Source organism: Bradyrhizobium sp. USDA 4473 (genome assembly GCF_054063335.1).
This window is the reverse complement of sequence record NZ_JBSSGE010000001.1, coordinates 7,035,221-7,091,637: the sequence shown is the minus strand read 5'-3', so window position 1 is coordinate 7,091,637 and position 56,417 is coordinate 7,035,221. Positions and strand designations below refer to the sequence as shown.

The window sequence follows — 56,417 nt, the reverse complement described above, 5'->3', positions numbered from 1 at the left end:
CGGAATCCATTTTTCAGCATAGACGCGGCCCGATGGATTCCGGGCTCTCGCTTCGCGAGCCCCGGAATGACGATGCGGAGAAAGCCGAGGACTGGGCCGACCGCATCGTCGCCGCGCGCAACCGAAAACCGTTCACCTCGCTGGAGGATTTCGCCCGCGACACCGCTCTGCCCAAGCGGGCGCTGATCCTGCTCGCGGACGCCGATGCGTTCCGCTCGCTCGGGCTCGACCGCCGCGAGGCGCTGTGGGCGGTGCGGCGGCTGCCCGACGACGTGCCGCTGCCGCTGTTTCAGGCCGCCACCGCGCGCGAGCAGCCGGACGAGGGCGCCAAGCCGCTGCCGGAGATGCCGCGTCCCGAGCAGGTGGTCGCCGACTATCAGACCATCCGCCTGTCGCTGAAGGGCCATCCGATGGAGTTTTTGCGCGAGATGTTCACCAGGGAGCGCGTCGTCGCCTGCCACACCATCAATCAAAGCAACGACCGTCGCCGCGTCCGCTGCGCCGGCGTGGTGCTGGTGCGGCAGCGGCCGGGCAGCGCCAAGGGCGTCGTGTTCATGACGCTGGAGGACGAGACCGGCATCGCCAACATCGTGGTGTGGCCGAAGGTGATGGAGCAGTACCGCAAGGAGGTGATGGGCGCGCGCCTGATCCTGGTCGAGGGCTATATCCAGAGCAGCCCCGAGGGCGTGACACATCTGGTGGCGCAGCGCATGACCGATCGCTCCCACGATCTGATCGGCCTCGCCAACGACTCCCTCTCCCGCAAGCATCCGGTGCCGGCCGGCCCCGCGCTGATCGAGCCGCTGAACGACGACCGCCGCGATCACGGCGACAACTCGCCGCAAAAAATCCGCCACCCCCGCAACGTCCGCATCCTGCCGCCGTCGCGCGATTTTCATTGAAACGTGTGCGACGGCTTTGCTCTCTCACCGTCACCCTGAGAGGATCTGAAGCTTTCACCGCCGTCATTGCGAGGAGCGGTAGCGACGAAGCAATCCATGCTTCCGCGTGTGCCGCGCGATGGATTGCTTCGCGGAGCCTGTCATCCGGCGGCGCTTCGCGCCGACCGGGTGGCTCGCAATGACGAAGATAGACCCGTCACCCTGCGGAGGCCGCGAGGCGGCCGTCTCGAAGGGCGACGGCCCGTCTTACTCCGCGGGGCCGCCAGCGGGGCCGTGCATCCTTCGAGGCGCGCAACGGCGCGCACCTCGGGATGACGGTAGCCTCTATCCTCACACGGTTTTCATCGCAGCGGAATGCATACTGCGCTGCACACCGATCGCTGCCGCCTTGTGCGCCGCGGATCAGTTGCTATCGTCCCGCCGCCCGGACGATCGATCCGGGGTTTGCAACGACAACATTCGGGAGCACTCCATGCGTTATCTCACGGCGCTCATCGGCGCGGCCTGCATCGCGTTCGTCACGGCCACCGGCGCGTTTGCCCAGGTGCCCTCCAATCCCGACAATCCCAACGACGTCGTCCCCGATGCGCTAACGCCGCCGCCCTATGGCGAGCCGATCAACCTCGAGACCGCCAAGAAGGTTGCCGCCGCCGCGGTCGCCGAGACCCAGAAGCGAAACTGGAATGCGTTCTGCATCGCGATCGTCAATCCGGCCGGCGAGCTCGTCTATTTCGAGAAGCAGGACAATTGCCAATACGCCTCGATCGGCGTCTCGCAGCACAAGGCGCGCACCGCGACGCGCTATCGCCGGCCCACGCTGACCTTCGAGAACCTGATCGGCAAGGGTGCCTACTTCAACTATCTCACGACCCTCGACGACGTGATCGCCTCGCGCGGCGGCAATCTGCTGATCGTCGACGGCAAGATCGTCGGCGCCATCGGCGTCAGCGGCGGCACCGGCTCGCAGGACAATGTGATCTCGCTCGCCGGGCAAGCCGCGCTGAAGTAAAACGAACTACGTTCCATGCCATCTGCCGGAACACCGCTCCGGCAGATGGCAGCGAATTTCCTGGTATTTGAATCAACCTCCTAAAGCGATCGAAAGGAGTATCTGCTACAAGCGTTACGGAAAGCCGACCACGACGAGGGCACTTGCCGCAGCACTTGGATAGGCGACGCGATCTGTGCGGACCGGCTGTTGCGAAGCCGTCGAGACCGAAACCGCCCTTCATTGATCGGCTGTTCATGCGCTTCTCGAAAAACCGGACCATTGATGGCCTCTGGGTCGGGACCTCCGAAAGCAAGCCGCATCCTGCCCTGCATCGCGTCGTCGAGGCGCTCACCCTGATCAAGCACCATCACGCGCTGCATTACTCCCGTGTCATCACCAGGCTCGACCGGATATGGGTGCATCTGATTCCGAGTGCTCAGGCGCATTACGAACGATCGCTGAATGGCTGCGTCCTCGATGAGCGCTATGTGCTCCATGAGACGATGACGATCGAACGGATCGCGTCCACCATCGTTCATGAGGCGACCCATGCGAGGCTCGAGAGCTGCGGCATCGAATATTACGAGAAGGATCGACACCGCATCGAGGCGATTTGCCTGCGACGCGAACTGAGCTTTCTCGCCGGTCTGCCTGATGTGGAATTGATGCGAGAGGAGATCAGGCAGACGATCGCGTGGTGCGCCAGTGACCGGGAATACCTATCCGATCCTAGTTTTCAGCAACGCCAGGAGCAGGGCCAGATCGAAACCCTCCGTCACCTGAATGTGCCGGAGTGGTTTATCAGACTGATACTGGGGGTGATCTGGCGACGGCGGTTGCGTCGTTTTGCAGTAGAAAATGCCGCGGATCCGGAGCCTGCTGCGACAAAACAACCCGACGGGCAACTCAGCTAAACCCTGTCAATCACCGCGCGTGAAAATATTTCGCTTTATCCGAAGCGTAATTTGGTGTATGAATTTCCTGTCTCACCCGATCGAGGGGCGCTTCGCGGTCGTCACGAACGTGGGTCGAGATGCGGTGGACGCCGATTGCGCAGTCGACGAATGCGCATGAGGCGGACGGCGAAATCGTGCAGGCCTGACGCCCTAGCGGTAGGTGTCTCTTCCGATTGCGCAGTGCGCGTTGTGAAGACGGTGACAACAAAGCCAAGTCTCGCCGGGGAGAGCACGTATAAGCCGTAGCCCATCGCGCAGGGAAAGCCGGGTTGTTCCGGTTACACCTGTGGTCCTACCCCCGTGCTTTCTAGCTATTGCACGGGGCCCATGGGTGCGATCGGCACCCGGCTTTCCCTGCGCCCTCCCCAACGGAGAGGGCGGAACGACAAGCAAAGCTCGGACAGTTCGTGTCGCGAGAATGCTGACACGTAGCTTACGCGAAACTGACGTGAAGCTTACAAGCGGTCTGCCTTCGCAGACGGATCAATCCTTGCGCAGCTGCACACTATTCCACCGCGGCGCCCACCGGCGGTCCGCCCGGCGGACGGTGCAGGAAGGTGATCGACGCATAGGCGCCGACCCAGGAGCCAGCTGCCGCGAAGGCGACATACATCCAGTTTTCGGTGTAGCTGATCACCGCATAGGAGGAGAGCAGATACCAGATGCTGCTCCAGGTCGCCGCCGGCACGCGCTTGCGCGCCACCACCGCCGACGTAAACATGACATAGACCGCGTCGGTGGCCGCGGTCGCGATGAAGACTGCGCCGGCAGTGATGGGATCGATGGCAACCATTGCAACTCCTGTTCGGGTCGGGCAGAAGGCATGAGATGTGAAGCGGTTTTCCGAAAGGATTATGCCCGACAAGGTATGATGGATGAGATCGGACAACGCTAATTTGTCATCAAGCTCGGGCATAGATTAATCGCAAACGGGAACGCGCATGCAGAGCATCCGTGAGATCCTTGCCGATATCTGGACCGGCGCCGGTGGTGCGCCGTCCGCGCTCGATGCTATCAGGCTTACCGGCAGCGAACCGCAATTGCCGTCGTCGTTTCGGGTCGCCGCCGCCGCGCAGGCGCCGATCGCAGCCGCCGGCCTTGCCGCGGCCGAGATCTGGAAGGCCCGCCGCGGCGAGGGGCAGGAGGTCGCGGTCGACATCCGCCATGCCGTCGTCGAATGCCGCAGCGAGCGCTATCTGCGCGTCGACGGCAAGCCGCCGCCGCCGGCCTGGGACAAGATCGCCGGCGTCTACCGTGTCAGGGACAACCGCTTCGTCCGCCTCCACACCAATTTCCCGCATCATCGCGATGCCGTCTGCAAGGTGCTCGGCTGCAACGCCGAGCGCGACGAGGTCCAGGCCGCGCTGCTGCAATGGGACGGCGAGGCGTTCGAGACCGCGGCCTATGCCGAAGGCGGCGTCGTGGCCCTGATGCGCTCATATGACGAATGGTCGGCGACGCCGCATGCCAAGGAACTGGCAAGACTGCCGCTGATCTCGATCGAGAAGATCGGCGAGGCGGCGCCCAGGCCCTGGCCCGCCGGCGATCGGCCATTGGCCGGCATCCGGGTGCTCGACCTGTCGCGCGTGATTGCAGGCCCCGTCGCCGGCCGCACGCTCGCGGCGCATGGCGCCGACGTACTGCTGATCTCCGGTCCCGGCCTGCCGGCGATTCCCTGGCTGACCATCGACACCGGCCGCGGCAAGCTGACGAGCCTCATCGAGCTGAAAAGCGAGCAGGGGCGCGCCGTGATGCGCGGCCTGGTGGCGCAGGTCGACATCCTCTCGCAGGGCTATCGCCCGCAGGCGATCGCGCGGCTCGGCTTCGCTCCGGAGGACGCGGCGCGGATCAATCCCGGGATCGTCTATGTGACGCTGTCCGCCTATGGCCACGCCGGACCATGGGCGGAGCGCCGCAGCTTCGATTCGCTGGTGCAGACCACGACCGGCTTCAATCATGCCGAGGGGCAGGCGGCCGGCGTCGACGGACCGAAGGAATTGCCGGCCCAGATGCTCGACCACGCCACCGGATATTTCATGGCGTTCGGCGCCATGATGGCCAGGGCCCGCCAGGCCCGCGAGGGCGGCAGCTGGCACGTCCGGGTGTCGCTGGCGCAGACCGGGCGCTGGCTGTGGAATCTCGGCCGCCTCGACACCGGCCTTGCCACCGAGGACCTCAAGGCGGAGGCGGTGCGGCCCTTCATCGAGCAGCTTCCGTCCGGTTTCGGCACGCTGAGCTCGGTCCGGCACGCGGCGATCCTGTCGCGGACCCCGGCGCATTGGTCCCGCCCGGCCATGCCGCTCGGCAGCCATTCCCCGGAGTTTCCCGCTCCGGAGTTTCCTGCCCCGGAGTTTCCCGGATGAGACGTTCAGCCGCCGTTCATGCCGTCGAAACTTTAACCTCAAGCGCAGCCAAACCGCGTTTTTTAGGTTGTTTGCGACGCCAATTCGGCACTATTAGCGCACCGCTGCGGCCGTCCCGCCGGCAGCGGCAGCGACCGGGCCCCGGACCGCATGCTTAGAGAGCTTAGCAAACGAATGCAGACCCTTAGCCGACCGCGGCTGGTGACGGTGGTGGTGGTGGCGGCGCTGGCCGGTGCCGCCGTGTACGGCTATACGCGTCTCAGCGCGGCCAAGCCGACGCCGTCGTCCGAGGTTTCCAGCCAGTCCCGCAAGGGCGGATCGCGTTACACCCCCACCCCGCCCGAATGGGCCAGCCTGACCTTCCAGGCGGTGGCCGAGCATACCTTCCGTTCCGAATTGGTGACCGAGGGCAAGATCGGGATCGATGAGGATCGTTCGACCCCGGTGTATTCGCCCTATACCGGCCGCGTCACCCGCCTGCTGGTGCGGCCGGGCGAGAGCGTGACCAAGGGACAGCCGCTGTTCGTGATCGAAGCCGCCGACACGGTGCAGGCGCAAAACGATTATGTGGCGGCGATGACAGGCCTCAACAAGGCGCAGTCGGCGCTCGACCTCGCTGCGATCCAGGAGAAGCGCGCCAAGGACCTGTCCGACGGCAAGGCGATCCCGCTGAAGGATTATCAGCAGGCGCAGGCCACGCTGGTGCAGGCCCAGAACGACGCGCGCTCGGCGCAGACCTTGCTCGAGGCCGCGCAGAACAAGCTGCACATCCTCGGCTTCGGCGACGATGCCATCACCACGCTGCAGCAGAAGGGCCGGCTCAATCCGGAGACGACGGTGTTCGCGCCGCTCGGCGGCACCATCGTGCAGCGCAAGGCCGGTCCGGGCCAGTACGTCTCGACCGGTGCCAGCGATCCGGTCTATGTGATCGGCGATCTCTCCACCGTCTGGCTGATCGCCTATGTCCGCGAGTCCGATGCCGATAATGTCGCGGTCGGGCAGGACGTCAGCTTCAGCGTGATGGCGTTGCCGGGCAAGGTGTTCTCGGCCCGGATCAACTACGTGGCCGCGGCGATCGATCCGACTTCGCGCCGGCTCTTGGTCCGCGCCACCATCGACAATGCCGACAACCGGCTGAAGCCGGAGATGTTCGCCAACGTGACGCTGTATTCGAAGGGCGAGCATCCGGCGGTCGGCGTGCCGAAGCAGGCGCTGATCTACGAGGGCGATCAGGTTCGCGTCTGGGTCGCGAAGCCCGACGACAAGACCATCGAGCTGCGTCAGATCAAGCCCGGCCTCATCAACGGCGATCTCGTCGAGGTCGCCGGCAACCTCAAGCCGGGCGAGCAGATCGTGACGAAGGGAAGCCTCTTCATCGACCGCGCCGCGTCCGGCACATAACGACGCATGATCCGGAAAACGGGGACCCGGCATTTCCGGATCGACTATGCTCAGCAAGAAAAATCCTCACCGTTGAAAGCTCCGATCTGAATGGATCGCCTGGTCGCAATCGCCGTCAATCGCCGCTACTTGATGGTGGCCTTGTTCGCCATCGTCTTCATCGGCGGTCTGCTCGCATTCCAGCAGCTCAACATCGAGGCCTATCCCGACCCGACCCCGCCGATGGTCGACATCGTGACCCAGAGCCCGGGCCTCTCGGCCGAGGAGATCGAGCGCTACATCACGATCCCGATCGAGACCCAGGTCGCCGGCATCAAGAACCTGAAGACCATCCGTACCATTTCGCTGTACGGCCTCTCCGACGTCAAACTGCAGTTCTCGTTCGACTACACCTATGACGAGGCGTTGCAGCAGGTGCTGAACCGGCTGTCGCAGCTCGCCCCGTTGCCGGGCAACGTGCAGCCCGGCATCTCGCCGACCAGCCCGATCGGCGAGATATTCCGCTACCGCCTGAAGGGGCCGCCGAACTACAGCGTGCTCGACCTCAAGACGCTGCAGGACTGGGTGCTGCAGCGCCGCTTCCGCGCCGTGCCCGGCGTGATCGACGTCACCGGCTGGGGCGGCAAGACCAAGACCTACGAGATCCAGGTCGACTTCAACAAGCTGGTCGCCAACGGCCTGACGCTGCCGCAGGTGCTGCAGGCGGTCTCCAACGCCAACATCAATGTCGGCGGCAACACCGTGAATATCGGCTCGCAGTCGGCGGTGGTGCGCGGCGTCGGCCTGATCCGCTCGATCGACGATCTCGCCAACACGATGATCGCGCAATCCGGCGGCAATCCGGTGCTGGTCAAGGACATCGGCGCGGTCACGATCGGCGAGAAGCCGCGGCTCGGCATCGCCGGCATCGACGGCGACGACGACATCGTGCAGGGCATCGTGCTGATGCGCCGCGGCGAGCAATCGTCGCCGACGATCGCCCGCGTCGAGCAGCTGGTCAACCAGATCAACAATTCGACGATCCTGCCGCCCGGCGTCAAGATCGAGCGCATCTATGACCGCAAGGACCTGATCGAGCTCACCACGCACACCGTGCTGCACAACATGGTGGTCGGCATCCTCTTGATCGTGCTGCTGCAGTGGATCTTCCTCGGCGATCTCCGCAGCGCGCTGATCGTCGGTGCGACGATCCCGTTCGCGCTGTTCTTCGCCGTGATCATCCTAGTGCTGCGCGGCGAATCCGCCAACCTGCTGTCGGTCGGCGCGATCGATTTCGGCCTGATCGTCGATGCCACCGTCATCATGGTGGAGGCGATCTTCCGCCGGCTGTCGCAGACCACAGCGCTGTCGGAGATCGAGCGGGCGCACATCTCCGAGGATACGGTGATGGGGATGAAGAGCCATGCGATCCTGTCGGCCGCGGCCGACGTCTCGCGCTCGATCTTCTTCGCCGCCACCATCATCGTGGCCGCGTTCCTGCCGCTGTTCACGCTGGGCGGCGTCGAGGGCAACATCTTCGGGCCGATGGCGCGGACCTATGCCTATGCGTTGGCGGGCGGTCTGCTGGCGACCTTCACGATCACGCCGGCGCTGAGCGCGATCATCCTGCCGGCGCATATCCATGAGACCGAGACCTGGATCGTCAAGAAGCTCGACGCGATCTACCTGCCGGTGCTGAACTGGGCGATCGCCAACCGCAAGATCGTGATGGCCGGCGCTGCCGGGCTCGTCGTCATGACCATCATCTTCGTGCGCTTCCTCGGCCTCGAATTCCTGCCCAAGCTGGAGGAAGGCAATCTGTGGATTCGCGCCACGCTGCCGCCGACGATCTCGCTGCAGGAGGGCAACGCCTATGTCAACGAGATGCGCAAGCTGATCCGCAGCCGTCCCGAGGTAGTGTCGGTGGTGTCGCAGCACGGCCGTCCCGACGACGGCACCGACGCGGCGGGATTCTTCAATGCCGAGTTCTTCGCGCCGCTGAAGCCGGCCAGCGAATGGCCCAACACGCATGACAAGGACGAACTCACCGCGCAATTGCTGGCGCAGTTGCAGGATAAGTTCCCCGGCGTCGAGTTCAACTTCTCGCAATATCTGCAGGACAACGTCTCGGAGGCGGTGTCGGGCGTGAAGGGCGAGAATTCCATCAAACTCTATGGCAATGATCTGCAGGCGCTGACCGACACCGCCAACAAGATCAAGTCCGTGCTCTCCACCGTGCAGGGCGTGACCGACCTTGCCGTATTCACCTCGCTCGGCCAGCCGACCGTCCAGATCGACGTCGATCGTGCGCGGGCGGCGCGTTACGGCCTGTCCCCGGGCGACATCAACGCGACGATCAAGGTCGCGGTCGGCGGCGACACCGCGGGCGATCTCTATGAACCCGGCAGCGACCGGCACTTCCCGATCATCGTTCGCCTTGCGCCGGACTACCGCAAGAGCGCCGAGGCGATCCAGAACCTGCGGGTCGGGGCGAGCAATCCCAATGGCGGGATCACGCAGATCCCGCTGAGCGAGGTCGCCTCGATCAAGCTGGTCTCGGGCGCGGCCTACATCTATCGCGAGCAGCAGGAACGCTATCTGCCGATCAAGTTCTCGGTGCGCGACCGCGACCTCGGCAGCGCGATCCTGGAAGCGCAGCAGAAGGTCAACGAGCAGGTACAGTTGCCGCCCGGCTCGCGGCTCGAATGGGTCGGCGAGTTCGGCAATCTGCAGGACGCGATCAAGCGGCTGTCGATCGTGGTGCCGATCAGCCTGGTGCTGATCGCTGTGCTGCTGTTCTTCAATTTCGGCTCGATGGTCGACACCATGCTGGCGATGAGCGTGATCCCGATGGCGATCTTCGGCGGCGTGCTCGGGCTCCTGATCTCCGGCATCCCGTTTAGCGTCTCGGCGGCGATCGGCTTCATCGCGCTGTTCGGCATCGCCGTGATGGACGGCATCATCATCCTGTCGCAGTTCAACCAGCTGATCGACGAGGGCTACGACCGGATGCGCGCGGTGATCCGCACCGGCGAGTTGCAGCTTCGTCCGGTGCTGATGACCTGCGTCGTCGCCGGCATCGGCCTGCTGCCGGCGGCGGTGTCGGAGGGCATCGGCTCGCAGGTGCAGAAGCCGCTCGCCATCGTCGTCGTCACCGGCATGATGCTGGCGCCGCTGGTGATCCTGGTCACGCTGCCGGTGCTGATCTCCTACTTCTCGCGCCGGCCGAGGGATACCGTCAGGTGAAGCCGTAGAGCCGTGCCGGATTGTCGACCAGGATGGTCTTGCGCACCGCGGCGTCCGGCGCCCAGACCGGGAGCTGGTTGAGGAGTCGGCCGTCGTCGATCTGATACAGCGGCGTCACCTCGGTGACCTTCCTGCCCGGTGGCGTCACCGAGTCCGGGTGCGGCCAGTCGGTGCCCCAGACGATGCGCTCGGCATTGGCCGCGATCAGCGCCTGCGCCAGCGGCGCGGCGTCGGCATAGTCGGGCGCGAGCTTGGAGGCGCGGTAGGCGCCGGAAATCTTGACATAGGCCTTGCCGGACCTGACCAGCGCGAGCAGGTCGTCGAACCCCGGCTGGCCGGTGCCGAGCGCGGCCTCGGCGCCGCCGAAATGGTCGAACACGACCGGCACCGGCGCCGTGGCGACCAGGTCCTTGATCGCGGAGATCATCGCGAGGCTGGTGAACAGCTGGACATGCCAGCCGCGCGCCTTCATCCGCTCGATCGCGGCCGAGAGGCGCTGCCGGCCGACATTGGGATCGTTGACGCCGCCGGTCGCGAGGTTGAGGCGGATGCCGCGGAAGCCGGCCTTGTGCATGGCATCAAGATCGCCCTCGCTGGTCTTGTCGTCGATCACGGCGACGCCGCGCGCGGTCGGCCCGCGCGCGATCATGCCGAACAGCGTCGACGAATTATCGGGGCCGTAGACGCTCGGCGTCACGATCACCACGCGCTCGACATGCAGCGCCTTGTGCAGCGCGCTCATCTCCTCTGGCGAGGCCGGCTCGGGGGTGTAGACGCGGCCGGCGAAGAACGGGAACTTGGCGGGATCACCATGGATGTGGGTGTGGCAGTCGCACGCACCGGCAGGCACGTCGAAATTCACCGCGGTCGATGGTTGTGCGGCCCTGGAAAATGCGTTGCTGCTGGTCATGGTCACTCCGGCTGCGATGGAAGCCAGCATCATATCGCGTCGCGTCAGCATTGGACGTCTCCCTGCGTGCTCGGCTGTTATGCGCGCACTCCGCGCACCGGCTTTGTTGATGGCCGGCGGGGCGGGAGGTTATCGGCGGAGAAAGCGGGCGGGAAGGGTCCGATCGCTGTGCGACCGGTTCCACAAAGCCTATTGTCCCGATGGCGTGCGCAAGCCGTGCCAGGCGTCGCGGACCTGGTGGTAGTGCACCTCTGGCAGATAGTCCGGCGTCTTGAGATTGAGCGTCTTGACGTCGAGGCGCCCGACCGCGCTGAGCAGTGTGTAGGAAGCGACCACGCGGTCGCGCTGCGCACCGATCAACCGCGCCCGTGCCGTGATCAAATCCTGCTGGGCGTTGAGCACGTCGACCGTGGTGCGCTGGCCGCCGGCGGCTTCCTTCTGCACGCCGGCCAGCGCAACCTCGGCGGCCTTCACCTCCGACTCGGAGGCCGACACCGCGATCTTGGCGCCCTCATTGGCGACCCAGGCGCTGACCACGGCGGTCTTGGCCTGATTGCGCACCTGATCCAGCACCAGCCGGCTCTGGGCCGCCACTTCCTTGGCCTGCCGGGTCTGCGAGGCCGCAGTGCCGCCGTCGTAGATCGGCTGGGTGATCTGGCCGATCACCGATGCCTGATCGGTGCCGAAGGTGCCGAGCGTCTGGTCGGTATCACGGGCGCGGCTGACGCTGCCCTGCACCGAGACGTTCGGCATCAGGCTGCTCTCGGCGACGCGGATCGAGGTCGAGGCGACGTCGACGTCGAAGCCGGCCGCGGTCACGGCGGGGTGCTCGCGGAGCGACAATGCGATCGCGTCCTCGCGGCTGCGCGGCAGCAGCCGGTCGGTGGTCTCGGCTGGCCGCAATTGCGACGGCGGGTTGCCGATCACCTGCGCATAGGTCGCCTGGCTGATCGCGAGGTTGACCTCGGCGGCATTGAGATCGGCGAGGCCGCGGTTGAGCCGGGCCTCGGCCTGGGCGGTGTCGGTCGGCGTGACGTCGCCGGCATTGAGGCGGCGCTGGGTGATCGCCTGGGTCTCCTTCAGGAAGGCGACGTTGGAGCGCTGCGCCTCGACCAGGGTCTGGTTGGCCAGCACGTTGGTATAGGCGGTGACGGCGTCGAGCAGCACGCCCTGGCCGACATTGCGCAGCGCCTCGCGGCCGGACTGCACCTGCAACTCGGCGACGCGGACGCTGTTGGCGGTCTTGAAGCCGTTGAACAGGGTCTGGGTCACCGTGACCCCGATCTGCCAGGGCTTCAGCGTCGCGGTCTGGATGACGTTGCCGGGCAGCTGGTCGCGCACTGCCTGCAGGCCGACCGAGAGACCGGCTGTGATCTGGGGGCGATAGCCGGCCAGCGCCTGCGGCACGTTCTCGTCGGTGGCGCGCTGGCGCGCTCGTTCGGCATTGAGCTGCGGATTGGTCTGATAGGCCTTGACCAGGGCTTCGGGCAGGCTCTCGGCGCGGGCGGCAGGACAGCTCAGCAGCGCGCACGCCAAGGCGCCAAGGCCGATGCCCGACAAAAGCACGCGCCTCGCCACCTCGCCGATCTCAGCGGCACGCTCAACCATGTGATCCCGCACACCAAAGCCCCGGCAGTCCGCACCCGCAGACGCCATCGACACATCTACCTGTTTACGGGCCACGACGGCCACAGGCAAACCGCCACGCGACATCTGCACATCATTTCGGTTCTTGTCTGTTGCCGGTTCGTCACAGGCGAACGCAACTGTCATATGAAGTATAAGTTCGAACCGCCGGCCGTCGATTCAGCGGTGCCGGTTATCCACTGCCTGCCCGGGTTCATTGCAGATGCCCAAGTTTTTCTCTGACCCCGAGGCGATCGCCGAGCACATCGTTCGTGACGTCGGAACCGAGCTGGTGGTCGGGCTGCCGCTCGGCCTCGGCAAGGCCAACCACATCGTCAATGCGCTGTATGCGCGGGCGGCCGCCGACCGCTCCATCAACCTGACGCTGTTCTCGGCGCTGACGCTGGAAAAGCCGAAGCCGAACAGCCTGCTCGAACAGCGCTTCATCGGCCCGGTGATCGATCGCCTGTTCGGCGGTTATCCGGATCTCGTTTATGCGGATGTGCTGCGTCACGGCGCGCTTCCGCCCAACATCAAGGTGATCGAATTCTTCTTCCTCGCGGGACAGTGGCTGTATCGGCCCTTCGCGCAGCAGAACTACATCTCCGCCAATTACACCCATGCGGCGTCCTACCTGCTGTCGCGCGGATTGAACGTCGTCCCCCAGCTGGTCGCCAAGCGCATGGTCGACGGCGTGCCGCGCTACAGTTTGAGCTGCAACACCGACACGACGCTCGACGTGCTGCGCGCCCGCGCGCAGCGGCGGGCGTCGTTCAAGCTGATCGGCCAGGTCAATTCCGAGCTGCCGTTCATGCCCGGGCCCGGCGACTTGCCCGCGGATGAATTCGCTGCTGTGCTCGACAGTCCGGATACCGATTTCCCGCTGTTCGCGCCGCCATCGGAGCCGATCAGCGATACCAAATATGCGATCGGATTGCATGCCGCGGGCCTGGTCCGCGACGGCGGCACGCTGCAGATCGGGATCGGGCAGGTCGGCGATGCGCTGGCGCAGGGGCTCGTGATCCGCCATCGCGACAACGCCCAATTCCACGGCATCATGCAGCGCCTTGCACCCGGCACCGAGCAGCTCGCGGCGGCCGAGACCGGGCCGTTCGAGAAGGGCCTCTACGGCGTCAGCGAGATGTTGTTCGAGGCGTTCCTCGGACTGATCGATGCCGGCATCCTCAAGCGCGACGTCGACGGTGTGATCCTGCACGGCGCGTTCTTCCTGGGGCCGCAATCCTTCTACCGCGCGCTGCGCGAGATGCCGGTCGAAGAGCTGGCGCGAATCCAGATGATGCCGGTGTCCTTCACCAACGAGATCTTTGGCGACGAAGCGGGCAAGCGCCGCGCCCGGGTCGAAGCGCGCTTCGTCAACAACGCGATGATGGCGACGCTGCTCGGGGCGGCGGTCTCCGACGGGCTCGAGAATGGCCAGGTTGTGAGCGGCGTCGGCGGCCAGTACAATTTCGTCGCGCAGGCCTTCGCGCTGGAGGGCGCGCGTTCGGTGCTGGCACTGGAGGCGACCCACCAGTCCGGCAAGCAGGTGCAGTCGAACATCCGCTGGTCCTACGGCCACGAGACCATTCCGAGACACCTGCGCGACATCTTCGTCACGGAATATGGCGTTGCGGATACGCGCGGGAAATCCGACGCGGACGTGATCGCCGCGATGTTGCAGGTATCGGACTCGCGCTTCCAAGGCGAGCTGATGCGGCAGGCCAAGGACGCCGGCAAGCTGCCGCGCAGCCACGAGATCGCCGCGGCCCATCGCGAAAATTATCCCGAGCGCATCGGCGCTGCGCTGAAGCCCGCGCGCGAGGCTGGGCTGCTGCCGTCATTTCCGTTCGGCAGCGACTTCACCGATGTCGAGCAGCGGCTGATTCCGGCCTTGCAGATCTTGCAGCAGGCGCAGCGTGCGCCGCTGCAGCTCGCCGGCCTGCTGTGGCAGGGCATGCACCATCCGCCCGATGCCGCCGACCGCGAATGCCTGGCGCGGCTCGGCCTCGACAAGCCGACGCATGTTGCCGAGCGCGCCTATCGCGCACTCGTCACCGCGGCCTTGCAACGAAGCCGAAGGGGTTAGCGGTTCTTGTTGACCGGCTTGCGCTTCTCGATGAAGGCCGCCATGCCCTCGGCGCGGTCCTCGAGCGCGAAGGTCGAGTGGAACAAATTGCGCTCGACATTCATGCCTTCCGCGAGCGGCGTCTCGAACGCGCGGTTGACGGCTTCCTTGGCCATCGCGACCGCCGGGCGCGACATCGAGGCGATCTTCTCGGCCGCGGCGAGCGCCTCTTCCATCAGCTTGTCGGCCGGAACGATCCGCGACACCAGGCCGGAGCGCTCGGCTTCCGCCGCGTCCATCATCCGCCCGGTGAGGCAGAGGTCCATCGCCTTCGACTTGCCGATCGCGCGGGTCAGCCGCTGGGTGCCGCCGATGCCGGGAATGGTGCCGAGGGTGATTTCCGGCTGGCCGAACTTGGCGGTGTCGGCGGCGATGATGATGTCGCACATCATCGCGAGCTCGCAGCCGCCGCCGAGCGCATAGCCCGCGACCGCCGCGATGGTCGGCTTGCGGCACCGCGCGACGCGGTCGCCGCCGATCGCGGTGAAGTCGCTGTTGAACATGTCGATGAAGCCCTTCGGCTGCATCTCCTTGATGTCCGCGCCGGCGGCGAACGCCTTTTCGCTCCCGGTGATCAGGATGCAGCCGATCTTGTCGTCGGCCTCGAGATCGTCGACCGCCGCGGCGATCTCGCGGAACACGCCGAACGACAGCGCATTCAGCATTTTCGGCCGGTTCAGCGTGATGACGCCGACCGGTCCCTTGCTCTCGACGATGATGAATTCGAACGTAGCCATGACGCAAACCCCGTGCCTGATTTGGCGGGCAATGTGCCCGCTGGCGGGATGCGCTTCAAGGGGCAGCAACGGGGCTTTGGGCCGCGCCTGCGGCGCTGCTGCGCCGCAGGCCGGCTCGGCTAGGCCATGAACATCCGTGCGGCGGAGGCGACCGTGAGCAGGGCGCCGAAGCCGATGAAGATCTTCCCGATCAGCGAGGTCTGGTCCAGGGTCGCGCTGTCGCTGCTCGCCAGCACGGGAGCCGGCTTGGGGGCGGCCGTGGCGGCAGGCGGGGGCTGCGGCGCAGGCGCTTCCTGTTGCGCGGTCTGCGGTTGAGCCGGTTGCGGCTGTTCCGCCGGCTGCTCCTGCTGGAGGGCCCGGTCGACGTCGTTGAGCTGGTCGGACGCGACCACGTTGCTATCGGGCTGCGCGTCGGCGGGCTTGTCGGAGGCGGCCATCACAGGATTGACACTGGCGGGCGCGGGGCTCGCATTGCCTTCGCCGGAGGTCAGCTCCGCGTTGGCATTGGCGACCGTGGCGGGCATGCCCACCGAGGTCACGCTGCCGGCGTCGCTCGCGGCCTTCTTGGCCTCGGATTTGTCAGCCGTCTTCGACGATTGGTGACGCGCATGGCGCCGGCCATGCCGCGAACTCTGCTGCGCAGACGTGTCGGTGGTTGCGTTGTCGGATTTTGATGCGGACGCGTCCGAACCGGCCGCGGAGGCCGGCAACGGAGCTGCGAGACACACGACAAGTCCTGTCAGCCCTGTCGCAATCATCAAGGCCAAGCGCCCGCTGGCTTTGATCTTCATTCTGATGATCTCCCCATGATGCCCACCCAAATGCGAAAAGAGACCCGGCTGCGTGTCCACACCGGGGCAGAAAGAGGGAATCTTCGGGCCTGAGGGGGCAAAAGCTGGGCAATTTCGTCCCACCGGCCCGTCGGCGGCGACAGGCGGTGCTTGTCGGACCGATCGGTGTTATGAGCCGTTCCGTCTGCAAACCCGCCGGAGCGATTCTTTGCGGCTGATGCTCGGCGCGGCCTGGCCGAAGGATCGCGATCACGAATTCGTGATGCTGTCGGCTTGCCGCGTAACGAACTGAAAGATCGGCCGAATTGCAATTCAGGAGCCTGCGTGCGCGAACGTGAGGATGAATGGACCGACCTGATGCGGTCGGCCATTTCAGGCGATGACGCGGCGTATCATCGCCTGCTCAGGGCCATCACGCCGGTACTCCGTGCCGCGGCGCGACGTGGCTTGGCGCGTGCGGGTCAACCGGTCGATCAGTCCGAGGACATTGTGCAGGACATCTTGTTGGCGGTGCATTTGAAGCGACAGACCTGGGACACCAGCGCGCCGTTCGCGCCGTGGCTGTTCGCGATCGCGCGCAACAAGCTGATCGACGCGCTGCGCCGCCGCGGCCGGCGCATCTTCGTCAACATCGATGATTTCGCCGAGACGCTGCCGGGAGAAACACCGGAGCCGACCGCTTCGCCCGGCGAGGTCACCGCGCAGCTGCAGACGCTGCCGGCGCGGCAGCGCGACGTGCTGCAATCGATTGCGGTCGACAGCGCCTCGATCAAGGATACCGCGACGAAACTCTCGATGACCGAGGGCGCGGTGCGGGTCGCGCTGCATCGCGGGCTTGCGAGCCTCACCGCGAAATTACGGGACCGATGAGCATGGATACCGATCAACTCATTCGAACCCTTGCCGCAGACAACGCCTATCGCGCGCGCCCGATCGGTCTGGCCCTGATGCTGGCGCTGCTGGCGGCGGCGCCGGTCTCGCTGCTGATCTTCTTCGCCGAGCTCGGCGTGCGCCCGGACGTGATGAGCGCGATGCACAATCCGTTCTTCGACCTGAAATTCGCGGTGACCCTGGCGCTCGCCGCCTCGGCGATCGCGGTCAGCCTGCATCTGTCGCGGCCGGAAGCCTCGCTGCGCAGCTTCGGCTGGTGGCTGCTGATTCCGGCCGGCATCCTCGTTGCCGCCATCAGCGGCGAGATGATGATGCCGCAGCGGACGCCGATGATGACGCGCCTGATCGGCAAGAACTCGATGGCGTGCATGACCGCGATTCCCGCGATGTCGCTGCCGCTCTTGGTCGGCGCGCTGTATGGGCTGCGGCAGGGCGCTCCGGCGCGGCCGGCGGTCGCCGGCGCGGTGGCCGGCCTGCTGTCGGCTGGGCTCGCGGCGACCGTCTATGCCTCGCATTGCACCGACGACTCGCCGCTGTTCGTCGCGACCTGGTACACGCTGGCGACCGTGATCGTCGCAAGCGTCGGCGCGTTGATGGGAAGTCGAGCGCTACGGTATTGAGTGATCGTAGCCCGGATGCAGCGGAGCGACTGGGCAAGAATTGTGTTGTGAGCTGATTAGTTGGCGGGAGCGAAATCCGGCTGCGCTCTAACCTCCCCTTGAAAAGGGGAGGTCGCTTTGCTCGCCAGAGCAAAGCGGGTGGGGATCAGCTCTCTCCACGAACAACGTCGCCTGCGGCTGACCCCCATCCCGACCTTCCCCCTTCAGGGGGAAGGAGAAGACCGTAGCCGGATGGAGCGCAGCGAAATCCGGGGAGCCTTTGCGCGGTTGCATTGAATCCCGGATTGCGCTGCGCTCCATCCGCGCTACGGAAATCAGGCCGCGGGCGCGGACTGCTGCATGCGGTGGAAGCGCAGCACCTGCTGCGCGGTCGACGGCCGCAGCCGCTCATAGGTGTCCTTGCAGGCCTGCAAGTCGGTCGGCTCTGCGCCCGAGATCTCGTCGCGCAGGTTGATGATCGATCGCACCGTCGACCATGACAGGCTCGAGACCTTGGCCAGGATCATCACGCCTTCGGCGCGGGTTTCGATCATCATGTTCTCTGCGATGCTGACCGAGACGTTGGCGAGCGCGGCGAGCGAGGCGTTGGTCTCGTCGAACTTGCCGGCCTCGGCGAAGGCCGCGAGCTGGAATTCGTCAAGCCGTCCGTCCTGGTAGAGCGATTTGACCAGCGCATGCGCAATGGTGGTGTCCGACGTCACGGCAGCCGGCGCCGAGCGCGCGCGTCGCGTGGCTTCCTTCACCGCGATCGGAATCTCCTTGGCCTGCTGCGGATTGGCAGCCTCGAGGCGTTGCCTGACCGTATCCGAGGCCTTGGCGACCAGCTTGAGATAGAGATGCCGCGGGATGTTCGGGCGCAGCCCGACGCAGGTCGACAGGTTCTCGTCGCCCTCGGCGCGGCTGACCAGTCGGGTGAAGCCGCGCTCGGTGAATTCCGCGCCGGGATTGTTGACCGCGCTCTGGATCACCTCGTCATTGCCGCGCAGCACCAGCACATCGGTGACGGCACCGCTCAGCGACTTGCGGTTGGAGATCGCGAGCAGATGCGCCTGGCTCTTGCTGCGCGCCATCTCGATCAGGGTGTCGTCGTCGAGCCGCGGCGACAGCGTCAGCACGGGGCCTGCGACCTCGATCAGGTCGTCGAATGCCAGCGTGCGGATGGTCTGCGGCGGCGCGGTGTCGATCGGGGCGAGGCGGTTGGCGAGCAGCGCCTTGGCCGAGCTTTCGATGTGCTCGAGCAGGCATTGGAAGACGTCGTCGAACAGCACGATCTGCTCGTCCGAATAATTCACCGAGCCGTTGATGAAGAGGTCGGTCACCCGGCGCAGGGTCTCGACACGGCGTGCGACGGTGCCGTGGGCGAGGGTGGTCTGCAACTCGTCGAGCAGACTTTCGGGGGCGGTCGCGGGCTTCGAACTCATGACTCTGTCCTGGAGCGGTGGCGGCGGTTTCTCCGTCGCCGAATAGGGAAACGAAAGGGGTCAGGCGCTGGCGATGCGGTTGCGTCCCCTGGCCTTGGCTGCGTAAAGCGCGCCATCGGCGCGGGCGAGCAATGTGTCGGAGGTTTCCTGCGGCTTCAGTGTCGTGACGCCCGCGGAGATCGTGACCCGCATTCCCGGCGAGAACGCGCTCCAGTCGAGGTCGGCGATGATCGCGCGCAGCCGCTCGAGCGCACGCGTCGCCTGGTCCTGCGACAGCCCGGGCAGCACCAGCAGGAATTCCTCGCCGCCGTAACGGCCGAAGCGATCGATGCTGCGCAGATTGGCGAACATGCCGATGGCGAAGGTGCGCAGCGCCTCGTCGCCGATCGGATGGCCGTAGACGTCGTTGATGCGCTTGAAATGGTCGAGGTCGATCAGCGCGACCGCGCAGGAGCTGCCGTTGCGGGCGCAGCGCGCGATCTCGTCCTCGAGCGTGCGCATGATGCTGCGGCGGTTGGAGGTGCCGGTCAGTTCGTCGAGCTCGGCGAGCTCCTCGATGCGGCGGTAGGCCTCCTTCAGCTTCAGTCCGCTCTGATACAGCGATTGCTGCATCGCGCTCGAGAAGATCCCGAGATACATGCAGCGCCCGATGGTCAGCGCGAACACGATCATGGTGGCGAGGCGCTCGACCTTGGTGGCGGTCGGCATCCCGATCGGCCTGTCGGTTCCGAGGAACAGCGCGGCCAGGCCCAGCACCATGATGGTCCAGACCACAGCGGTCTGCCGCGCCGAGGTCCGCAGCGCGCCGAAGCTGAACACCACGAACAGGTTGCAGAGGAACAGCACGCCGACTTCCGGCGCGATGTAGGTGAACAGCAGCAGGTTCACCATGTTGACGGCCGATTGCGGCGCGACCAGATAGTGGTCGCGAAAGCGCTCGTGAAAGCCGCGCTCCGAGAGCACGACGTAGACGGCGACCAGGGACAGGCCGGTCAGGGCATAGCCGGTCGCCACCGCAACCGTCGTGGTGCCGGCATGCGCGTAGATCAACAGCACGACCGCATCGAGCGCGAAACAGGCGGCAATCATCGATTGGATCTGGCGGCGCTGCCTCGCCCGGCGCGCCAGGCGCTCGCGCGTCAGCGTGGGACGGCCGCTGTCCGGTGCGTCCGCGATCGGGCCGGGAAGTGACGACGCAGCGCTGCCCATGGTCTCGCCATTGCTGAAATCCCGCGAAATCTAAGTGGGAAAGCCTTTAGGTTTGGTATCTTTTGGAACCGACGCAACCCCGGTGAAACCCGGCCACGGCCCTTGTTTCGTAAGGAGAATCCGGTTGGCCGGGCCGATCGGGAGCGATCATGTGGCGGGCCTGCGCCGCGGCCCGCCTCGCGACGGCGCTGGCGTGGCGGCGAAGCCTTGCTATGGTCGCGCCACGGAGCGTGCCTGCGAGAGTATGCGGTGTTATGATACCATTTTTGGAGTCGCCGACGATTTTCCCTCATCGGAATCGTCGGCTGTGTCATAGATCACACATGCGGTCCGGACATTGCCGTAATGTGAAGAATCTTGGCTCTCGCGTCGAACCACGCGCCACCACCCTCAGACCAACTTTGCGAGACGGCCATTGAGCGCGACACAGGCGGCTTCAGACGATGTTCTGATCGCTCGGATCGCTCAAGGCGACCGGCTTGCCATGCAGGTGCTGTACGGACGGCATCATGTCAGGGTGTACCGCTTCGGGCTTCGGCTGGTGCGGGACGAACAGGTGGCGGAGGACCTCATCAGCGAGGTCTTTCTGGACGTGTGGCGTCAGGCGGGCAAATTCGAGGGACGATCCGCCGTTTCAACCTGGCTTCTGGCGATTACCCGGTTCAAGGCCTTGTCTTCGCTGCGGCGAAGGAAAGACGCCGAACTGGACGACGAGGCCGCGAACGCGATCGAGGACACGTCCGACGATCCGGAAACGGCAGTGCAGAAGAAGGACACCGGTGACACGCTGCGCAAGTGCCTGACGGGACTATCGGCGGAACATCGGGAAATTGTCGATCTTGTCTACTATCACGAGAAATCCGTGGAAGATGTCGCTGAGATCGTGGGGATTCCGGAGAATACCGTGAAGACGCGCCTGTTCTATGCGCGCAAGAGAACTTGCCGAGTTGCTGAAGGCAGCCGGTGTCGAGCGAGGTTGGCCATGATGGCTGCGAGCAACAAGAAAGTGCAGGGCCAGGATCCTGACGACGTCGAGATGCTGCTGCCTTGGCACGCGGCCGGCACGCTGAACGCGCGTGACGCGCGCCGTGTCGAGGACGCGCTCGCGTCCGATCCGGAGCTCGCCCGGCAATATGCCGTCATCCGCGAGGAATATGCCGAGACCATCGGCCTCAACGAGAGCCTCGGTGCGCCCTCGGCGCGCGCCATGCAGAAGCTGTTTGCCGCGATCGATGCCGAGCCGGAGCGCAAGCCGTCGGCGGGCGCGCGGGTGTCGGCCGGGATCTCGGAGTTCTTTTCCAAATTGTCGCCGCGGACGCTGGCCTGGTCGTCCAGCCTCGGTGCGGTCGTGGTGTTGCTGCAGGCTGGCGTGATCGGGGCGGTGCTGATGCGCAGCCAGCCGGCCTCGTTCCAGACCGCCTCGCTTGATGCCGTCGAGCAACGCAGCGTGCCGGCCGCACCGAGCCCGGCCATTGCGCCCAGTGCGCCGATCACGCGTGACCTCGGTGCCAGCGTGGCGGCGACGCTGCCGACGCGGCTGTTGGTGCGCTTCACGCCCGACGCCCGGATCGCCGACATCACCGCGCTGCTGGACAGTTACCAGGGCGCGATCGTCGACGGGAAGGGCGGCATGTTCCGCTTGCAGTTCCGCGCGATGGACAAGGACAGTATCGCCGCGCTGATCGCCCGTTTGCAGAAAGAGAAGATCGTCAGCCTCGCCGTCGAAACGCCGTAAGCGACCGCAGACGGTTTTCGGGTCGAGGTCATTTGCGGCCAGACCGGACCGGACGCGGCGATTGCCGCGGTCGCGGACAAACCGTCGCAGCCTCGCAAACTCCCCATCGCAATAACACTTCCGTGAGCCGCGCATTGAATAAGCCCGCGCGGTGGTTCGCATCGGAGGTTTCCGTTGCAAATCGCCCTGCCGCGCAGTGATTTTCGGCGCGCAGCGCCTGAAACGGTACGGCGGAACCACGCGACGAAAAGGTTAAAAAAATCGCGGAGGATTTGAACGTCCGCCATCCTCTCACGACTTATGTGTGTGGGAGCGGTTTATCCCTCCCCGGCTATATCAGGCGCGAGCGCCCATCCACCCCAAGCGCCCATATGGCTTTGACCCGTCCGGTTGTCCCCCCGGACGGGTCTTTGCTTTTGGGGGCACCCTTGCATGACCGGCTGGCGCCGAACCCGGCGGATGCTTCAGGCCTTGCGCAGCGCGATCGCGAACGGCATGGGTGCGCGACGGCGGCGATAATTGCTGTGGATCATCCGGCTGCGCGGGGCGTGCACAGGATGCACACGGCCACCATGCAAGCCGATGACCTGACGATGGTTCGCGCAAGAAACTCCGTAGTCGAGCGGACTTCTTTGATCGCCCATTCCCGATTAAGAATTCAGTTAGACTTTATTTACCTTTTCCACAGAATATCAGGGTCGCGTCCAGTTGATTCGGTTCGGTTGCGTCTGCGTCCGTCTCTTTCCCTGCGGGCAAGTTTGAATGACACATCGGACCGACGTGGCCAGAGGCCAGGAAATTGTTGCGCGCTGGTGCAACCTTGCCGAGCAAAGGCTGGAACACCTTACCGAACTGTTCGAGACCGGACGCTGGCGCCGCTATCACAGCGAGCAGGCCTTTCTCGAGAACATCAGGGAAGCACGGGCCGCGGTCGAGATCTGGCGGGAATTGCTGACGCGCGAAGCTGCGCTCGACAATTCGCCGATCGACTTGTCCTGGCTCGGCCGCGGCAGCTCGATCCTGCCGCCGCGCCGCATCTCGCCGGCACCGGAGCGCCGGTCGGAGGCCGCCACACTGGCGGAGGCCGCGATGACCGCGGTTGCAGCCGCGCTGGAGACGGCAGCCGAGGTGCTGGAGGAGCCGCCCACCGTGACCGACGCGCCGCCGCTGGAGATGCCGCCTCCGGCTGCGCGGCCGCCGGTGCTCGATCTCGACACCATTCAGCGCCGCTATCCGCTGCTGCGCAACGCGCTGTAGAGCATGATCCGGAAAACTGTGAAGCGGTTTTCCGAAAGATCATGCTCAAACAAGAGGCGCTAACGCCGCACTGCATTGGCGCCGACAACGAGCTGGGCAACTTGCTGGGCGCCGCCCGCCGACAGATCCGACGTGATCGGGCGGGCGTGGTCGAGCCCGACCACCGCGCCGCCTGGGGTTTCCGCGATCATGTTGTTGTTGATCAGCGCGGAGCCGGCGCCCGGCACCACCGAGACGCCGATGCCGACGAACGCCTTGCGGATCACATTGCCTGATATCGCGACATCGCGCAGGTACTTGCCCCAGCCGGCGACGATGCCGAAGGTCGGCGCATTCTCGATCACGTTGCCGGTCACGGTGCTGTCGGCCTCGACATAGATGCCGATGCCGGCGCCGTCGTTCGGGTCGGTACCGACGGGGCGCTTCGGCAGCAGATTGCGGATGATGTTGCCCTGGACCACCGCGATGCGGCCGCCCTCGTTGAAGTTGCAGACGGAGACGCCGATTGCGGCGCCGTCGACGGTGTTGTTGGCGATCACAGCGGCCTCGAATGAGAATTCCGAATAGAGCGCCACCTCGCGGACATTGCTGACGCTGTTGTCGGTGATGTGGATGTTGGACGCCGAATTGCCGCGCACCGCGGAGAAGTCGCAGTTCCTGATGCGGTTGCCGCGCACGATCACATTGCCGGCGCGGAACGCGTTGATGGCGTTGCCGTACTGCCCGGAGCCGCCGGGGCCGGCCTTGATGTCCTCGATGCGGTTGTCGGCAACGATCGAGCCGTCGTCGCCGATCGCACTGCGCAGGATCTCGATGCCGTTATCGTTGGTGCCCTTGATGGTGTTGCGCGCGACCATCAGGCCGAGCGCGTCGAACGACACCAATGCCGTGCTCGCGATGTCGGTGAAGACATTGTTGCTGACGTCGCCCGACATCTGCTCGAACCAGATGCCGGCGCCGCCGCTGCCTGTGAGCTGGCAATCGGTGATGCGGATGTCGCGCCCGGACAGGCAATGCAGCAGGCCGCGCCGCGCCGGCAGCGGGATGCTGCCGCCGTCGAAGGTGAGGCCCATCAGGACGATGCCGTCGGCGCCTTCGGCTTCCAGCAGCGCGGCGCCGCCGTTGAAGACGAGCCGGCTGGCGCCGCGCACGCCGATCAGCTGGCTGCCGGGCGCAAGCCGCAACAGGCCGCTGCGATAGATGCCGGGCGGGAACGCCAGCGGCACCTGCGCGCGCGCGGCGTCGTCGATCGCGCGTTGCAGATTGCGGGTCTGGTCGTCGGGGCTGCCGGGGCGGACACCATATTGGGTGACGTCGCGGCCGAGCGAGCCGGCCGATTGCGCCGCGCGCGCGGCATCCGGCGACATCGCAAGCGCACCGGCTGCGCCTGCGGCGGTTGCTCCGATCAGATGGCGGCGGTTGACGTCCATGGGCATGGCCCTCGCACATAGTCGCGAGCGGTGACGTTCGCGGATCGAGTGGTAGCGCGAAACCCGGTGCTGCATGGTGAACACGCCGACGCAACCGGGCGATTGTTGGCGGTAGGGTTAATCCCGGGTGCAACCTATTCACGTCAAGCAGTCAAGCAATCGGATGACCTGCGCGAGGCGAGGCCACTGTCGCCAGTCAGGGCCTCGATCGCGCGCCAGCTCGGTTTGGCAGAGACAGATGCCGGCATCGCGTGCCGCCCCCGCATTCCCACCCGCCCGGGAGGATCGCGAGACGCCCTCTTCCAGGACCTGCAAGATTCCTGCCGGATACGTTCGATCGAACTCCATCTCAGCTTAGGAACCGCGACGTTCCCGGCGCGTTTGGGCAGGTCACGCAGGGCGCGTGTCTGCAACCACTCAAGCCATACTTGAGATCGGCTTCCCGTGAACATCCTCCATCCGCAAGGTCCAGTCGCTATCGCCGACAAGATGATCCTGATCGACTCGATCGCGATCATGCTGGCGATCGTGGTGCCGACCATTGTCGCTATCCTGGCGTTCGCCTGGTGGTTTCGCGCTTCGAATCCGCACGCCCGATATCAGCCGTCCTTCGTCTATTCCGGACGTGTCGAAATGGTGGTCTGGGCGATCCCTGCGCTCACGATCATCCTGCTCGGCGGCGTGGCTTGGATCGGCTCGCATCAGCTCGATCCCGCAGCGCCGGTGCCGGGAACCGGGGCGCCCGTCCGCGTTCAGGCCGTCTCGCTCGATTGGAAATGGCTCTTCATCTACCCGGACCAGCGCATCGCCACCGTCAATGCGCTGACCGTGCCGGCTGGAGCTGAGCTGAATTTCGAGCTGACATCCTCGAGCGTGATGAACGTCTTCTTCGTCCCGCAACTCGGCAGCATGATCTACACCATGAACGGCATGGTGACGAAGCTGAACCTGCGTGCCGACAATGAAGGCAAGCTGCAGGGACTTTCGGCGCATTTCTCCGGCGACGGATTTCCCGACATGATGTTCGACGTCAACGTCATCTCGCCGCTCGCTTTCCCGGACTGGGTGGCCGAGACGGCGAAATCCGATTCCATACTCAACGAGGCCTCCTACAGGAAGCTGATGCAGCAATCGGTCGAAAAGGGAAGGCCGACTTTCCGGCTGGAGGACCCACGGCTGTTCGACATGATCGCAACCCAGCACATTCCGCCGGGTCCGGGGCCGCAGATCAGCGCGAATGCCGGACGCGAGCGCAGTGGAGAGCACGATGCTCGGTAAGCTTGATTGGTCGGCGATTCCGCTCGATCAGCCGATTCCGCTGGTCGCGGGCGCCGTGGTGCTGATCGCGATACTGGCGGTGCTCGCTTGGGTCATCGCCAAGGGACATCTGCCCTATCTCTGGCATGAATGGATCACCAGCGTCGATCACAAACGGATCGGCGTCATGTACATCCTGCTTGCTTCGGTGATGCTGCTGCGCGGCGGCAGCGACGCCATCATGATGCGAATCCAGCAGGCGATCGCCTATCAATCGCAAGGCTATCTGCCGCCGGAGCATTACAACCAGATCTTCTCGGCTCACGGCACCATCATGATTTTCTTCGTGGCGATGCCGTTCGTGATCGGGTTGATGAACCTCGTCGTGCCTTTGCAACTCGGCGTGCGCGACGTCGCCTTTCCAACCCTCAATTCGGTCGGCTTCTGGTTGACTGCGACCGGCGCGTTGCTGGTCAATGTCTCGCTCGTGGTCGGCGAATTCGCGCGCACCGGCTGGCTGGCCTTTCCGCCACTCTCAGAGCTGTCCTACTCGCCGGGCGTCGGCGTCGACTATTACGCCTGGTCGCTCCAGATCTCCGGAGTAGGAACGCTGGTGGCGGGTATCAATCTCGTCACCACTGTGCTGAAGCTGCGCACCAGGGGCATGAACTATCTGCGCATGCCGATGTTCTGCTGGACCACCCTTGCTTCGAACCTGCTGATTGTCGCGGCTTTTCCGATCCTGACCGCGACCCTCGCGATGCTTCTGCTCGACCGCTATCTCGGCTTCCACTTCTTCACCAACGAAGCCGGCGGCAATGTCATGATGTTCATGAACCTGATCTGGGCGTGGGGACATCCCGAAGTCTACATCCTTGTGCTGCCGGCCTTCGGCATCTATTCGGAGGTGGTGTCGACCTTCTCCGGGAAGCCGTTGTTCGGTTACCGCTCCATGGTGCTCGCCACGATGGCGATCTGCGTCATCTCCTTCATGGTGTGGCTCCATCACTTCTTCACCATGGGCGCGGGACCCGACGTCAATTCGATCTTCGGAATCGCCAGCATGATCATCGCTGTGCCGACGGGCGTGAAGATCTACAACTGGCTGTTCACCATGTATGGCGGCCGCATCCGCTTCGCGACGCCGATGCTGTGGTCGGTCGGCTTCATGGTTACCTTCATCATCGGTGGGTTGACCGGCGTTCTCGTCGCGGTGCCGCCAGCCGATTTTCTGCTCCACAACAGCATGTTCCTGGTCGCTCATTTCCACAACGTGATCATCGGCGGCGTGCTGTTCGGCGCCTTCGCCGGCTTTGAATACTGGTTTCCGAAGGCTTTCGGCTTCCGTCTCGACGAACGCTGGGGCAAAGCGGCGTTCTGGTTTACCTTCACCGGCTTTTATCTCACCTTCATGCCGCTTTACGTCGTGGGACTGCTCGGCATGACCCGGCGCATGCAACATTACGACGTTGCGGAGTGGCGGCCGTGGATGCTCGTGGCCGCGGCCGGCATGGCGGTGCTGACGATCGGCGTATTGTGCCAGGTCATACAGCTCGTGGTGAGCATCCGCAACCGTGCGGCGTTGCGCGATCGCACCGGCGATCCCTGGGACGGCCGTTCACTGGAATGGGCAACGTCGTCACCGCCGCCGGTGTTCAACTTCGCCTTCTATCCGAACGTACGCGGTGAGGATGCCTATTGGGCGCTCAAGCTGCACGCCAAGGGGCAGCAGCTCGAGGATCGCTTCGAGCACGAGTATGAGGACATCGAAATGCCGAGGAACTCGCCGACCGGCTTCGTCTGCGCATTCTTCGCCACCGTCATGGGTTTTGCGCTGATCTGGCACATCTGGTGGATGGTGATCCTCGGCGGTCTGGGCGCATTCGCGACATTCGTGGTGTTCGCCTGGCGCGACCATGACGAGTACGTCATTCCGGCGGCCGAGGTCTCGCGGATCGATCGCCTCAATATCGAGGAGCGCCGAGACCTCGTCAGCGCTGCGGGTACGCTGTGATGGCAATCGCCGCGACCATCACCGACGCGCATGCCGACCCGCATCACCTCGGGCGTGCAGTCGAACATCCGGGGCCTGCGCCGAAACGCATCGTGACGGCCTATGGCTTCTGGATATTCCTGCTCTCCGACATCGTGATGTTCTCCTGCTTCTTCGCGGCCTACGCGGTGCTGGTCAATCAGACCGCCGACGGCCCGAAGGGGTCGGAGATATTCGACCAGAAGAGTCTCGCGGTCGAGACCGTATGTCTGTTGCTGTCGAGTTTCTCCTGCGGCATGGCCAGCATCGCAGCCGACCTTCGCAACAGGCTCTGGTTCTACCTGTCGATGGCGGTCACCTGCGTGCTGGGGCTTGCATTCCTCGCCATCGAGTTCCGGGAGTTCGCCGATCTGGTGTCCCGCGGCTTCGGACCGTCGCGCAGCGCCTTCCTGACGGCGTTCTTCTCGCTGGTCGGATGCCATGGCCTCCATGTCTCGGCCGGGATCTTGTGGCTGCTCACGATGATGGCCCAAGTGTTCGCCAAGGGCTTTCGCGCCGATATCATGCGCCGCATCATCTGCTTCGCGCTGTTCTGGCATGCGCTCGACATCATCTGGGTCGCCGTGTTTTCGGTCGTTTACCTGCTCGGAGGTGCGCCATGACCGAGTCGTCCGAACATCTCATCGAACGGCACGACGTTGCCCCGGGCGATGAAGGGGAACATGATCTTCGCGCCAGATTGCTGGGTTATGTGCTCGGCCTTGGCCTGGCGTTGCTGCTGACCGCCACCTCATTCTTCATCGCCGGAACCGATCTGGTCTGGCAGCCGAGCATTCCCATCGCCATCATCGTGCTCGCAATCGCGCAGATGGGCGTGCATCTCGTGTTCTTCCTGCACATCACGACAGGACCTGACAACACCAATAACGTCCTGGCATTGGCGTTCGGCCTGCTGATTGTCTTCCTGGTTGTTGGCGGCTCCATCTGGATCATGCAGCATCTCAATCAGAATATGCCGCCGATGGATCGCATCATGCAGATGCAGTGAGCGAGGGCTGCGCCGTGCGCTCACGCGCGCGCGGCCTGCCGGGTCAGCTTGACCAGCTCCAGCAGCATGGCTTCGCCGGCATCGACCAGCGCTTCCAGCGTGATCGATGATTTGCCCGCTGCCGCCGTTCCGTCATGGGCGAGCGGCGGCACATGGACGAATTGCGCGAGGTGCAGGCCGTTGTCGCCGTTGACGGCCTCGATCGCGCGCCAGCTCAGATAGTTGCAGAGATAGCTGCCGGCATCGCGCGAGGCCCGCGCGTCGATGCCGGTCGCGAGCGCCGCACGCAGCAATTTTTTGGTGTGTGGCCCGAACAGTTGCGCGTCGGCGCCGCCTGCGATCGAGCGCTTGCGCGCATGCTGGCGTCCGGCATCGGGGAACAGGGTGGTGACCGCGTTGCGGGCGCGGCTTTCGATCCGCAGATGGGCGCCGCGGCCGGCGAGGCCGAACATCAACAGCGCCTGCGGGCGATGCCCTGCGATCAGCTCCGGCAATTCGCGGTCGACGGTGGCGTAGGTGACGTCGAAGATGTGGCTCGATAGCGCAACGTCGTCGAAGGCGGGGCGGCGCAGCGCGGTCAGCCGTTTCACCAGCGGCATGGTCGGGTTGAACGGCGCGCCCGGGAACGGGCCGAAGCCGGTGAGCAGGATGCGCAGCTTCCCGCTCAATGCAGCATCTCCGCGATCTGTTCGGCGGCGATCGCGGGCGAGATGCGGCCGGCGGCGACCTCGGCTTCCATCTTCTTCACCTTGGTGCGGATCGCAGCGTCCGTGCGCAACCGCGCCATCATCCGGCTCTCCAGCATCGACCACATCCACTTCACCTGCTGCTCCCTGCGGCGACCCGCGAACTCGCCCGAAGCGTTCATCGCGGTGCGGTGGTCGAGGATCTTCCGCCAGAGCCTGTCGAGCCCGGCGCCGGTCAGCGCCGAATAGGTCTCGACCGGCGGATGCCAATGCTCGGAGCGCGGCGCCAGAATGTGCAGCGCGCTGCGATAGTCGGCGGCGGCGAGGTTGGCGCGCTTGAGGTTGTCGCCGTCGGCCTTGTTGATCGCGATCATGTCGGCGAGCTCGACCAGGCCCTTCTTGATGCCCTGCAGCTCGTCGCCGGCGCCGGGCAGCATCAGCGCCAGGAAGAAGTCGGTCATGTCGCAGACCGCGGTCTCGGACTGGCCGATGCCGACGGTCTCGACCAGCACCACGTCGAAGCCGGCGGCCTCGCAGAGCAGCATCGCCTCGCGGGTCTTCGCCGCGACGCCGCCGAGCGTGCCCGAGGAGGGCGAGGGGCGGATGAAGGCTTGATCGGAGCCGGCGAGCCGCGCCATCCGCGTCTTGTCGCCGAGGATCGAGCCGCCGGTGCGCGCCGAGGAGGGATCGACCGCCAGCACCGCGACCTTGTGGCCGCGCTCGATCAGGAACATGCCGAGCGCATCGATGGTGGTCGATTTGCCGACGCCGGGCGAGCCGGTGATGCCGACCCGCACCGCCTTGCCGGTGTCGGGCAGCAGCGCCTGCACCAGCTCGCGCGCGGCGGCCTGGTGATCGCTACGCCTACTCTCGACCAGCGTGATCGCCCGCGCCAGCGCGGCGCGGTGGCCGGCACGCAGGTCACGGGCAAGGGCGCGGATGTCGGGAGATGCGGGCTTCGATGCGGTCATGGCCTTGCTTTACAACGGCTGCTGGTTGCAGGCGAGGGGAACGCGTATTGGCACGTCGCAGGGGCGCACTACCAAAATGTCGAGGAACAACCCCATGCAAAGGAGCCGGTAGCGGCTACCGGCGCTCGACAAGACGACTTGACACGTCGGGCAACTCAGCGGCAATCTTCCATTATCCAGAAATCGTGCCGTAACCCGTAGCCCGGGTGAGCCAGCGGCTCGCGCAAACGCGCGTCCGATGACAGGCTCCGCAATGTCAGGGGAAACCGGTGCCGCATATCGCTTCGCTCATGCGGGGTACGAACTATCGCTGCTCGTCCGCGTCGCCCGTCGGCCGCGTGCCGGCGAAGATCCTTGCGCCTTGCGGCGTCAGATACGGCTTCAGCGTCTCCCATGGCACGAAGATCACATATTGGCCTTCGGCGTAGGGGCCGACGGCATAGGGCGGGTAGTGGAAGGTCAGGCCGGAGCTCTTGCCCGATACGGTCGACGGCGCCAGCGTCACGGCGCCGATCTTGAGCAGGGTCGGCTTCAGCTCCTTGTACCACTGGGCGCTCGCCGTCTCGCCGGCGTCGCGCCGCTTCTTCTCGGCGTTGAGCGCCGCGATGACCGCCTTGCGGATCGCCGCTAGCGTCGGGCCGCTATCCGCGGTCTCGGTGAAGAACGGGCGGATGCTGATGCGCTTCTTTGCTGTCGTGTCCCACAGGATGGTATTGACGTCGGAGTTCGGATGCGCGCCCAGAGTGTTCATGTAGTCGTCGCGCAGCACGCTGACATAGCGGCCGTCGACGACGGAGCGCACCGAATATTTGCGCTCGAATGAATAGCCGCCGCGTTCCTTGAACAGCTCAGGCTCCTGCTTGCGATCGTTGGCAGCCTCGGCGGCGTTCTTGTCAATCCATTTCTTGCCCTCGGCGAGGCAATCGGCCGCCAGCGCGCTATCCGCCTTGATCTTGTCGTCGAGATAGACGCTGGCCTCGATGCTCGCGTTCTTGATCGTGGCGTCGGGTTTGGGATCGGCGGCGCGTGCCGGAAGGCAGAGGCAAGCCAGCAGGCCGGCAAGGCCCAAGATGCGGACAGGCGTCAGCAAGCGAGCGGCGCGCGTGGAAAGCTCCTGGTGGGAGAGAGCAGCGCGGCAGCGCTACTCCGCCGCCTCGCTATGGCCGAGCCGGGCGTTGAGCTTGTGGATCAGCTCCTCGGCAGCCTCCGAGATCACGGTGCCCGGCGGGAAGATCGCCTCCGCGCCTGAGGCGTAGAGCGCATCGTAATCCTGCGGCGGCACCACGCCGCCGATGATGATCATGATGTCCTCGCGGCCATGCTTCTTCAGCGCGGCCTTCAATTCCGGCACCGCGGTGAGATGCGCTGCGGCGAGCGAGGAGACGCCGAGAATGTGGACGTCGTTCTCGACCGCTTGCCGCGCGGCCTCGTCGGCGGTCGCGAACAGCGGCCCGATATCGACGTCGAAGCCGACATCGGCGAAGGCGGATGCGATCACCTTCTGGCCGCGGTCATGGCCGTCCTGGCCGATCTTTGCGACCAGGATGCGCGGGCGGCGGCCTTCGGCCTCCTCGAACGCATCGATCAGCGCCTGCACCTTCTCGACCTTGTTGGACATCGCCGCTGCCTCTCGCTTGTAGACGCCGGTGATGGACTTGATCTCGGCGCGGTGGCGGCCGAACACTTTTTCCATCGCGTCCGAAATCTCGCCGACGGTGGCCTTGGCGCGCGCCGCGTCGATCGCCAGCGCCAGCAGATTGCCGTTGCCTTCGCCGGCCGAGCGGGTCAGCGCGGCCAGCGCCGCATCGACGTCGGCCTGGTTACGCTCCTTCTTGAGCCGCGCCAGCTTGTCGATCTGCAACCGCCGCACGGTGGAGTTCTCCACCTTCAGGACGTCGATCGGCTTCTCGTTCTCCGGCTTGAACTTGTTGACGCCGATCACCGCCTGGCGGCCGGCATCGATCCGCGCCTGGGTCTTGGCGGAGGCTTCCTCGATCCTGAGTTTCGGCACGCCGGCCTCGATCGCCTTGGCCATGCCGCCGAGTTCCTCGACCTCCTGGATGTGACCCCAGGCCTTCTTGGCGAGATCCTGGGTCAGCCGCTCGACATAATATGAGCCGCCCCAGGGATCGATGATGCGGTTGGTGCCGCTCTCCTGTTGCAGGAACAATTGCGTGTTGCGGGCGATGCGCGCCGAGAAGTCGGTCGGCAGCGCCAGGGCCTCGTCGAGTGCATTGGTGTGCAGCGACTGGGTGTGGCCCTGGGTGGCCGCCATCGCCTCGATCGTGGTGCGCATCACGTTGTTGAACACGTCCTGCGCGGTCAGCGACCAGCCCGAGGTCTGACAGTGCGTGCGCAGGCTGAGCGAGCGCGGATCCTTGGGGTTGAACTGCTTCAAGAGCTTGGCCCACAGTAGCCGCGCCGCGCGCATCTTGGCGACTTCCATGAAGAAGTTCATGCCGATCGCCCAGAAGAAGGAGAGCCGCGGAGCAAAGCGGTCGACGTCGAGGCCCGCGGCCAAGCCCGCGCGCAGATATTCGACGCCGTCGGCCAGCGTATAGGCGAGCTCGAGGTCCTGCGTCGCGCCGGCCTCCTGCATGTGGTAGCCGGAAATAGAGATGGAGTTGTATTTCGGCATCCGCTGCGAGGTGTAGGCGAAGATGTCGGAGATGATCCGCATCGACGGGCTAGGTGGATAGATGTAGGTGTTGCGCACCATGAATTCTTTCAGAATGTCGTTCTGAATGGTCCCCGACAGTTTTTCCGGCGGCACGCCCTGTTCCTCGGCGGCGGCGACGAACAGCGCGAGGATCGGCAGCACCGCGCCGTTCATGGTCATCGACACGCTCATCTGGTCGAGCGGGATGCCGGCGAACAGCGTGCGCATGTCGTAGATGGAATCGATCGCGACCCCGGCCATGCCGACGTCGCCGGACACGCGCGGATGATCCGAGTCGTAGCCGCGGTGGGTGGCAAGATCGAACGCGACCGACAGGCCCTTCTGCCCCGCCGCGAGGTTGCGGCGATAGAAGGCGTTGGAATCCTCCGCCGTGGAGAACCCGGCATATTGCCGGATGGTCCAGGGCTGATTGACATACATCGTCGGGTAGGGGCCGCGCAGATAGGGCGCGATGCCGGGCCAGGTCTCGAGGAAATCGATGCCTTTGAGATCGGCTTCGCCATAGATGGACTTCACCGGAATGCCCTCGGGCGTCAGCCACGGCTCCGCGCTCCCAGCGGGCGCCGCGACGGCGACGGGCTGGAAGGCGACATCGGCGAAATTGGGAATGCGGGTCATTCCTGGGCTTCCTTAGTCATGGTCCGGATGCTGATGGCTGACGATGGTCGCCATCTTGTCCGGGCCGTAATTCTGCATCGTGGTCTGGCTCGGCAAATTGGCGATGCCGACCACCCAGCCCTGGCGGGATTCGGTTCCGAATTGCTGCGTCGGGATCACCCGGTCGGGCCGGTCGAAGGCGCCGGTCATGATCTCGATGCGCGGACCGTCGATCCGACGGAAGCTGAGCGGCGTGCCGCAGGCGGCGCAGAAGTCGCGCTCGGCGATCGAGGAGGATTTGAACGCCGCCGGCTTGCCGCGGGTCCAGGCGAAATCCTCCTTGTTGATGTCGGCGAACGAGGCGAACGGCGCACCGGAGGCCTTCTGGCACATCCGGCAGTGGCAGATGCTGACCCGGTTCGGCGCCGCGGACACCGCAAAGCGCACGGCGCCGCACTGGCAGCCGCCGGTCAGAACGGGTTTCGCTGGTGCCTCTGCCGTCATGTCTGCTCCATCCGCCGATAGGCGTCGCGCAATGTCGCCAGCGCGTCACCGCCGGCGAAGACGAACTCACCGATGCCGGCCGCCCGCAGCGCCGCTTCCTGGTCGCCGGGCCGCCCTGCCAGATAGATATGCCTTGCTCCGGCGCCGTGAAGGGCCTTGGCGGCCTCAGCGGCACTGGCGGCATAGACCTTGTCCGAGGAACAAATGCACGCCATCGCGGCGCCGGAGGCCTTGAAGGCCGCGGCGAGCGCCGCCGGATCGGCAAAGCCCTCGCTGTCGACCGCCTCGATCCCGCCAGTCTCGAAGAAGCTCTTTGCGAAGGTGGCGCGGGCCGTGAAATCCGCCGGCGTGCCGAGATTGGCGAGGAAGATTTTCGGCCGCGCGCCATGGGCCTTCAGCGCGGCGTCCGATTTGTCGCGGAGCGACTCGAACGGCTCGGCGAGCCGCATCGGCGCCAGTGCGTCGAACCTGATCTTGGCGTCGGCCGTGGACACCGGCGCCGACGGTTTCACGTTCAACACTGCAGGGACGTCTTCGTGCAGGTTGGGGAATTCGCTGGCGCCGGTCAGGATGTCGCGGCGCTTGGCGACATTGGCTTCGCGCTGCGCCCGCGTTGCGGCGACCTTCTGCTGGATAAGCCCGTGTTCGAGGGCCGGGAAAATGCCGCCGGCCTTCTCGATCCCCTGGAACAACGTCCACGCTGCCTCGCAGAGCTGCGCGGTCAGCGTCTCGATGCCGCCGGCACCGGCCGCCGGATCGGAGACCTTCGCGAGATTGGACTCGTCGAGCAGTACGAGTTGCGTATTGCGCGCCACGCGCCGGGCGAAATCATCCGGCAGGCCGAGCGCCAGCGTGTGCGGCAGCACGGTGATCGCATTGGCGCCGCCGAGCCCGGCGGCAAAGGTCGCAATCGTCGCGCGCAGCATGTTCACATTGGGGTCGCGCTGGGTCAGCATCCGCCAGGCGGTCTGCGCGTTGACGAAGATCGGCTTCGGCACAAGACCGCAGGCTTGTTCGATCCGCGCCCACAGGCGGCGCAGCGCGCGGAATTTCGCCATGGTCAGGAACTGGTCGGCGTCGGCGCTGAGCCGGAACGAGATGGCTGCGCGCGCCGCATCGAGGTCGAGACCTGATGCTTCCAGCATGCGCAGATAGGCGAGGCCGAGCGCCAGCGTGAAGGCGAGCTCCTGCACCTCGGATCCGCCGGCATCATGCACCGGCCGGCCGTCGGCCAGCACGAACGGTCCCTTGAAACCGCGCTTGATCAGGCCGTTGACGACCTGGCCGAACGGCTTTTCGTAATTGGGCCAGGCGATGGCGGCGGCGCCGCGCACCGCCATGGTGCTGAGCGCCTGGTAATTGAAATGCAGGTCGAGCTTGGCCGGATCGAGCTTGCGGGCCTCGACCATGTCGGCAAACGTCTCGCCGGCATTCTCGCGTCCGATCACAGGGTTGAGCGCGATCATGATGCCGGCATCGAGATGGACGCCGCCGCAGGCCCGCGCCAGCGTCTTCTTGCTGGCGTCGGCGAGACCGAAGCCGCGCGTACCGGGACCGCCTGCGAACTCGAATTCGAGGCCGGTCGCGCCGTTCTCGAGGTCGTGCAACGCCTGCGCATTGGCCTGCGCGGCATCGGGATGATCGACCCGCTGCAGGATCTGCCAGGGGGTTGCAGCGGCACGGCCGGCAAGCGGGCCAGCGTTGGCGGCGCGGCGGTAGATCGGATCGATCCTCAGGCCATCATAGGTCTTGCCGACCAGCTTCTCGAACGGGGCGCCCTTCAGCACGCCGTCGACCAGCTTGCGCCAGTCGTCATAGGTCGCGGCGGCAAAATCCGAAGCCAGAGGCAAATCGTCAGTCGAGGTCGTCATCCGCCCAAATCGTCCTTCATCGGCCCCGCGAGAGGTCCCTTGATTTGGGCGGAAATTGCCACGGGCGGGCGGCCAAGCCAAACTTTTGTTTGCGGCCGATCGGCTTTAATCGAGGTCCGCAAGGCGGAAAATACCGTCAGTCGAGACCCCGGCCAGCGCATCGGCGACGCGGCGTCCCGCGATGACGCGTTCGGGAACGATCTCGGCCAGCGGCACCAGCACGAAGGCGCGTTCGAACCAACGCGGATGCGGCAGCGTCAGTTCCGGTTTCTCGAGTGTGACGTCGTCATAGGCGATCAAATCGAGGTCGAGGGTGCGCGGGCCCCAGCGCTGCTCGTTCTTGCGGTCGCGACCGAATTTGCTTTCGATCTTGTGCATCGTGAACAGCAGCGCGTGCGGATCGAGGCTGGTGTCGATCTCGATGCAGGCATTGATGAAGCTGTCCTGCTGCTGGTCGCCCCAGGGCGGCGTCGAGTAATCCGACGAGCGTGCCAGGAGCGCTGCCTGCGTCATGCCGCAGATGTTGGCGATCGCCTTGCGAAACGTCGTGCGGACGTCGCCGACATTGCCGCCGAGTGCGATCAGGACGTCGGCCATCGGTTCAACTGTGGGGCAGCGGATGCCGCGAGCGGGTCAGCACCACGCCGACATCGTCGAAGATCGCTGCGATTGGCGCGTGCGGCTTGTGCACGGTGACCTTGACCGCCCTGACGCGCGGGAAGCTCGCCAGGATGTCCTCGGCCACCGCGCCGGCGGCGCGCTCCAGCAGCTTGTAATTGGTGTTCTTGAACGCCGACGTCGCGGTCGCCACCACGTTGGAATAGGACACCGTGTCGGAGAGGCGGTCGGTGCGCGAGGATTCCGAGAGGTCGGTATAGAGCTCGAGGTCGATGACGAAGCGCTGCCCGACTTCGGTCTCATGTTCCATCACGCCATGGCGGGCATGGATGACGATCCCGGTGATGAAGATCGTGTCGGTCATTGCTGTCCCTCGATTGCCGCGGCCACCCGCAGCGCCTGAACGGTTTCGGCGACGTCATGCGCGCGGATGATGCGGGCGCCATGCTGTGCGGCGATCAGATGCGCCGCGAGCGAGCCGCCGATCCGCTGTTGCGGTTCCGACGGCACGACCGTGCTGATGAAGCGCTTGCGCGAGGCGCCGACCAGCACCGGCAGGCGGAACGCGTCGAGTTCGGCGAGCCGCGCCAGCGCGATCATGCTCTGCTCCGCTGTCTTGCCGAAGCCGATGCCGGGATCGAGCACGATCCGGTCGGGCGCAATGCCGGCGCTTGCGGCGATCGCGAGCGAGCGTTCGAAGAAGGCCGTGATGTCCTGCATGATGTCGATAGCGGGATCGGCGCTTTCGCGATTGTGCATGACGATCACGGGCACGCCGCGGGCGGCGACGACGGCCGCCATGCCGGCATCGCGCTGCAAGCCCCAGACGTCGTTGGCGATCACAGCGCCCTGGTCGAGCGCCCAGGCCACGACCTCGGATTTCATGCTGTCGATCGAGACCGGCACGCCGAGCGCGATCACCTCGGCCAGCACAGGCTTCAGCCGCGCCAGTTCATCGTCGGCCGTGACCGGCTGTGAGCCATAGGGGCGGGTCGATTCCGCGCCGATGTCGATGATGTCGACGCCGTCGGCCACCAGTCTGCGGGCCTGCGCCAGCGCCTGTTCGGGCGCGATGAACTTGCCGCCATCGGAGAACGAGTCCGGCGTGACGTTCAGGATGCCCATCACCGCCGGATAAGGCCGCGACAGCAAGGCCGGCAGCAGCGCAGCTCCGGCCGGGCCGGCCACCGCCGATGCTATGGGCTTGGTCGCCATCATGCGGTGGCTTTGCGCTGACGGCAGCGCCAAGTCAAGGTGTCGCGATGACGGCTGGCGCCGGCGGCCGCTTTTCCGGTTAAGACTGGCTAATAGGTGAGCTAATAGGTGATTTTTGGAGGCAGCTTGCGTGCCTCTTCAATCAGCAATTCGACCGATTTCTCCGACGGCATTACGCGGACCAGTTTACGCCGCACGTTGGCGTCCTTCATGCTCTGCGCCAGCCGCGACGGGTTGCGGTGGGCAAGCTCGCGCACGGTGGTGACGCCGGCGGCGCGAACCAGCCCGACCTTCGCCTTGCCCATGCCGGGAATCCGCATGTAGTCGGAGATGTTGGCCCATTCGAGCAGTTGCTGTTCGCTGATCCCGGTCTTGGCGGCGAGCGCCTTGCGTCCCCTAACGGTGCGAGCGGCTTCAAGCAGCGCGTCGGTCGTGCGGATTCCCTGCGATTTCAGTTTGGTGGCGCAATAGGCGGACAGGCCTTCGATCTCGGAGAGTGGGTATGTCATGATACTCGTATGCAGGTAGAAGGGAGCGCACGTGCAACGGCGTCGAGAGGAGGGGCTTCAGGCGAACTGGCTGAGGCCCGGTGTCCCCGAGATGATCTCGCCCATTTGATCCGCTCCGATTTTGTCGCGGCCGAACCTGAAAAGCTCACGCGCGACGTTCTGAATCTCACTCATGCTCAGGCCAAGCGCCATCAGCCGGGTGCCGACAGCCATCAGGCCGCCGCCCATCAACCGCGACAGTCCACCGCTGTTGTTGGAAGCGGCGATCGCCGCTTCGGCGCCGGGGATTTGATCGATCAGAGCCTGGACCTTGTCGGAAGGTCCCTCGTTACGGAGGAAACCCAGAACGATGCCGACGGTTTTTTCAGCGACAGCGCCATCGATGCCGGCCTTTGCGGCCAGCTGCCCAACCAATTCGTCCATCTTGCCCCGCCTCAACCGGACTTTGCCGGATCGTTCTTGGAGATTTATCTTGAGCGCCTGTGTCACGAAATACAAGCGATCCGCGCATTTCAGTTCGTATTCTTTTTCGATCGCGTCGTGACTGTGGCCTCGCTGCAAGAGTGAGCGGCGGATTCACACCATCTTGTCGCAATGCGCAATGCCTTTCGTCACTTTGCCGGGAATAAAATCTGAGGAACTGCTGGCGCGACGATAGACGACGGCATCCGCTGACGGTTTCAATCGACCCACAACATGCAATATGATGGCTTGGGTTCATGACGGCATGGGTTCGTATCTCGAACCGGGTTCGAGCTTCGAACCCGGTGTGATGATCGAAACGATCTAAATTTTCGTGAAGAGGCGAAGCGATGGCGACCTCCGACAACAAGTTGGCCGATACCGGCGAGAAGATTTTTATCGGCAAGGGCGAGGAGACAGCCTGGCTGACGCTGGCACTTGCCAATCGGCATGGCCTCGTCACCGGCGCGACCGGAACCGGCAAGACCGTCTCGCTTCAAGTGATGGCCGAAGGGTTCGCGCGCGCCGGCGTTCCGGTTTTCGCAGCCGACATCAAGGGTGATCTCTCCGGTATCTCCGAGGTCGGCGAGGCCAAGGACTTTATCGTGAAGCGGGCTCAGCAAATGGGCTTGACCTTCCAGCCCGATCAGTTCTCGACCGTATTCTGGGATGTGTTCGGCGAGCAGGGCCATCCGGTGCGTGCCACCGTCACCGAGATGGGACCGCTGCTGCTCGCGCGGATGCTCGATCTGAACGACGTGCAGGAGGGCGTGCTCAATGTCGCCTTCCGCGTCGCCGACGAGAATGGCCTGACGCTGATCGACATGAAGGATCTGCGCGCGCTGCTGGATGCGATCGCGCCCGACGGCAGCAAGAAGGCCGCCGACGACGGCGAGGATCCGCTGGCGCCGATCCGCAAGGCCGCGCAGAGCTACGGCAACGTGTCCAAGGCGACGGTCGGAACGATCCAGCGCCAGCTGCTGGTGCTCGAGAACCAGGGTGGCGCGAAATTCTTCGGCGAGCCGGCGCTGACGCTGAAGGATTTCATGCGCACCGACCGCGACGGCCGCGGCGTGGTTAATATCCTGGTCGCCGACAAGCTGATGCAGAGCCCGCGGCTCTACGCCACGTTCCTGCTCTGGATGCTCTCGGAGCTGTTCGAGGAACTGCCGGAGGCCGGCGACCTGCCGAAGCCCAAGCTGGTGTTCTTCTTCGACGAGGCGCATCTGCTGTTCACCGATGCGCCGAAGGCGCTGATGGACAAGATCGAGCAGGTGGTGCGGTTGATCCGCTCCAAGGGCGTCGGCGTCTATTTCGTCACCCAGAATCCGATCGACGTGCCGGACAAGGTGCTGGCGCAGCTCGGCAACCGCGTCCAGCACGCACTGCGCGCCTTCACGCCGCGCGACCAGAAGGCGGTCGCAGCTGCAGCGCAGACCTTCCGGCCCAATCCGAAGCTCGACACCGCGCGGGTGATCATGGAGCTCGGCAAGGGCGAGGCGCTGGTGTCGTTCCTCGAGGGTGGCGGCACGCCGTCGATGGTCGAGCGCATCATGGTGCGGCCGCCGTCGGCGCGGATCGGGCCGATCACGCCGGAGGAGCGCAAGGCGATCATGGATGCGAGCCCGGTGAAGGGCAAATACGACACCGCGATCGACGCGGAATCCGCCTACGAGATGATCCAGAAGCGGCTTGCCGGTGCCGCGGCGCCGGCCGATGGCTCAGGGGGCGAAGGCGGCGGCATCCTCGGCCACATCGGGGCCATCGCCGCCACGATCTTCGGCACCAACGTCAAGCGCGGCCGGCTCTCGACCGGGCAGGTGATCGCGCGCAACGTCACGCGCTCGGTGACCGACAAGGTGGTCGGCGGCGTGGTGGCCGATCTCGGCAAGTCCGTCGGTGGATCGGTCGGCGGATCGATCGGCCGCGCATTGGTGCGCGGCGCGCTCGGCGGAATCCTGCGCAGGTAGCATCGCGACGATCCGAGCCGAACGGGCAACCGGCTTTGCCTCCGGCGGCCGGCGCGCTACAACGGCGGCAACGTCCAAGCAATAGGATCCAAGCGATGTCCAATGCCAAGCTGCAGCCGGTCCTCGACCGCATCGATGCCGATTTCGACAACAGCCTCGAGCGGCTGTTCACGCTGCTGCGGATCAAATCGATCTCGGCCGATCCGGCCTTTGCCAATGACTGCAAGGCGGCTGCCGATCATCTCGCCAAGGATATCGCGACCCTCGGCTTCAAGACCGAGGTGCGCCCGACCGCCGGTCATCCGGCCGTGGTCGGCAAGCTGAACGGTGCGACCGACGGGCGGCCGCATGTGCTGTTCTACGGCCACTACGACGTGCAGCCGGTCGATCCCCTGAATCTCTGGCATCGGCCGCCGTTCGAGCCTGTAGTGACCGACCATGCCGACGGCCGCAAGATCATCGTCGCGCGCGGCGCCGAGGACGACAAGGGACAGTTGATGACCTTCGTCGAGGCGTGCCGCGCCTGGAAGAGCGTGACGGGATCGCTGCCGGTCGACATCACCATCGTCATCGAGGGCGAGGAGGAGATCGGCTCGAAGAATTTCGTGCCGTTCCTCGAGGCCAACAAGGCCGAGCTCAAGGCCGACTTCGCACTGGTCTGCGACACCGGCATGTGGGACCCCAACACGCCGGCGATCACTACCTCGCTGCGCGGCCTGGTCTATGACGAGGTCAAGATCAAGGCCGCCAACCGCGACCTGCATTCCGGCGTGTTCGGCGGCGGCGCGCAGAACCCGATCCGCGTGCTGACGCGGATTCTCGGCGGCCTGCATGACGACAACGGCCACATCACCATCCCCGGTTTCTATGACGGCGTGAAGGATCTGCCGCCGGACATCCTGGCGCAGTGGAAGCAACTCAACCTGACGCCGGACAGCTTCCTCAAGCCGATCGGGCTGTCGGTGCCGGCCGGCGAAAAGGATCGGCTCCTGATCGAGCAGGTCTCCTCGCGCCCGACTTGCGACATCAACGGCATCGTCGGCGGCTACACCGGCGAGGGCTCCAAGACCGTGATCGCCGCCGAGGCCTCGGCGAAGGTCTCGTTCCGCCTGGTCGAGGGACAGGATCCCGAGAAGATCCGAAAAGCGTTCCGCGACTATGTGACGGCGCGCCTGCCGGCCGACTGCAAGGCCGAGTTCATCGATCATTCCGGTGCGCCGGCGATCGCGCTCGACTGGAACATGAAGCCGCTGGCGGCGGCCCGCCGCGCGCTGACCGACGAATGGGGCAAGGAGGCGCTGCTGATCGGCTCCGGCGCGTCGATTCCGATCGTCGCCGACTTCAAGCGCACACTCGGCCTCGACAGCGTGCTGATCGGCTTCGGCCTCGACGACGACAACATCCATTCGCCGAACGAGAAGTACGACCTCAAGAGCTACCACAAGGGAATCCGCTCCTGGGCGCGGATTCTGGCGGCGTTCGCCGAGGCGAAATAAGCAAGACGCGAATACGCTCGAAAGCGACCGAGTAGCCCGGATGAAGCGCAGCGAAATCCGGGACGGTCGATCCGCGGATGCGTCACCCCGGATTGCGCTCCGCTCCATCCGGGCTACGAAGACACAACTACACGTGAAAACGCCGCCCGGGATTGGGCGGCGTTTTGATTCAGGTCGTGCAGAGGGTGTTGGCGGACAGCCTATCCGAAGATTGCGAAATTTTCAATCACGGTAGCCGGGATTGACTCGGTCGAGCTTGCGCAGCAGCGGCGGCCAGACCAGCTGGGTCGAGCGCAGCTCGGCGCGGTCCGGGTTGGAGAGCAGCTCGGTGTTCTTGTCGATGGCGAGCTGGTCGACCGGGTAGGCGATCGGGCCGAGCGCGCGGGTCGCCACCTGCATCGAGCAGGCGCGCTCCAGATGGTACATCCGCTCGAAGGCGGAGGCGACCGAGCGGCCGACCGTCAACGTGCCGTGATTGCGCAGCAGCATGTGGTTCTTGGTGCCGAGATCGCGCTGCAGGCGCGGCCGCTCGTCGTGATCGAGCGCGATGCCCTCATAGTCGTGATAGGCGAGGTCGTGGGTGACGAGCTGCGCGGTCTGGTTCAGCGGCAGCAGCCCCTCGGGGCCGCTCGACACCGCGGTGCCGTCGACCGTGTGCAAATGGAGCACGCAGCCGGCATCCTCGCGCACCTCGTGGATCGCCGAATGGATGGTGAAGCCGGCCGGGTTGATGCTGTACTCGCTCTCAGAAAGCTGATTGCCGTCGAGATCGACCTTGACCAGGCTCGACGCGGTGATCTCGTCGAACATCAGCCCGTAGGGGTTGATCAGGAAGTGATGCTCCGGCCCCGGCACGCGCGCGGAAATGTGGGTGTCGACCAGATCGTCCCAACCATAGAGCGCGACCAGCCGGTAGCAGGCGGCGAGGTTGATCCGCTGCTCCCACTCCGCTGCACTCGTGTTCGATGGCACTTCCTTCAGACGCGCTTCCGCTGGCGACATGGCGATTTCTCCATTGATCGTTGTTGCTTGATTCAAGCGTAGCGCCGCTTCCGGAGCGCAGCAAGGCAGCGTAACGGCGTGACAGTCATGTCGGCATGCGGCCCACGATCCGAACCGCGATCGTCGGTGGGCAGCCGCGCGATGGTTGTTCTGTGGGTGGCGCTACGGCGCCGGGATCGCCAGCAGGCTCGAGATGCTGCGGCCGCGGATGTCGTAGACGCGGGCGAACACCACGTCGTCGCGCTTGATCTCGACCATCACGGGCGCGGCCAGGCCCTTGCAGTAGAACTCGCCGAGCGTCATCGCGAAGTCGGCGGCGTTGCTGTCCCAGCCGATCGTGAAATCGGGCCCGAGCGCGACCTGCGCGGGGCGCTGCGGTCCGCACACCGCGACCTTCCATTTGCGGTGCTGCGGCGGCACTTCCTGCCGCTCCGCCAGCTGCTCGCGCAGCCCGTCGGAAGCCTGCTTCAGCGCCAGTCCCCAATAGTCCAGCATGAAGAAATTGTCGGCGGTCCGCACCGTGCCGGCGATGTGGTTGAAGTGCGTGTATTGATACGGATGCAGGCGGATCATCTCGCTGAGCGGCAGCAGCAGGCCGAAGGCGAACACCGCGAGCGCCGCAGGCTGCCAGGCGCGGCGGTTCTCGCCGAGCCAGTCCATGCCGCGGGCGAAGGCGACGCCGGCGAGCACCGCCATCGGCGGGATCACGAAGATGAAGTGGCGGATGCCGTTATAGAGCGCCGGCCGCTTCACCATCGCGATCACCAGCGGCAGCGTCGCGGCGAGCGTCAGCAGCAGCATGATCGACTTGCGCTTCGCGGTCACGTCATTGCGCGACAGCGACGTGAAGGTGACGACGACGGCTGCGGTGAGCAGCACCAGCAGCACCTCGGGAAGCTGCAGCGCGAACAGCGTGGGCAGATAGGACCATGGCATGTCCGGCACCGACACCAGTGCGCCGTCGAACATCTCCTTCCACGGCTTCTCGAAGAAGTGCGAGAAGTAGGTCACCGCTTCCAGCGGATGCCCGGGCTCCATGATCGACCACGGCCAGATCAGGCCCATCACGAGATAGCCGAGCACCAGCCCCGGCAGCAGCACGTAGACGACATGGGCAAAGCGGTGGGTCGCCTCGCGCGCGCCCTGCTTGCGGAATTCCTCGATGAACAGCGGGATGAAGCCGACCACGGCGTAGATCAATGCGAGCCCGCCCAGCACGCGGCAGCCGATCGACAGGCCGGCCCCCAGGCCCACGATCAGGATCGTGCGCGGCGAGGGCGCCGGGTATTGCTCGATCAGGCGGACGAGACCCAGGATCAGCACGATCATCGCCACGGCGAACGGCGCATCCTTCGGGTTCATGAACATGTGGCCGTAGAAGGTCGGGCACAGCGCCAGCAGCAGCAGCGCAGCCAGTCCCGCCAGCGGGCCGCCGACGCGGCGCGCCAGACGCCAGGTGACGGCAAGGCCGATGACGCCGACGATCGCGCCGAGCAGGCGGCGCGTCTCGAACAGTTCGAGCGGAATGACCTTGTGCAGCAGGGCCGCGGCCATATCGAAGCCGCCGCCGTACATATAGAGGTTGGCAAACGACAGCGCGCCGGTGTCCTTGAAGCCGGAGCCGTACATGCGCAGCAGCAGGTCGGCATATTCGGCGTGGGTGTAATCGTCCCAGCCGAGACCGTAATCGCGGAATGTGAGGCCGGCGACCACGGCGACCACGCCGAGGACGAGGAATGCGAGATCGTCGCAGGTCTTCTCCGCCGAGCGCCGTGCAGGCGCCTCGAAGGCAGACGTCGTAATCGATGACATGGCTAGTGGTACCGGCGTGCCTGTGGCCCAGATTGGCGCTTTAGGGCCTCATTCCCCGGCATCCATAGCGCAGTTCCGTTTCCGAGTAATTGGTAATTGTGGCGTAATTTCCCAGATGCGTTGCAATAAATTGGCAGCAATTCGTAGCCAGTAGATCTACGGGAGCGGCGCCAAACGCGGTCGTGGCGATCGCCGTCGCGTGCCGCATCACGGCCCATTAAGCGGGATTTTAGGGAACTTGCTCTACAATTGGCGGTTGGCGGTGTGGATAATATGACGGTATCGTGGCATAGGCGGCCCGGGCCGATTTTCGGTTGGGTCTTCCGGGGGTTAGTTCGATGAAGGTTGGTCTGTTGGTCGTCGGCGCCGGCCTGGTTGTGGCAGGCTTGGCGGCGGTCGGCTTTGGAATCCCCTACAAGGAATTCAGTGTCGGCAGCACGTTGATCACGACGGGCGTGACTGGCGTGTGCACCGGCGCGATCGTTCTGGCCCTTGCCGCCGTCCTTGGCGAGCTCCAGGCCATGGGCGGACGGCTCGACGCGGTTGTTGCCGTGGGTCTGCGGTCCGGCGGTCCATCGCCGTCTGCAACTTCCCCGCGCAACGCTGCCGACGATTCGGTGTTCCCACCGTCGCCCGAGCCGAAGGTCGCGGCGGCTCCGCCATCCGCGCCGCCGCCCTGGCACGACGAAATCGCCCCGCGCGGCGCGTCGGGCGAGGTGCCGCCGCCCGTGCCGGGCGCAACGGCTGCTGACGGTGAAGCAGCGCTGCCCAAGCGGCGCAATCTGATGTTCTCATCCTCGCGGAAGGACCGGACCCAGACGCGTGGCACCGAACCGTTGACGCCGGACCTGCTGTCGCCGGAGCTGCGTCCGAATCCGGCCGCTGCGGCCGAGCCTGCCCCGGCGACGTTCGACGATGCCTGGCCGAAGGCCGACCGCCCGCGATCGGTCGATGTCGCGCCGCGGCGCACGCCGCGGCCGTCAACCCTCGGCGAGACCCAGCCGCCCGCCGCCTCTCCGTCATCGGGCCATCCGCCGCCGCCCCAGGAGCAGCCGCCGGTGACCGTGCTCAAATCGGGCGTGGTGGACGGCATGGCCTATTCGCTCTATTCGGACGGATCGATCGAAGCGCAGATGCCGGAAGGCATGATGCGGTTTGCCTCGATCGACGAGCTCAGGTCGCATCTGGAACAAAGGCCGTAAATCTGCGGCAATACTTGTGCCCGGTCGGCGCGAAGCCGGAAACATCGCGGTTCTTGTCAGGTTTGCTGCAATCCGCTCATATTCGCGAAGTAGTGCGCGATTCCATTAATGTATTGCTGCACGTGGATACTGTCCGGTGGGCGCCGGGCCGTCGGAACCACGGGGAAGGTTGAGCCATGTCCGATATGTCAGGCAAAACGCCGGTCGAGCTGACCGCAAACATCGTCTCGGCCTATCTCAGCAACAATCCGACGCCGGCCTCGGATATTCCGAACCTGATCAGCCAGGTCCACGCCGCCTTGCTGCGGGTGTCGAGCGGACGCGCTGACGCGCCAAGCGAGCCGGCCAAGCCCGCGGTGTCGATGAAGAAGTCGATCACGCCGGAATATCTGGTCTGCCTCGAGGACGGCAAGCGCTTCAAATCGCTCAAGCGCCATCTGCGCACCCAGTACAACATGACGCCGGAGCAGTATCGCGACAAATGGGGGCTGCCGGCCGACTATCCGATGGTGGCGCCGAACTACGCGGTGGCGCGGTCGCAGCTCGCCAAGAAAATGGGGCTCGGCCAGCAGGCCAGGAAGCGGAAGTAAGCGGCGCTAGGCGGCGGAGGCCAGCGCCTCGCGCGCATCGTTGCGGATGCGGTCGACCATCGAGCGCAGGCCGTTGGAGCGCTGCGGCGTCAGATGGTCGCGGAAGCCGAATTCGTCGAACAACGCCAGCGCATCGGTATCGAGGATCTGCTTCGGCGTATGCCCGGAAAACAGCGTCAGCACGATCGCGACCAGGCCGCGCACGATGTGCGCGTCGCTGTCGCCGAGATAGATCAGCCGCGGCTCGCCATTGCCGTCGCGCGCGATGCGCTTCGACAGCCAGACCTGGCTGACGCAGCCTTGCACCTTGTTCTCGGCCGAGTGCTCCGCCTCCGAGAGCGGCTCCAGCGTGCGGCCGAGCTCGATGACATAGCGGTAGCGGTCATCCCACTCGTCCAGCAGCGCAAAATTGTCCCGGATTTCGTCGATCGTCGTCATCGTGGCCCGCGTCCTATTCTCAACGGCTTATATAGGAAGCCGCGCTGCGAAAGCGACGAAAATGGAACCGGTTCCCGGTTGTTTTGACGCGTTTTCTTCACGCGAGCCGGCGGCCATCCCGCATCCAGTGAAGACAGGCCCCGCTCGAAAACACGCCGGCTTGCCTCACGGCGTCGGCGGCAGGCGGAATTCGATGCTCTGATCGTCAGCGGTCAGCGTGTCGCGGGATGCGGCCATGGCCAGATCGGTATCGTCCTTGCCGATCGAGCCCGTGTGGTCCGGCGGCTTCTTGTCGGTGATGATCTGGTACAGCTTGCGCGCCCCGTCGGTCGCGCGCTGGCCGATCGCGGTCGCGGCCTGACCGCCGACCTCGCAGGCGGACGGCTGACGCTTGCAGAACTGACCCATGTCGTTGATCGTCGCGGTCGCGGCCGACACCGCATCCGAGGCGCTGATCTGCGGCGTCTTGTCCGCTTCAGGAGTTTTGTCTCTCGGCAGCAGCACGAGCACGAGCCCGAGCCAGAATGCCAAACGCAACAGGAAGAACATGGCGCGATCCCGGTCGTCTGTCTTGTCTTTTGCTTCTTGCGCGGTGGAAGCCGCGATTGGCCTTGAGGGTTAGCATCGGTCGATAAACCGGACGTATCCGCATTGAAGTAAATCCGTCCAAAAATCGCGGAAAACCCGCCTGACTTGATTCGCCGTAAATTTTCGATTGATGGCGGCTTGAGGCGGCCGGATGCGCGGAATCCGCCGCGTCCACCATTTCGAAACCATAGATCATCGCATCCGGAAACCAGCCGTTCACCATCCCCGACAAATGAGCGGTGAATGGCGGCGTCGAAGCCTCCCAATGCACGGTGTTTGGCAGCAGGCCACCCCGCCTTAGCGTTCGCTTAAGTTCGCTCTGACACGTTGACCTGCAATCACGAAGGAGGCGTTCCGGCGCGTCTAACTGACGATTGAGCCGAAGCGCGAGTGCTGTGAGTAGTTTGAGTCTGATCCGCGATTGCCTGGATGCGCTGCTGCATCCGTCGGCGCAGTATGATGCGCTGACGCGTGCGCGCCATCGCGCCTTCATGGCGCCGCGGCTGCTTGGCAGCCTGGCGGCGCTGGCTTCGTTCCCTGCCTTTCTGGCGATGCGCGGCGCGCCGACGGCGATCGAGGTTGCGGCGTTCGCCTGGCTGATCGCGCCGATCCTGCTGTCCTGGTTCCTGTCGCGCACCGGCCGCTATGAGGGCGCGCACGTGCTGTCGTCGCTGGCGCTCGCCGGCCTCGTGATGCTGATCGCGGCCTCCACCGGCGGCATCGCCTCGTTCGCGGCGGTGTGGCTCGTCGTGATTCCGATCGAGGCTGCGCTGTCGGCGTCGCGTCGCGTGGTCGCCTTTGCCTTTGCGCTGGCGATGATCTGCGCCGCCTTGCTCAGCGTGCTCGGCCATTACCACGTGCTGCCGCTGGTCGATCCCGCGGTTGTGTCGAACAGTACGCTGGCCGGCTTCGGCGTCGTGTCGGCGATCTTCTATGCCGCCGGGCTGGCTTTCGGCGCGGAGTCGCTGGCGCGGACCAGCGTGGCGTTGTTGTATGTCGAGGAAGAGCGCTACCGGCTGCTCGCCCACAACATGAGCGACGTGTTGTCGCGGCACAGCCGCAACGGCGCGGTGCGCTTCATTTCGCCTGCGGCCGAGATCATGCTCGGCATGCCGGCCTCGCGGCTGTCCGGCCATGGCCTGTTCGACCGCGTTCATGTCGCCGATCGCCCGGCCTATCTCACGGCGCTGTCGGATGCGGCGCGCGGCGAGTCCCGCAGCGTCGAGTTCCGCGTGCGCCGCGACGGTGCGCGCGGCGAGGCTGCCGCCGAATTCATCTGGGTCGAGATGCGCTGCCGTGCGCTCGACCAGACCGCCGCCGATGCCGAGGTCGTCGCCGTGATGCGCGACGTGACCGATCGCAAGCTCCAGGAGCAGGCGCTCGAGCAGGCGCGCAACGCGGCCGAGCAGGCCGACGCCTCGAAGACGCGCTTTCTTGCCACCATGAGCCACGAGCTGCGCACCCCGCTCAATGCCATCATCGGCTTCTCCGAGATGATCGCGCAGGAGGATGTGCTCGGGCTCGATGCGGCGCGCCGCAAGGAATATGCCCAGCTCATCAACGATTCCGGCCAGCATCTGTTGTCCGTCGTCAACGGCATCCTGGACATGTCGAAGATGGAGTCGGGCAATTTCGAGATTTCGCCGGAGCCGTTTGCGCCGCGGCCGGCGCTGCTCAATTGCTGCAACCTGGTGGCGCTGAAGGCGCGCGAGAGCGGCGTCGACCTCGTCACCCGCGTGCCCGACGATCTTCCGATTTTGAACGGCGATCCGCGCGCGTTCAAGCAGATCGTTCTCAATCTGGTTTCCAACGCCATCAAGTTCACCGAGCGCGGCGGCAAGGTCACCGTGTCGGCCGGCGTCGAGGGATCGCGGCTGCTGCTGCGTGTCTCGGACACCGGCGTCGGCATTGCCGCCGACGACCTCAAGCGGATCGGCGATCCGTTCTTCCAGGCCGGCAAGACCTATCAGCGCCGCCACGAGGGCACCGGCCTTGGCCTGTCCATCGTGAAGGGGCTGGTCGGCCTGCACCACGGCGACATCAATGTGGAGAGCAAGGTGGGCGAGGGCACCATCGTGTCGGTCGCGCTGCCGCTGGCGTTCATCCCGCCGGCCGCGGTCGAGCCGTCCAGCAATGTCTCGACCTTGAAGCCCGCGCTGCGATCCGGACTGCAAGAGCAAACCCATCAGGTGAAGAAGAGTGCCTAGACAGACTTTGGATGACGACGAAACGCCGCGCCGTCGCCGCGGCGCCAAGGCAGTGGCCGTCGCGGCCGAGGACGAACGCGGCCTCGTGCTCCGTTTGCTGCTGCACAGTCCGAAGGACCTGATCGCCGGCGTGCTGGCCCTGTCTGCCATCGTCGCGATCCTGATCAATGCGCTGTTCCTGCAGGCTGGTCGTCATCCGTCGCCGATGTTCGGCGGCTCGGTGGTAACGCTGCCGCCTCCGGCGGCCGCGGCCACCAATCCGATGCCGCGCCCGCGCCCGGCCGAGGCGGCTGCCCGCTCGGCCGAGCCGGCTGCGATGGAGCCGTCCAAGCCGGTCGATGTGAAGCCGGTGGAGACCAGGTCGGTCGAAGCCAAACCGGAACCCAAGCCGGTTGAAGCCAAGCCGGCCGACCCGATAGCCAGTCTGGTGGCGAAGTCGGCCGCAACGCCGCCGGCCGCCGCACCGTCTCCGGCCGCCCCGCCGTCCAGCGTCATTCGTCCGCCGGCGCCGATCCCGACCGCGCATCTGAGCCCGGCCGGCAAGCGCATCGCCGCGGTCCAGCGGACGCTAACGGAGTATGGCTACGGCCAGCTCAAGCCGACCGGCACGATCGGTGCCGATACCCAGCACGCGATCGCAAAGTTCGAGCGCGCGCGGAAATTGCCGGTGACGGGGCAGATGTCTGATCGTCTCGTGCGCGAACTCGGCGCGATGATCGGGCACTCGATCGAGTAGGACCTATTGGGGCCGGGCTTGAAGCCCGGCCATTTCACACCTGACGCATCAGAGTGTCGTCAGACCGCTTCGCCCAGCAGTACGTCTCTGACCTCATCCGAGAACGGTTTCCTGCGGCCGGCCACCAGCACCCATTCCGGATCGCCGCGATCGGCAATGCCGCGCGGCATGCCGTGATCGAGCAGGGCCTGCGCGCAGCCGACCCAATCGCCGCCTTCGACCGGCTCGTTGCAGGAGGCCCAGGACAGGCTTCCGGAGGCGTTGTCGCCAAAGCCATGCTGTTCGGTCCACTCTGCACCGTGCTCGAGCAGGAAGCGCGTCAGCCTGGCATTGCCGCGGAACACCGCATGATTGAGCGCCGAGGCATCCCAATCGCCGCCGCGCACGGTGATCGGCCAGCCAAGCCTGACCATCAGCCGCACCGCATCGTCATCGCCGACTGCGGCGAGCTCGGGAAGCAACCGCAACTGCTGCGCTGAGAGCGAGCCCGGAAGATCGGGCCGCGCGATCTGGATCCGCCGCGCTTCGCTCTCATTGCCGCTGCTGCATGCCGCGACGAACCGCTCGTCATCGCCGAGCGTCTCGTCACCGGTCCGCTCGCGCAGGAGCGCGGCAACCTCGGTCAGGCCGAATTGCAGCGCGAACCGGTAGGCGCTGAGACCACCAGGTGTGGTGATGCGCGGATCTGCGCCGGCGTCGAGCAAGGTCGCGATGCACGTCGGCGACCGCCGCCGCCGGATCGCCCACATCAGCGGCGATCCGCAATCCGTCAACGGCGCGTTGCCGGCGGGCTCGTTCGGATTGCCGCCGTGCCGCAGCAGCAATTGGAGCGCTGGCAGATTCTCGTCGTCGACCACCTTGTACATCGCATTGGTGCCGGCGATCCGCGCGCCATGCTCGAGCAGCAGGGCTGTCGTGACAGAGCCTTCGAGCGAGTGGTACAGCGATTCATTGTCGTTCGGATTGGCGCCCGCTTCGAGCAACAGTTTTGTCAGCGCAAGATCGTGGTTGCGCCCGGCGGCGCCATAGAGCGCCGACAGCGGATTGGTGTCATCGGGCGCGTCGAGCGTTCCGGGCGGCCAGCGGCTGCCGATATGCTGGTCGGGGTCGGCGCCGGCGTGCAGCAGCAGGCGCGCGCAGCGATGCAGCCGCGGTTGATAGTCCGGGAGCTGCAGCAGGCTGGAATGCGTGACCGCGACGAGCGGCGGCAGTTTGAGTGGACCGCCGGGACGGTTGACCCATGCGGGATCGTTGGCCGCGGTACGCCGCAGCGTCTCCTCGTCGCCAACAGCGCAGGCGAGATAGGGATCATCGGCCACGAGGTCGGGATACTCGCTGAGCATCCGCGCCGCTACGCGCGGATGCGCGCGATCGCTGGTGCCGCTGACATCTGCGGCATAGACCAGCTGCAGCCAGCGGCGCACGCGCTCGTCCCGGCTTTTGCCGGGCGGCGATTGGGCCTCGACATAGCGGCGCAGGTCCGGCCACGAGGCGAAGCCGAGATCGCGCGCCACGCAGGACTGCGCGTCGTGCAGCCGCAGACCAAGTGCTGCGATCTGCGCGTCGCTGCGGTCGGCGGCCGCCGGAAGCGACTGCCGGAAACGGGCGTAAGCCTCCGGCGCCTGTCGCCGGTAAAGGCGGATGAGCTCCTTGGCCTGCTTCTTCAGATGTTCGAGATTCAATCGCGCGGGCGATCGGTTCATGGCAACCTCCGTGCATCACCGCCGATGGTCCACAAAACCGGCTGCACAAAGGCTTGGTTGGCCGCGTATTCGATGCAAGTGGGTTCGACCCTTCCCGTGGACCCGGGCGCGGCTTGCACCGCAGATGCGAGGATATGGGCGGCGCTTCTATCGGTCAACCCGCCACTGCGTGACGGCATCTGTGACGATTGGACGTGGCCGCGCCGCTGGCCTATAGGTCGGCGCATGCGATTGAAAACCAGCATTTGGGTCGCGGCGTATCTGCGCCGCTGCCAGACCGAGGGCGTGTTCGGCGCAGTCCGCAAGAAGGGCTCCGAAGAAGCCGGCGCCGTGTTCGTGAAGGTGGCGCTGATGGACGGCAATGCGATGCTGTATGCGCCGGCGCCGCAGACGGTCTATGACGACAGCCGTCCGGTCGAGCGGCTGTTCGTGCCGACGGCGCCGCAGCCGGTGTCGGAGCCGTCAGTCGAGGAGCGGTTGACCAAGGAGCTCCGCTTCGATCCCGACGCCTGGATCGTCGAGACCGAAGATCGCGCCGGGCGGCACTTCCTCGATCTGGCGAAGAGCTAGCTGCCGGATTTCTGGTTGCGGATGGCGGGCGCGTTGCCGGGCTGCACCGCCGATCGCGTCTGCGAAGATGCCGCGCGGACGTGATGGCGCTCGTCGTCATAGAGCGACGAGCGATACTTGTTGCGGGCCACCGCCATGGTCGAGCCGCGCCACGCCGCCAGCATCACCAGCGCCGAGCGCTCGCTGAGACGATCGTAGAGCCGCGACAGGCGGTAGACATAGTTGACTGACGAGCCGGCTTCCGGATTGAGGAACATCAGGATCCGCTGGAACGCGGCACTCGACACCTCAAGCGCCCGCATCGCGCAGGCAAGCGGCTCGCCGCCGGGATCGCTGACGACATCGGCGGCGATCCGCGACGGCAGGATCAATGCCTCGCCGAGCTCGCGGGTGAAGTTGTCGACGTCCTCGGCAAACGCCGCCATCTCCAGGATATGGATCGCGCGCGCGGCGCGGGCGGCCGGAATCCGCGCCGCGGCCTTCAACGGCGTTTCCTGCAGATTGTGCAGGATCTGCGCGCGCTCCTTCGCGTTGGCGGCAAAGAACATGTCGGAGATCTCGGCGGCATCGTTCGGCCGCATCGCAAGGCTCGCGGCCATCCGCAGTTCGGCCTCGGTCGGGATCCTAGCCGGCAGCGCGGATGGTGCGGGTGGGGCAATCGGCGCGGCGGCCGGCTCCGGCTGGCCGGGTTCGGCGCGGCGCAGCCCGAGCTTGTCCATGATCCTGGCGGGCGTTGCCGGATAGATCGCAAGCCGCGCACGGACCGCGGCGCGGGTGGCGTCGTCGACCTCATCGATCAGGCGCGATGTCAGCTCGACGAACTGGCGTTCCTCGTCGGCGGAATGCGCGCTCGCCTGCACATAGAGGTCGGTCAGGACGCGCAGCAGCGTCGGGCGGATGTCGACGCCCTCGCGGCGGGAGAGCGTCATCAGCCCATCGAAACCAGGAAATAACGGAGCTGCGCTCATCTCGGGCGTACGCGACTTGCCAGTAAGACTCGGTCTGAAAACCTTGTGACGGCGAGCCTACGCAGGCTGTTTTAAGACGCAGTTAAGGAAAACAAGCCGTGAAGCCAAACGCTCGCATTTGCCCGTGTCCATTAAGGCACAGCGCCATATCCGTAACCGTCCGTATCGGCAGTTTAAGATGTCATTAACCATGCCCGTTCTTAACTCGGCCTGCGCGGGGCAAATCATGTCCGTGCGGGGCCAGAGAGAACGGAACATGGGCACCATCGTTGAGTTTCCGGCGGATGCGGCTGCACGGCGGCCGAGCGTTGTCGGTGCTGCCGGCGAAGGCATGGGGACCGTGCTGATCCTTCCCGTCGTCCGGATCGAGCGAACGACGGAGGAGACGGGCGGTGGTCGTGGGCCGGAGCAGGGCACTGCGCAGGGCCGCCGTCGCCGACGCCGCTCCTGATCGCGGACATCGTGCAATGCCGCAGCTTGTGCAGCGGACCGCCGCCCGGCGGTCACTCCCGGCGCTGATCCTGCTACTCGCGGGCACAGCGCTCGCGGGCTGCAGTGGCGGCGATTTCGGCCGCACTCGTGCCGATTTCCGCAACGACGACATGCATCGCTGGATGGGCGCCGAGGCGACCGGCAGCGTCGGCAAGAACGCCTCGCAATTCCAGCTCACCGAACACGAACGCCAGCTGCGCGATCTCGCCTATCAGTTCATCGAGCCGCCGCTGTCGCGGCCGGCGTGGAAGAGCGTGTTCGGAGACTACCAGCCGCTGCCTTCGCCGTGGCGGCAGAAGGTGGTGTTCGATCGCACCGCCTATGGCCGCAATCTGATCGACGAGCCGCATCGCTCGTTCGCCTCGCGCTACTCGCTGTTGATCGACGAGGTGCGTGACGACATCACCCGCTTCGAGCCGTTCTTCGCCACCGCGGCCCAGGTGATCGAGCTCGACCGCAAGCGCAGCGCCAGCCTCAAGATGATCGGCGATGTGTCGCCGAAGGAGCGGGCGGACGCGGTGGCACGGATGGAAGAGAACGCGCTGATCGTGCAGTGGGTCCAGCAGAGCCTGGAGCGGCGGATCTCGTCCTATCGCTGGGCGCTGGAGCGGCTGGTGATCCAGGCGCCCGACGGCATGGCCGCCGACGCCGAACGCCAGATCAACGAGCTTGCCCGGCTCACCGCCAGCGCACCGCTGATGTCCGCGCCGGTCACGGGCCAGGCCGTGGTATCGAAGGGCTAGGCTCGCTTCGCTTTCCTTGCTGTCGATCTGACGCCGCGACCGCTTGGTTGCCGCGGCAGGCTCGCAATGAATGCCTTCAGCGCATCGGACGGCGGCTGCGCCGAGGGATAGGCGAGGCCGACCTGGCGCGTCACCTCGACATCGATCTTCCGCATCGCGACATCAGGATTGCCGCGCGCCACGCCTTCGGGGACGATCGCGACGCCGACCCCGGCCGCAACCAGCGCCATCGCCCACTCCTCGGATTCCGCGATCGCCACCGGCTTGCGCGGCGGCGAGGTGCGCTTGAAGAACTCCTGCTGCTCGCAATGGCAGCGGTCGATCATCGGAACGCCGGCGAAGTCGGTGGTCCGCAGCGTCTCCTTCAGGGTAAGGGGATGCGACGGCGGCAGCGCCGCGACGTAGCGCTCGCTCCAGAGCGGGATGAAGTGTTCGCCGGCGCCGATCATGGATTTGGCGACGATGCGCGCATCCGCTTTCTCGTTGGCGCCGACCAGCCGGAGTGCGAGGTCGGCATTGCCGGTCAGCGGCTTCAGCAGCGCGATGGTGCGGGCCTGATCGAGCGTTCGCAACAGGCCGAGCGTCAGCGCCTGCCGTGTCGCCGGCTTGCGGAACAGGTTTCGCGCCGCATCCGCCTCGTCGATGATCCTGCGGGCGATGCCGTGGAATTGCGCGGCCGACTCCGTCGGCGCCATGCCCTTCTTGTGCCGGATGAACAGCGTGGTGCCGAGCTCGGCCTCGAGATTGGTGATCGCCGCCGAGATGGATGGCTGCGAGATGAAGCAGCGCTTCGCCGCGGCGGTCAGGTTGCGCTCGCGGTAGACCGCGGCGAAGTAGCGGAGTTCGCGGATATCCATAGGACAGTCCTATCATATCGATAGAAAGACAATATTTTACCT

General features: G+C 65.5%; 50 protein-coding genes and 1 pseudogene (1 of these 51 cut by a window edge). 25 read left to right on the top strand and 26 right to left on the bottom strand.

All coding sequences use genetic code 11. The annotated features are described in order from the left end of the window. The 3 genes from ACVW17_RS33420 to ACVW17_RS33410 all read left to right on the top strand — a co-directional run. Positions 1-902, top strand: the end of a protein-coding gene (locus tag ACVW17_RS33420) for an error-prone DNA polymerase (protein ID WP_456798342.1). 2,551 nt of this gene lie to the left of the window's left edge; only the last 902 of its 3,453 coding nucleotides appear in the window; its start codon lies off the left edge, out of view; the stop codon is at positions 900-902. Between the two features lie 472 nt (positions 903-1,374). After that, positions 1,375-1,911 carry a GlcG/HbpS family heme-binding protein gene (locus ACVW17_RS33415; RefSeq protein WP_456755839.1) on the top strand — a complete coding sequence of 179 codons (537 nt, stop codon included), beginning with the start codon at positions 1,375-1,377 and terminating at the stop codon, positions 1,909-1,911. Between the two features lie 236 nt (positions 1,912-2,147). Continuing rightward, positions 2,148-2,807 carry a hypothetical protein gene (locus tag ACVW17_RS33410; RefSeq protein ID WP_456755838.1) on the top strand — a complete coding sequence of 220 codons (660 nt, stop codon included), beginning with the start codon at positions 2,148-2,150 and terminating at the stop codon, positions 2,805-2,807. A 547-nt stretch (positions 2,808-3,354) separates the two neighbouring features. Here ACVW17_RS33410 and ACVW17_RS33405 read toward each other — a convergent pair. Continuing rightward, positions 3,355-3,642: a hypothetical protein gene (locus ACVW17_RS33405; RefSeq protein WP_456755837.1), complete on the bottom strand. Its 288-nt coding sequence runs from the start codon at positions 3,640-3,642 to the stop codon at positions 3,355-3,357. 148 nt (positions 3,643-3,790) lie between these two features. Between ACVW17_RS33405 and ACVW17_RS33400 the strand changes: the two genes are divergently transcribed. The 3 genes from ACVW17_RS33400 (at position 3,791) to ACVW17_RS33390 (ending at position 9,838) form a co-directional block, all read left to right on the top strand. Next, on the top strand, positions 3,791-5,212 hold the full coding sequence (locus ACVW17_RS33400) for a CoA transferase (RefSeq protein ID WP_456755836.1): 1,422 nt from the start codon (positions 3,791-3,793) through the stop codon (positions 5,210-5,212). Positions 5,213-5,362: 150 nt separating this feature from the next. Beyond that, entirely contained in the window at positions 5,363-6,613 is a 1,251-nt protein-coding gene (locus tag ACVW17_RS33395) for an efflux RND transporter periplasmic adaptor subunit (RefSeq protein WP_456755835.1), read from the top strand. A 90-nt stretch (positions 6,614-6,703) separates the two neighbouring features. Beyond that, entirely contained in the window at positions 6,704-9,838 is a 3,135-nt protein-coding gene (locus tag ACVW17_RS33390; protein ID WP_456755834.1) for an efflux RND transporter permease subunit, read from the top strand. On the opposite strand, the gene ACVW17_RS33385 is transcribed toward ACVW17_RS33390, so the two are convergent. Then, positions 9,831-10,799, bottom strand: coding sequence for an amidohydrolase family protein (locus ACVW17_RS33385; protein ID WP_456755833.1), 969 nt, complete (start codon positions 10,797-10,799; stop codon positions 9,831-9,833). The genes ACVW17_RS33390 and ACVW17_RS33385 overlap by 8 nt on opposite strands. Before the next feature lie 138 nt (positions 10,800-10,937). After that, complete coding sequence (locus ACVW17_RS33380; RefSeq protein ID WP_456755832.1) at positions 10,938-12,356, bottom strand: TolC family outer membrane protein; 1,419 nt, start codon at positions 12,354-12,356, stop codon at positions 10,938-10,940. Between the two features lie 241 nt (positions 12,357-12,597). Here ACVW17_RS33380 and ACVW17_RS33375 point away from each other — a divergent pair, with 241 nt between their 5' ends. Next, positions 12,598-14,460 (top strand): acetyl-CoA hydrolase/transferase C-terminal domain-containing protein, encoded by a 1,863-nt coding sequence (locus ACVW17_RS33375; RefSeq protein WP_456798341.1) that lies wholly within the window; start codon positions 12,598-12,600, stop codon positions 14,458-14,460. Here the strand turns inward: ACVW17_RS33375 and ACVW17_RS33370 are convergent. Both ACVW17_RS33370 and ACVW17_RS33365 read right to left on the bottom strand, forming a co-directional pair. Further along, complete coding sequence (locus ACVW17_RS33370) at positions 14,457-15,236, bottom strand: enoyl-CoA hydratase (protein ID WP_456755830.1); 780 nt, start codon at positions 15,234-15,236, stop codon at positions 14,457-14,459. The genes ACVW17_RS33375 and ACVW17_RS33370 overlap by 4 nt on opposite strands. A gap of 119 nt (positions 15,237-15,355) precedes the next feature. Continuing rightward, positions 15,356-16,027: a hypothetical protein gene (locus tag ACVW17_RS33365; protein WP_456755829.1), complete on the bottom strand. Its 672-nt coding sequence runs from the start codon at positions 16,025-16,027 to the stop codon at positions 15,356-15,358. A 324-nt stretch (positions 16,028-16,351) separates the two neighbouring features. On the opposite strand from ACVW17_RS33365, the gene ACVW17_RS33360 reads away from it, so the two are divergent. Together ACVW17_RS33360 and ACVW17_RS33355 are read left to right on the top strand one after the other, a co-directional pair. Then, positions 16,352-16,897, top strand: a complete 546-nt coding sequence (locus ACVW17_RS33360) for a sigma-70 family RNA polymerase sigma factor (RefSeq protein WP_456755828.1) — start codon at positions 16,352-16,354, stop codon at positions 16,895-16,897. 2 nt (positions 16,898-16,899) lie between these two features. Beyond that, a complete protein-coding gene (locus ACVW17_RS33355; RefSeq protein ID WP_456755827.1) occupies positions 16,900-17,538 on the top strand; it encodes an NrsF family protein in 639 nt (212 codons plus the stop codon). A gap of 314 nt (positions 17,539-17,852) precedes the next feature. On the opposite strand, the gene ACVW17_RS33350 is transcribed toward ACVW17_RS33355, so the two are convergent. Together ACVW17_RS33350 and ACVW17_RS33345 are read right to left on the bottom strand one after the other, a co-directional pair. Then, entirely contained in the window at positions 17,853-18,959 is a 1,107-nt protein-coding gene (locus ACVW17_RS33350) for a DUF2336 domain-containing protein (RefSeq protein WP_456755826.1), read from the bottom strand. A 60-nt stretch (positions 18,960-19,019) separates the two neighbouring features. After that, positions 19,020-20,168: a GGDEF domain-containing protein gene (locus tag ACVW17_RS33345; RefSeq protein WP_456755825.1), complete on the bottom strand. Its 1,149-nt coding sequence runs from the start codon at positions 20,166-20,168 to the stop codon at positions 19,020-19,022. A gap of 415 nt (positions 20,169-20,583) precedes the next feature. Here ACVW17_RS33345 and ACVW17_RS33340 point away from each other — a divergent pair. The 3 genes and pseudogenes from ACVW17_RS33340 (at position 20,584) to ACVW17_RS33330 (ending at position 23,160) form a co-directional block, all read left to right on the top strand. After that, positions 20,584-21,154 (top strand): annotated as a pseudogene (locus ACVW17_RS33340) (sigma-70 family RNA polymerase sigma factor). Continuing rightward, positions 21,154-21,903, top strand: a complete 750-nt coding sequence (locus ACVW17_RS33335; protein WP_456756586.1) for a hypothetical protein — start codon at positions 21,154-21,156, stop codon at positions 21,901-21,903. The pseudogene ACVW17_RS33340 and the gene ACVW17_RS33335 overlap by 1 nt, the downstream one beginning before the upstream one ends. Before the next feature lie 762 nt (positions 21,904-22,665). Continuing rightward, a complete protein-coding gene (locus ACVW17_RS33330; RefSeq protein WP_456755823.1) occupies positions 22,666-23,160 on the top strand; it encodes a TIGR03809 family protein in 495 nt (164 codons plus the stop codon). Between the two features lie 59 nt (positions 23,161-23,219). Here ACVW17_RS33330 and ACVW17_RS33325 read toward each other — a convergent pair whose 3' ends face one another. Then, a complete protein-coding gene (locus tag ACVW17_RS33325; protein ID WP_456755822.1) occupies positions 23,220-24,590 on the bottom strand; it encodes a TIGR03808 family TAT-translocated repetitive protein in 1,371 nt (456 codons plus the stop codon). Between the two features lie 444 nt (positions 24,591-25,034). Here ACVW17_RS33325 and ACVW17_RS33320 point away from each other — a divergent pair, with 444 nt between their 5' ends. From ACVW17_RS33320 to cyoD, 4 genes are read left to right on the top strand one after another with little or no spacing between them, the layout of a single operon-like run. Next, positions 25,035-25,868: a cytochrome ubiquinol oxidase subunit II gene (locus ACVW17_RS33320; RefSeq protein ID WP_456798340.1), complete on the top strand. Its 834-nt coding sequence runs from the start codon at positions 25,035-25,037 to the stop codon at positions 25,866-25,868. Next, on the top strand, positions 25,858-27,861 hold the full coding sequence (gene cyoB / locus ACVW17_RS33315) for a cytochrome o ubiquinol oxidase subunit I (protein WP_456755820.1): 2,004 nt from the start codon (positions 25,858-25,860) through the stop codon (positions 27,859-27,861). Before ACVW17_RS33320 ends, cyoB begins: the two co-directional genes overlap by 11 nt. Next, positions 27,861-28,502 carry a cytochrome (ubi)quinol oxidase subunit III gene (locus ACVW17_RS33310; RefSeq protein ID WP_456755819.1) on the top strand — a complete coding sequence of 214 codons (642 nt, stop codon included), beginning with the start codon at positions 27,861-27,863 and terminating at the stop codon, positions 28,500-28,502. The genes cyoB and ACVW17_RS33310 overlap by 1 nt, the downstream gene beginning before the upstream one ends. Then, entirely contained in the window at positions 28,499-28,888 is a 390-nt protein-coding gene (gene cyoD / locus ACVW17_RS33305; RefSeq protein WP_456755818.1) for a cytochrome o ubiquinol oxidase subunit IV, read from the top strand. The genes ACVW17_RS33310 and cyoD overlap by 4 nt, the downstream gene beginning before the upstream one ends. A gap of 20 nt (positions 28,889-28,908) precedes the next feature. On the opposite strand, the gene ACVW17_RS33300 is transcribed toward cyoD, so the two are convergent. From ACVW17_RS33300 to ACVW17_RS33250, 11 genes are all read right to left on the bottom strand, one after another. Further along, positions 28,909-29,556 (bottom strand): pyroglutamyl-peptidase I family protein, encoded by a 648-nt coding sequence (locus tag ACVW17_RS33300; RefSeq protein WP_456755817.1) that lies wholly within the window; start codon positions 29,554-29,556, stop codon positions 28,909-28,911. Continuing rightward, positions 29,553-30,545, bottom strand: a complete 993-nt coding sequence (gene meaB / locus ACVW17_RS33295) for a methylmalonyl Co-A mutase-associated GTPase MeaB (RefSeq protein ID WP_456755816.1) — start codon at positions 30,543-30,545, stop codon at positions 29,553-29,555. The genes ACVW17_RS33300 and meaB overlap by 4 nt, the downstream gene beginning before the upstream one ends. Positions 30,546-30,849: 304 nt before the next feature. After that, complete coding sequence (locus ACVW17_RS33290) at positions 30,850-31,635, bottom strand: DUF3298 domain-containing protein (protein ID WP_456755815.1); 786 nt, start codon at positions 31,633-31,635, stop codon at positions 30,850-30,852. Between the two features lie 51 nt (positions 31,636-31,686). Continuing rightward, positions 31,687-33,843 (bottom strand): methylmalonyl-CoA mutase, encoded by a 2,157-nt coding sequence (scpA, locus tag ACVW17_RS33285; protein WP_456755814.1) that lies wholly within the window; start codon positions 33,841-33,843, stop codon positions 31,687-31,689. 12 nt (positions 33,844-33,855) lie between these two features. Next, positions 33,856-34,326: a GFA family protein gene (locus tag ACVW17_RS33280; RefSeq protein ID WP_456755813.1), complete on the bottom strand. Its 471-nt coding sequence runs from the start codon at positions 34,324-34,326 to the stop codon at positions 33,856-33,858. Further along, the gene (locus ACVW17_RS33275; protein ID WP_456755812.1) at positions 34,323-36,197 is read right to left on the bottom strand and encodes a methylmalonyl-CoA mutase family protein; all 1,875 of its coding nucleotides are present in this window, start codon (positions 36,195-36,197) and stop codon (positions 34,323-34,325) included. The genes ACVW17_RS33280 and ACVW17_RS33275 overlap by 4 nt, the downstream gene beginning before the upstream one ends. Positions 36,198-36,302: 105 nt before the next feature. Next, positions 36,303-36,794: a 2-amino-4-hydroxy-6-hydroxymethyldihydropteridine diphosphokinase gene (folK, locus tag ACVW17_RS33270; protein WP_456755811.1), complete on the bottom strand. Its 492-nt coding sequence runs from the start codon at positions 36,792-36,794 to the stop codon at positions 36,303-36,305. A gap of 4 nt (positions 36,795-36,798) precedes the next feature. Continuing rightward, entirely contained in the window at positions 36,799-37,179 is a 381-nt protein-coding gene (folB, locus tag ACVW17_RS33265; RefSeq protein ID WP_456755810.1) for a dihydroneopterin aldolase, read from the bottom strand. Further along, complete coding sequence (gene folP / locus ACVW17_RS33260) at positions 37,176-38,033, bottom strand: dihydropteroate synthase (protein ID WP_456755809.1); 858 nt, start codon at positions 38,031-38,033, stop codon at positions 37,176-37,178. Before folP ends, folB begins: the two co-directional genes overlap by 4 nt. Positions 38,034-38,131: 98 nt before the next feature. Next, positions 38,132-38,539, bottom strand: coding sequence for a DUF4332 domain-containing protein (locus tag ACVW17_RS33255; RefSeq protein WP_456755808.1), 408 nt, complete (start codon positions 38,537-38,539; stop codon positions 38,132-38,134). Between the two features lie 57 nt (positions 38,540-38,596). Next, positions 38,597-38,962 carry a DUF2267 domain-containing protein gene (locus ACVW17_RS33250; protein ID WP_456798339.1) on the bottom strand — a complete coding sequence of 122 codons (366 nt, stop codon included), beginning with the start codon at positions 38,960-38,962 and terminating at the stop codon, positions 38,597-38,599. A gap of 389 nt (positions 38,963-39,351) precedes the next feature. Between ACVW17_RS33250 and ACVW17_RS33245 the strand changes: the two genes are divergently transcribed. Further along, on the top strand, positions 39,352-40,971 hold the full coding sequence (locus tag ACVW17_RS33245) for a helicase HerA-like domain-containing protein (RefSeq protein ID WP_456798338.1): 1,620 nt from the start codon (positions 39,352-39,354) through the stop codon (positions 40,969-40,971). Positions 40,972-41,066: 95 nt separating this feature from the next. Beyond that, a complete protein-coding gene (locus ACVW17_RS33240; protein WP_456755806.1) occupies positions 41,067-42,467 on the top strand; it encodes a M20/M25/M40 family metallo-hydrolase in 1,401 nt (466 codons plus the stop codon). A 222-nt stretch (positions 42,468-42,689) separates the two neighbouring features. Here the strand turns inward: ACVW17_RS33240 and ACVW17_RS33235 are convergent, their stop codons facing one another. Beyond that, positions 42,690-43,469, bottom strand: a complete 780-nt coding sequence (locus ACVW17_RS33235) for a class II aldolase/adducin family protein (RefSeq protein ID WP_456755805.1) — start codon at positions 43,467-43,469, stop codon at positions 42,690-42,692. 162 nt (positions 43,470-43,631) lie between these two features. Further along, entirely contained in the window at positions 43,632-45,281 is a 1,650-nt protein-coding gene (locus tag ACVW17_RS33230) for a glycosyltransferase family 39 protein (protein WP_456755804.1), read from the bottom strand. A 353-nt stretch (positions 45,282-45,634) separates the two neighbouring features. On the opposite strand from ACVW17_RS33230, the gene ACVW17_RS33225 reads away from it, so the two are divergent. Both ACVW17_RS33225 and ACVW17_RS33220 read left to right on the top strand, forming a co-directional pair. Further along, positions 45,635-46,483, top strand: a complete 849-nt coding sequence (locus ACVW17_RS33225; RefSeq protein ID WP_456798337.1) for a DUF308 domain-containing protein — start codon at positions 45,635-45,637, stop codon at positions 46,481-46,483. A 176-nt stretch (positions 46,484-46,659) separates the two neighbouring features. Then, positions 46,660-47,073 carry a MucR family transcriptional regulator gene (locus ACVW17_RS33220; protein ID WP_456755802.1) on the top strand — a complete coding sequence of 138 codons (414 nt, stop codon included), beginning with the start codon at positions 46,660-46,662 and terminating at the stop codon, positions 47,071-47,073. 6 nt (positions 47,074-47,079) lie between these two features. On the opposite strand, the gene ACVW17_RS33215 is transcribed toward ACVW17_RS33220, so the two are convergent. Together ACVW17_RS33215 and ACVW17_RS33210 are read right to left on the bottom strand one after the other, a co-directional pair. After that, the gene (locus tag ACVW17_RS33215; RefSeq protein WP_456755801.1) at positions 47,080-47,511 is read right to left on the bottom strand and encodes a SufE family protein; all 432 of its coding nucleotides are present in this window, start codon (positions 47,509-47,511) and stop codon (positions 47,080-47,082) included. A 165-nt stretch (positions 47,512-47,676) separates the two neighbouring features. Further along, positions 47,677-48,060, bottom strand: coding sequence for a DUF5330 domain-containing protein (locus tag ACVW17_RS33210; RefSeq protein ID WP_456755800.1), 384 nt, complete (start codon positions 48,058-48,060; stop codon positions 47,677-47,679). A gap of 434 nt (positions 48,061-48,494) precedes the next feature. On the opposite strand from ACVW17_RS33210, the gene ACVW17_RS33205 reads away from it, so the two are divergent. Further along, positions 48,495-50,306 carry a PAS domain-containing sensor histidine kinase gene (locus tag ACVW17_RS33205; RefSeq protein ID WP_456755799.1) on the top strand — a complete coding sequence of 604 codons (1,812 nt, stop codon included), beginning with the start codon at positions 48,495-48,497 and terminating at the stop codon, positions 50,304-50,306. Continuing rightward, positions 50,299-51,042: a peptidoglycan-binding domain-containing protein gene (locus ACVW17_RS33200; protein WP_456798336.1), complete on the top strand. Its 744-nt coding sequence runs from the start codon at positions 50,299-50,301 to the stop codon at positions 51,040-51,042. The genes ACVW17_RS33205 and ACVW17_RS33200 overlap by 8 nt, the downstream gene beginning before the upstream one ends. A 59-nt stretch (positions 51,043-51,101) precedes the next feature. Here ACVW17_RS33200 and ACVW17_RS33195 read toward each other — a convergent pair whose 3' ends face one another. Next, a complete protein-coding gene (locus tag ACVW17_RS33195; protein ID WP_456798335.1) occupies positions 51,102-52,745 on the bottom strand; it encodes an ankyrin repeat domain-containing protein in 1,644 nt (547 codons plus the stop codon). 225 nt (positions 52,746-52,970) lie between these two features. Here ACVW17_RS33195 and ACVW17_RS33190 point away from each other — a divergent pair, with 225 nt between their 5' ends. Continuing rightward, positions 52,971-53,315 (top strand): DUF1491 family protein, encoded by a 345-nt coding sequence (locus ACVW17_RS33190; protein ID WP_456798334.1) that lies wholly within the window; start codon positions 52,971-52,973, stop codon positions 53,313-53,315. Here ACVW17_RS33190 and ACVW17_RS33185 read toward each other — a convergent pair. Further along, positions 53,312-54,244 (bottom strand): DUF2336 domain-containing protein, encoded by a 933-nt coding sequence (locus ACVW17_RS33185; RefSeq protein WP_456798333.1) that lies wholly within the window; start codon positions 54,242-54,244, stop codon positions 53,312-53,314. The two genes, ACVW17_RS33190 and ACVW17_RS33185, sit on opposite strands and share 4 nt — an antisense overlap. Positions 54,245-54,539: 295 nt before the next feature. Here ACVW17_RS33185 and ACVW17_RS33180 point away from each other — a divergent pair, with 295 nt between their 5' ends. After that, positions 54,540-54,734, top strand: coding sequence for a hypothetical protein (locus ACVW17_RS33180; protein WP_212018878.1), 195 nt, complete (start codon positions 54,540-54,542; stop codon positions 54,732-54,734). A gap of 16 nt (positions 54,735-54,750) precedes the next feature. Continuing rightward, positions 54,751-55,518 carry a hypothetical protein gene (locus tag ACVW17_RS33175; protein ID WP_456798332.1) on the top strand — a complete coding sequence of 256 codons (768 nt, stop codon included), beginning with the start codon at positions 54,751-54,753 and terminating at the stop codon, positions 55,516-55,518. Here ACVW17_RS33175 and ACVW17_RS33170 read toward each other — a convergent pair. Further along, complete coding sequence (locus ACVW17_RS33170) at positions 55,515-56,375, bottom strand: LysR family transcriptional regulator (RefSeq protein ID WP_456798331.1); 861 nt, start codon at positions 56,373-56,375, stop codon at positions 55,515-55,517. The genes ACVW17_RS33175 and ACVW17_RS33170 overlap by 4 nt on opposite strands. Positions 56,376-56,417: the final 42 nt, after the last annotated feature.

Excerpts from the sequence above, each read along its gene's own strand:
- ACVW17_RS33415 (WP_456755839.1), top strand. The coding sequence starts at position 1,375 with ATGCGTTATCTCACGGCGCTCATCGGCGCGGCCTGCATCGCGTTCGTC.
- ACVW17_RS33410 (WP_456755838.1), top strand. The coding sequence starts at position 2,148 with ATGCGCTTCTCGAAAAACCGGACCATTGATGGCCTCTGGGTCGGGACC.
- ACVW17_RS33405 (WP_456755837.1), bottom strand. The coding sequence starts at position 3,642 with ATGGTTGCCATCGATCCCATCACTGCCGGCGCAGTCTTCATCGCGACC.
- ACVW17_RS33400 (WP_456755836.1), top strand. The coding sequence starts at position 3,791 with ATGCAGAGCATCCGTGAGATCCTTGCCGATATCTGGACCGGCGCCGGT.
- ACVW17_RS33395 (WP_456755835.1), top strand. The coding sequence starts at position 5,363 with ATGCTTAGAGAGCTTAGCAAACGAATGCAGACCCTTAGCCGACCGCGG.
- ACVW17_RS33390 (WP_456755834.1), top strand. The coding sequence starts at position 6,704 with ATGGATCGCCTGGTCGCAATCGCCGTCAATCGCCGCTACTTGATGGTG.
- ACVW17_RS33385 (WP_456755833.1), bottom strand. The coding sequence starts at position 10,799 with ATGCTGACGCGACGCGATATGATGCTGGCTTCCATCGCAGCCGGAGTG.
- ACVW17_RS33380 (WP_456755832.1), bottom strand. The coding sequence starts at position 12,356 with ATGGTTGAGCGTGCCGCTGAGATCGGCGAGGTGGCGAGGCGCGTGCTT.
- ACVW17_RS33375 (WP_456798341.1), top strand. The coding sequence starts at position 12,598 with ATGCCCAAGTTTTTCTCTGACCCCGAGGCGATCGCCGAGCACATCGTT.
- ACVW17_RS33370 (WP_456755830.1), bottom strand. The coding sequence starts at position 15,236 with ATGGCTACGTTCGAATTCATCATCGTCGAGAGCAAGGGACCGGTCGGC.
- ACVW17_RS33365 (WP_456755829.1), bottom strand. The coding sequence starts at position 16,027 with ATGAAGATCAAAGCCAGCGGGCGCTTGGCCTTGATGATTGCGACAGGG.
- ACVW17_RS33355 (WP_456755827.1), top strand. The coding sequence starts at position 16,900 with ATGGATACCGATCAACTCATTCGAACCCTTGCCGCAGACAACGCCTAT.
- ACVW17_RS33350 (WP_456755826.1), bottom strand. The coding sequence starts at position 18,959 with ATGAGTTCGAAGCCCGCGACCGCCCCCGAAAGTCTGCTCGACGAGTTG.
- ACVW17_RS33345 (WP_456755825.1), bottom strand. The coding sequence starts at position 20,168 with ATGGGCAGCGCTGCGTCGTCACTTCCCGGCCCGATCGCGGACGCACCG.
- ACVW17_RS33335 (WP_456756586.1), top strand. The coding sequence starts at position 21,154 with ATGGCTGCGAGCAACAAGAAAGTGCAGGGCCAGGATCCTGACGACGTC.
- ACVW17_RS33330 (WP_456755823.1), top strand. The coding sequence starts at position 22,666 with ATGACACATCGGACCGACGTGGCCAGAGGCCAGGAAATTGTTGCGCGC.
- ACVW17_RS33325 (WP_456755822.1), bottom strand. The coding sequence starts at position 24,590 with ATGGACGTCAACCGCCGCCATCTGATCGGAGCAACCGCCGCAGGCGCA.
- cyoB (WP_456755820.1), top strand. The coding sequence starts at position 25,858 with ATGCTCGGTAAGCTTGATTGGTCGGCGATTCCGCTCGATCAGCCGATT.
- ACVW17_RS33310 (WP_456755819.1), top strand. The coding sequence starts at position 27,861 with ATGGCAATCGCCGCGACCATCACCGACGCGCATGCCGACCCGCATCAC.
- cyoD (WP_456755818.1), top strand. The coding sequence starts at position 28,499 with ATGACCGAGTCGTCCGAACATCTCATCGAACGGCACGACGTTGCCCCG.
- meaB (WP_456755816.1), bottom strand. The coding sequence starts at position 30,545 with ATGACCGCATCGAAGCCCGCATCTCCCGACATCCGCGCCCTTGCCCGT.
- scpA (WP_456755814.1), bottom strand. The coding sequence starts at position 33,843 with ATGACCCGCATTCCCAATTTCGCCGATGTCGCCTTCCAGCCCGTCGCC.
- ACVW17_RS33280 (WP_456755813.1), bottom strand. The coding sequence starts at position 34,326 with ATGACGGCAGAGGCACCAGCGAAACCCGTTCTGACCGGCGGCTGCCAG.
- ACVW17_RS33275 (WP_456755812.1), bottom strand. The coding sequence starts at position 36,197 with ATGACGACCTCGACTGACGATTTGCCTCTGGCTTCGGATTTTGCCGCC.
- folK (WP_456755811.1), bottom strand. The coding sequence starts at position 36,794 with ATGGCCGACGTCCTGATCGCACTCGGCGGCAATGTCGGCGACGTCCGC.
- folB (WP_456755810.1), bottom strand. The coding sequence starts at position 37,179 with ATGACCGACACGATCTTCATCACCGGGATCGTCATCCATGCCCGCCAT.
- folP (WP_456755809.1), bottom strand. The coding sequence starts at position 38,033 with ATGATGGCGACCAAGCCCATAGCATCGGCGGTGGCCGGCCCGGCCGGA.
- ACVW17_RS33255 (WP_456755808.1), bottom strand. The coding sequence starts at position 38,539 with ATGACATACCCACTCTCCGAGATCGAAGGCCTGTCCGCCTATTGCGCC.
- ACVW17_RS33250 (WP_456798339.1), bottom strand. The coding sequence starts at position 38,962 with ATGGACGAATTGGTTGGGCAGCTGGCCGCAAAGGCCGGCATCGATGGC.
- ACVW17_RS33245 (WP_456798338.1), top strand. The coding sequence starts at position 39,352 with ATGGCGACCTCCGACAACAAGTTGGCCGATACCGGCGAGAAGATTTTT.
- ACVW17_RS33240 (WP_456755806.1), top strand. The coding sequence starts at position 41,067 with ATGTCCAATGCCAAGCTGCAGCCGGTCCTCGACCGCATCGATGCCGAT.
- ACVW17_RS33235 (WP_456755805.1), bottom strand. The coding sequence starts at position 43,469 with ATGTCGCCAGCGGAAGCGCGTCTGAAGGAAGTGCCATCGAACACGAGT.
- ACVW17_RS33230 (WP_456755804.1), bottom strand. The coding sequence starts at position 45,281 with ATGTCATCGATTACGACGTCTGCCTTCGAGGCGCCTGCACGGCGCTCG.
- ACVW17_RS33220 (WP_456755802.1), top strand. The coding sequence starts at position 46,660 with ATGTCCGATATGTCAGGCAAAACGCCGGTCGAGCTGACCGCAAACATC.
- ACVW17_RS33215 (WP_456755801.1), bottom strand. The coding sequence starts at position 47,511 with ATGACGACGATCGACGAAATCCGGGACAATTTTGCGCTGCTGGACGAG.
- ACVW17_RS33210 (WP_456755800.1), bottom strand. The coding sequence starts at position 48,060 with ATGTTCTTCCTGTTGCGTTTGGCATTCTGGCTCGGGCTCGTGCTCGTG.
- ACVW17_RS33195 (WP_456798335.1), bottom strand. The coding sequence starts at position 52,745 with ATGAACCGATCGCCCGCGCGATTGAATCTCGAACATCTGAAGAAGCAG.
- ACVW17_RS33190 (WP_456798334.1), top strand. The coding sequence starts at position 52,971 with ATGCGATTGAAAACCAGCATTTGGGTCGCGGCGTATCTGCGCCGCTGC.
- ACVW17_RS33185 (WP_456798333.1), bottom strand. The coding sequence starts at position 54,244 with ATGACGCTCTCCCGCCGCGAGGGCGTCGACATCCGCCCGACGCTGCTG.
- ACVW17_RS33180 (WP_212018878.1), top strand. The coding sequence starts at position 54,540 with ATGGGCACCATCGTTGAGTTTCCGGCGGATGCGGCTGCACGGCGGCCG.
- ACVW17_RS33175 (WP_456798332.1), top strand. The coding sequence starts at position 54,751 with ATGCCGCAGCTTGTGCAGCGGACCGCCGCCCGGCGGTCACTCCCGGCG.
- ACVW17_RS33170 (WP_456798331.1), bottom strand. The coding sequence starts at position 56,375 with ATGGATATCCGCGAACTCCGCTACTTCGCCGCGGTCTACCGCGAGCGC.